Origin of the sequence: Streptomyces sp. NPDC005533 (genome assembly GCF_042871845.1) — a bacterium.
Taxonomy (GTDB): domain Bacteria; phylum Actinomycetota; class Actinomycetes; order Streptomycetales; family Streptomycetaceae; genus Streptomyces.
This window is the reverse complement of sequence record NZ_JBIAJH010000037.1, coordinates 1-57,671: the sequence shown is the minus strand read 5'-3', so window position 1 is coordinate 57,671 and position 57,671 is coordinate 1. Positions and strand designations below refer to the sequence as shown.

Sequence of the window (57,671 nt, the reverse complement as noted above, 5' to 3'; positions counted from 1 at the left end):
CACCCGGGCGGGGTGGCAGGAGGAGGACGACCTGCCGCTCGACGCGTGCGTCGCCCTCGCCACCGCCGGGCTGGACCCGGACAACGGCGTGATGCTGCGGGCCGTCTGGCGCCGGACGGCACGCCAACTGGTCGTCGTCGTCCACCACGTGGTCATCGACGGCGTGTCCTGGCGGATCCTGCGGGAGGACCTCGCCACGGCGTGGCAGCGGTTCGCCTCGGGCGAGCCCGTCACACTGCCCCCGGTGGGCACGTCGTTCCGGCGCTGGACACAGTTGCTGGAGCGCACGGCGTTCGACGCCGACCGCGCCCACTACCGGCGCCCCCTGCCGGGGCCCGACGCGCCGGTGGGCAGGCGCGCGCCGGCCGCGACCGACACCGTCGAGCGGGAGCGGGTGACGACCGTCTCGGTCGGCCCCGAGGTCACGGCCGCCCTGCTGGGCGAGATCCCCGCCAGGTTCCACGCGGGCGTCAACGACGTACTGCTCACCGCGCTCGCCGTCACCCTCGCCCGGTGGCGCCGCGACCTCGGACAGGACCAGACGTTCGCGCACATCGAACTGGAGGGCCACGGCCGCGAAGGGCACCTCGTCGCGCGGACCGCAGGCCTCGAACCCGAACTCTCCCGGACCGTCGGCTGGTTCACCACCCTCTTCCCGGTGACCGTCGACCCGGGCCCGGCGGCGGACCTCACCGCCCCCGCGTACCTGGCCGCCGCCCTCAAAGCGGTCAAGGAGGACCTCGCCCGGGTCCCGGGCAACGGCCTCTCCTACGGCGTCCTGCGGTACCTGGGCGGCGGCACCGGGTCCGACGCACCCCCGCCCCAGGTGTTGTTCAACTACCTGGGCCGCTTCGACACCGCAGCCTCCGGGGACTGGGAACTTGCGCGCGGAATAGGCCAGTTGGGGGAGCGACGGGACGCGCGGATGCGTCTGCCGCGCGCCCTGGAGTTCAACGCCGTCGCCGAACCCGCCTCGTCGGCCGGCGCGTACGAACTGACCACCACCGTCTCCTGGCCCGACGGGATGTTCACCGACGAGGACGTCGCCACCATCTGCCGGTACCTCCGGGAGGCCCTGACCGGGCTGGCCGCACTCGACCAGGGCGGCCACTCTCCCAGCGACTTCCCCCTGGTGCAGCTCACCCAGGCCGACGTCGACGACCTGGACGGCCCGGCGCTGCGGGACGTCCTGCCGTTGACCCCGCTGCAGGAGGGCCTGTACTTCCACTCGGTCTTCGACGACGACTCCGCGGGCAGCTACGTGGAGCAGCAGCTGCTGACCCTGGAGGGGGAGGTGGACCCCGCGCGGCTCGCGGCGGCCGCCACCCGTCTGCTCACGCTCTACCCCAACCTGGCCGCGCGGTTCACCGCCCTCGCCGACGGCCGGGTGGTCTCCGTACTGGAGAGCGGCGCGCAAGCCCCGTTCACCACGCTGGACCGCCCCGGCATCACCGACGAGGAGACGCGCGACCTCGCCGAGCGGGACCGTCGCGCGGGCTTCGACCTGGCCACCGGACCGCTGATGCGGTACACGCTCGTCCGCGCGGGCGCCGACCGCAGCGTCCTGGTGCAGACCGTGCACCACGTCATCGCCGACGGCTGGTCGGTGCCGCCGATGCTCCGCGCCCTGCTGGCCGAGTACCACGCACCCGGCACCGTGCACCCGCTCGGCGGCTTCGCCGACTACGTGCACTGGCTCGCCGGGCGCGACGAGGACGAGAGCGACCGGGTGTGGCGCGAGCAGCTCGCCGAGCTGCCCGGCCCCTCGCTGGTCGCCGAGGGGCACACGCCCTCCGACCGGTTCGCCGACAGGGCCGTGGAGCCCGAGGACGACATCGACGAGGCCGTCCGCGCCGCCGGTGTGCCGCTGAGCGTGGCCGTGCACAGCGCCTGGGCGGTGACGCTGGACGGCGTCCTGCACGGCACGGCTGCGCGCGGCACGCACCCGTACGGCAGGGACGTCGTGTTCGGCTCCACGGTGTCCGGGCGGGACGCGGACGTGCCCGGCATCGCCGACATGGTGGGCCTGTTCATCAACACCGTTCCCGTGCGCGCCCGGTGGACCGCGCACACCACGGCACGCGAGCTGCTCGCCTCCGTACGGGAACACCAGAGCGCGGTGCTGGCGCACCAGCACGTCTCGCTGGCGCGCATCGGCCGCCAGGTCGGCGCCGGACCGCTCTTCGACACCCTGGTCGTCTTCGACGTAGCGACCGACGTGGCAGCACTGCGGGGACCCGACGACACCCTGGCCGTCACCGGAATCGTCAACGAAGGCGCCCCGCACTACCCGTTGACGCTCGTGGTCGAACGCGCCCGCGACGGCCGGGCGCGCTTCAACCTCATCCACGACGGCGCGCTGCTGCGGGAGTCGAGCGCACGCGCGATCCTGCGGACCTTCACCCACACCCTCACCGGTCTGCTCACCCGCCCGGACGACCTGGTCGACGACCTCGCACCCGAGAACGCCCGGCGCCCGCAGCGGATCACCCCCACGACCCTGGGCGCGCTCTTCGACGCCGCCGCGCACCGGGACCCGGCCAGGACCGCCGTCACCCAGTGCGCACTCGACGGCGCCGTCCGGTCCCTGACCTACGGGGAACTGACCGCTGCGAAGGACGAGTTGGCCGCAGTGCTGCGCGCGGCCGGCGTCGGTCCGGGCGAACGGGTCGCCGTCGCCGTGCCCCGCTCCCTGGAGCAGGTCGTCGCGCTCGTCGCCGTCGTCACCGCGGGCGGCGCGTACGTACCCCTCGACCTCGCGTACCCGGACGAACGGCTGGAGTACGTCCTCGCGGACGCCGCACCGCAGGTCGTGCTCGTGGACCGGGAACAGCGGGACCGCTTCGTACGGTTGCTGCACCGGGCGGGCGTGCCGGCCCGCGTCCTCGTGCAGGGGGACCAGGCGCCGCAGGACCCCACCGCCGCCGCCCACCCGGCCGCCGCGCCCGCGGCCGAGGCGGGCTGGCACGATCCCGCGTACGTGATCTACACGTCCGGCTCGACCGGCAGGCCGAAGGGGGTCGTCGTCCCGCACTCCGGCGTGGTGACCCTGCTCGCGAACACCCGGCCCGACATGGACTTCGGCCCGCACGACGTGTGGGTCCAGTTCCACTCGTACTCCTTCGACTTCGCGGTCTGGGAGCTGTGGGGCGCGCTCACGCACGGCGCCGAGCTGCTGGTGCCGGACTACGCGCTCACCCGCTCCCCGGTGGACTTCCACCGGCTGGTGCGCGAGCGCGCCGTGACCGTGCTCAACCAGACCCCCTCGGCCTTCCACCAGTTCATCGAGGCCGACCGGCGGGCCGGCCAGCCGCTCCCCGCGCTGCGCCGGATCGTCTTCGGTGGCGAGGCGCTCGACCTCGGCCGGCTGCGCGGCTGGGTCGAGCGGCACGGCACCGCCACGCCCGAGCTGGTCAACATGTACGGCATCACCGAGACCACCGTGCACGTCACCCATCGCATCTTGACCGATCGGGACTTCGGGCACGGCGATGAGGTCAGCCCGATCGGCGCCCCGATCCCCGGCCTGGTCACCCACCTCCTCGACGACCGGCTCCGGCCCGTCCCGCCGGGTCGGGTGGGCGCCGTCTACGTCGCCGGCGACCAGGTGTCGCTCGGCTACCTGGGCCGGCCGGGACTCACCGCGGGCCGGTTCGTGGCGGACCCCTTCGCGGGCGGCGGCTCCCGCATGTACCACACGGGCGACCTCGCCCGCCGCACCCTCGACGGCGAGCTGGAGTTCGTCGGCCGCGCCGACGACCAGGTGCAGCTCAAGGGCTTCCGCATCGAGCTCGGCGAGGTGGAGTCCGCGATCAGGGAGCTCGACGGCGTGGTCGACGTCGCCGTGACCGTGGCGGACGGCGGCGACCACCTCGTCGCGCACGTCGTGGGGCGCCTGCCCGACGACGCCGCCGCGCTCACCCGTCTCCTGTCCGCGAAGCTGCCCGCGCACATGGTCCCCGGCCTGGTCCTCCCCATCGACGCGCTGCCGCTGACGGTCAACGGCAAACTGGACCGCAGGGCCTTGGCCGAGCGGGCCGCGCACCACGACACCCCGGTGGCCGCGACCGGCTCGGCGCTCGCCGCGCTGGTCGGCGTCTTCACCGACACGCTGCCCGGTGTCGCCGTGGACGGGGACTGCGACTTCTTCCGGGCCGGGGGCGACAGCATCCTCGCCATCACCGTCGTCAACCGGGCCCGGGCACTCGGCCTCGCGCTCGCGCCACGAGACGTGTTCCTGCTCAGGACACCCCGCGCCCTCGCCGAACACCTGGCGACGAACACCCCGCAGACCCCGCAGACGGCCCCCGCGGCCGCCGTCCGCGAGGACGGGCCGCTGACCCCCACACCGATCATCCTGCGCCGGCGAGAACTGGGCGGCTCCCTCGCCCGTTTCGCCCAGGCCAGGGCGCTCGTGGCGGCCGAGGGCACCGGCTTCGCCGACGCCCGGCGGGCCGCGGAAGCCGTCGTGGCGGCCCACCCCGCCCTGCGGCTGCGGCTGCGCGTCGAGCACGGGGTGTGGGCCCTGCGCACCGATCCCGTCCGCGCGGTCACCGTCGTACGGGCGGACGCCACCGGCGCCACCGACCCGACGACCGAACGGGCGACGGACGCCACGACCGCGGCCACGACCGCGACCGCGACCGCGACCGCGACCGCGACCGCGGCCACGACCGCCGCGCACGAGGCCGTCGATCGGCTCGACCCCGAGGCCGGGGAGGTCATCGCCTTCACCTGGCTGGAGCCCACCCGGACCCTGGTGGTCACCGTGCACCACCTCGCCGTCGACGCCGTGTCCTGGCGGATCCTCCTCGACGACCTGGCCGCCGGCCTGCGCGGCACGCCCCTCGCACCGCCGACCACCCCCTACGCCGCATACGCGGAGGCCCTCGCGGCCCGGTCCGCCCACGTGAGCGACGACCTCGGACACTGGATCACCACCCTCCAGGCGCCCCCGCTCCTGCCCGCCGTCGAGGGGCCGCGCCGCGAGACCACCGTCGTGGTCCCGCCCGACATCGGCGACCTCGTCACCCGTGCCGCGCCCGCCGCACTCGGCGTCGGGCTCACCGAGCTGCTGTGCGGCGCGCTGCGCACCGCCCTGACCCACGTACAGCCCACGCCCACCGATCTCGCCGTCGAGCTGGAACGGCACGGCCGGGTCCCGGCGCTGCCCCACCACGACTACACCCGTACGGTCGGCTGGTTCACCGCCATCGCGCCCGTACGGCTCAGCGCGCACACCGACCCGGTGGCGGCCGCCCGCGAGCTGGCCGAACGCCAGCCGGACGAGCACGCGCACGTCGCCTACGGACAGCTCCGGTACCTCAACCCGCAGACCGCCCCCCTGCTGTCCGCCCACCCGCAGGTGCTGTTCAACTACCTCGGCCGGGGCGACGAGTCGCAGGCCCTGCACCTCACCGGCGCGGACCCGGGCAGCCCGTACGCCGTCGAGGTCAACGCCTGGACCGACGCGGCCACCGGCAGCCTGCACGCGGCCTTCGCCCTCGTCGAGGGGGTACCCGACGAGATCACCGGGTACTGGCGGCGGGCACTGGAACGCATCGCGGACGGCGCCGCGACCACCGAGCGCACTGCCCCGGTCACCCCGCTCCAACGGGGTCTGTTCTTCCAGGCCCAGCTGGCGGGCCCGGCCGGCCACTACGTCGCGCAGAGCTTCTTCACCTTCGACCGGCGGCTGGACACCGACGCGCTGGACGAGGCGATGGCGTGGGTGATCGCGAGGCACCCGGTGGTGGGCGCCGGATTCACCACGGACGACGACGGCGACGCCGTGCAGGTCCTCGCCGCGGGTCGGCGGGTCGGCGTCCGCACGCTCGCCCTCGCCTCGGACGCGGACGTCGAGGCCCTGCTCGCCCGCGACCGGGACACCGGATTCGACCCGGGCGAGCCGCCGTTGATCCGGCTGACCGTGGTGCGGCGGCCCGACGGCCGTGACGGCCTCCTGCTGAGCTACCACCTGCTGCTGTGGGACGGCTGGTCCCGCGAGATCGTGCTGCGGGACCTGTTCGACGCCTACGAGGCGGCCCTCGCGGGCGAGTTGACGCCCCCGGTACCGGCCACGCCGGCCTTCGAGGACTACGCCCGGGCGCTCGACGCCAGGGACGCGGCCGGAGCGGAACGCTTCTGGGCGGAGCACCTGAGCGGCCTCCCCGGCCCGACGCTGCTCGCCGGACCGGCGCCGGTCCTCGTCGACGACCTGCCCCGCACGCTCGTGCACACGCTCTCCACCGAGGAGTCGGAACTGCTGCGGGAGGCGGCCAGGACGCACGGCGTCACGCTGAACTCCGTACTGACCGGCGCCTTCGGCCTCCTCCTCGGCGCACGCACCGGCCGCGGTGACGCCGTGTTCGGCGTGACGGTCTCCGGCCGCGAGGGCGAGGGCCTGTCCGACATCGTCGGCGTCCTCCTCAACACGGTGCCCATGTGGACGCGGGCCCGGCCGGGCGACACGGCCGGAGCGTACCTGTCGGCCGTACAGGCGGCGCGGGTCGCGGCGATGGAGCACGAGCACCTCGGACTCGGCGAGATCCAGCGGGCCAGTGGCCACGACACGCTCTTCGACAACCTGTTCGTGCTCCAGAACTTCCTGGACATGGACGCGTTCGCCGCGATGAACGCCCGGCACGGCATCACCGCGGTGCGCGCCGACGACTCCACGCACTACCCCTTCACCTGGGTCGTCACGCCCGGCGACCGGCTCACGGTCAAGCTGGAGTACCGCGACCACGACACACGGGCCGCCCGCCGGCTCCTCGACGACTACCTGCGCGTGCTCGACGGCCTGGCCCGCTGCACCGGCCCGCTCGGCGCGCTGCCCGGCCTGATACCGCGGCCCGCCCCGGCCGACCGTACGGACATCGGCACGGACACCGTCGTCGACCGCTTCGACCGGGCGGCGGACCGGGACCCGCAGCGGGTCGCGCTGGTCGCCCACGGCCGGACCACGACCTTCGCCGGCCTCCGGGACCGCAGCCGCGAGGTGGCGGGCGTGCTCGCCCGCCGCGGCATCGGCCGCGGGACCACGGTGGCCCTCGCGATCCCCCGCTCGCCCGACTCGATCGTGGCGCTGTTCGCCGTGCTGCGCACCGGCGCCGCGTACGTGCCGCTGGAACTCGACCACCCGGACGAGCGGATCGCGGCGACCGTCGCGGACGCCCGCCCCGACGTCGTCCTCACCGTCAGCGCCGTGTCCCCCCGGCTGACCGGCGACCTGATCGAACTGGACCGGCCCCTCCCCGAGGCCGAACCCTTCGTGACGTACGCCCCGGACGATCCGGACCGCCTGCGGCACCCCGCGTACACGATCTACACCTCCGGATCGACCGGGCGCCCGAAGGGCGTGGTGACCGAATACGCCGGGCTCACCAACATGCTGATCAACCACCAGCGCCGGATCTTCGAGCCGGTGCTGGCCGACCACGGCCACCGGGTCTTCCGCATCGCGCACACCGTCTCCTTCGCCTTCGACATGTCGTGGGAGGAGCTGCTGTGGCTCGCCGACGGCCACGAGGTGCACATCTGCGACGAGGAACTGCGCCGCGACGCCCCCCGGCTGGTCGAGTACTGCCTGGAGCACGGGATCGACGTCATCAACGTGACGCCCACCTACGCGCAGCAGCTGGTGGCCGAAGGACTGCTCGACGACCCGTCGCGGCGGCCGGCGCTGGTCCTCCTCGGCGGCGAGGCCGTCACCCCGACCCTGTGGCAGCGGCTCGCCGAGACCGGCGGAACCGTCGGATACAACCTGTACGGGCCCACCGAGTACACCATCAACACGCTCGGCGTCGGCACCTTCGAATGCGCGGACCCGGTGGTCGGCGTGGCCATCGACAACACCGACGTGTACGTGCTGGACCCGTGGCTGCGTCCGCTGCCGGACGGCGTCCCCGGTGAGCTGTACGTGGCGGGCATCGGCATCGCCCGCGGCTACCTCGGCCGGGCCGGGCAGACCGCGGAGCGTTTCGTCGCCTGCCCGTTCGGCGCCCCCGGCGAGCGGATGTACCGCACCGGCGACCTCGTGCTGCGGCGGCCCGACGGGAACCTCGCGTACCTCGGCCGCACCGACCAGCAGGTCAAGATCCGGGGCCACCGGGTCGAACCCGGCGAGGTGGAGGCCGCGTTCGCCGCGCACCCGGCCGTACGGTTCGCCGCCGCGGTCGCCCAGCCCGACCCGCAGGTCGACGGCGCCCACCGGCTGGCCGCCTACCTCGTCCTGGACGGCGGCGACCTGGCCGCGGTCGCCACCGAAGTGGGCGTCGCACTCCCGGACTTCCTGCGCCCGACCCACTACGCGCAGGTCGACGCCATCCCCCTGACCGTGAACGGGAAGGCCGACACCCGGGCCCTGCCGGAGGCCAAGCCGCTCGGCGCGCTGACGACGGCTATGGAGCGCGGCCCCGAGACGGAAACCGAGAACGTCGTGTGCGCCTACTTCGCGGAGGCACTCGACCTGGACGACGACGAGGTGAGCGCGGTGAGCGACTTCGTGTCCCTGGGAGGACACTCCATGCTGGCGGTGCGGCTGATCGGGCTGCTCCGCCGCGAGTACGGTCCAGTGATCACGATCCGTGACCTGTTCACCCTGCGCACCCCGGAAGCGATTGCCCGCCACCTCGATGAAGACTCCTGACACGCAGCGGCCCCGCGCGGGGTCCGACATCCTCCGCACCGCACTGCGCCGCAACGTCGGCGCCATGACCTGGGGCACCGTCCTCATGAGCCTCTACCAGGCCGGTGAGACCGCCTTCCCCATCGCACTCGGCCTGATCGTCGAGCACACGATGCGCGGGGAGCGCAGCCTCGGCGGGCTCGCCGCGGCGATCGCCGTGCTGGCCGTGATCATCACGACCGTGTCGCTGTCGTGGCGGTTCGGCATGCGCGTCCTGCAGAAGGCCAACACGACCGAGGCGCACCGCTGGCGGGTGCGCGTCGCGGACCGCGGACTCCAGCCGGTGGCCGGGGACGTGGACCTCAAGTCCGGCGAGGTGCTGACCATCGCCACCGAGGACGCGGACCAGACCGCCGACATCATCGAGGTGGTGCCGCTGCTGATCAGTTCGCTGGTCGCCGTGCTGATCGCGGCGGTCGCCCTGGGACTGGCCGACCTGCGGCTCGGCCTGCTGGTGATCGTGGGCACCGTCGCGATCCTGACGATCCTGAGCGTGATGTCCCAACGGATCGGCTCCAGCACCCGAGAACAGCAGGCCCGCGTCGCGCGGGCGGGCGCGAAGGTCGCCGACCTGATTACCGGCCTGCGCCCGCTGCACGGTTTCGGCGGCAACCACGCCGCGTTCCGCTCCTACCGGAAGGTCAGCACGGAGGCGAAGCAGCAGGCGGTCACCGTGGCCGTGGCGAACGGCGCGTACGCGGGGACCGCCATGGCCCTCAACGCCGTCCTCGCCGCTTCCGTGACCCTGACGGCGGGCCGACTGGCCTTCGACGGCCGGATCACCATCGGCGAACTCGTCATGGCCGTCGGGCTGGCACAGTTCATCATGGAACCGCTCAAGATGTTCTCGGACATGCCCAAGTACGTGATGACGGCCCGCGCTTCGGCCGAGCGGATGGCCCTGGTGCCGGCGCCCCCGGCGGTGGCGGCCTCCGGGGCCGGGCGGCCGGCCGCGGGCGGCGACCTGGAGATCGACCGCGTCCGGTACGGGGCACTGCGCGGGCTGGAGGTGCGGGTCCCGGCTGGCGAGTTCGTGGCGATCGCCGTCTACCAGCCGCGCGCCGCGGCCGACCTCGCCTCGATCCTGGCCGTCAAGGTCCCCCCGGACGCCTACGAGGGAGTGGTGCGGGTCGGCGGTCAGGACCTCGCCGACCTGTCGGTCGAAGCGGTCCGCGAGCACGTGCTGGTGAACCCGTACGAAGCGGAGATCTTCGCCGGCACCCTCCGTACGAACATCGATCCGACGGGCACCAGCCGCACGCTTCCGGAGGCGGTCGAGGCCTCCCTGCTGACCGACGTCGTCGCCCTCCACCGCGAAGGGCTCGACTACGTGGTCCGGGACCGCGGTGCGAACCTCTCCGGCGGACAGCGCCAACGGCTGTCCCTGGCCCGCGCCCTCGCCGCCGACAGCGAGATCCTGGTCCTGCACGATCCGACGACGGCCGTGGACGCGGTCACGGAGCAGCTCATCGCGCGCAACATCGCGGAGCTGCGCCGCGGCCGCACCACCGTGGTGATCACCGGCAGCCCGGCCCTCCTGGACGCCGCCGACCGCGTCCTCGTCCTCGACGACGGGGTCATCACCGCCGAGGACACCCACCGCAACCTCCTCGCCACCGACGAGGACTACTGCCTGGCGGTGGCCCGCTGAGCGGCGGCCTCCGAAGGGGACGACCTGGCCGAGGGCCTACCCGAGGGTCTACCCGAGAGCCCAGGCGACGTCCCTGAGCAGGGCGTGCCGCCACCCCGCGCGGTCGTGGCCGGACGCCGAGCGGGACACCCGTACGGTCGCACCGGCCCGCTCGGTCAGGGCCTCGACCACTTCGCAGTGGGGCAGCATGCGCGTCTCGTGTTCCCCCACGTCGAAGGCGATCCGCAGCCCGGACAGGTCGGGGCCCTCCCGCAGTCGCGCGGCGAGGGCGCCGCCCACCGGGCCGCCCAGGGGGTCCGCCGTATCCGGGGGGCCGGGCGTCCACCACAACGACGCCGACTGGCAGGCGACCCGGGACACCAGGTCCGGGAACTCCAGTGCCGCGTACAGCGCGCTCAGCCCCCCGAGGCTCTGCCCGGCGACCACCAGACGGTCCCGGTCCGCCGGCAGACCGGTCTGCGCCACCAGCGGCAGCAGTTCGTCCCGCACCGCCTCCCACAGGCCGGGCCGGCACCCGTACTCGGCCTCCCGGTCCCGGACCGGCAGGAACACCAGGGTCACGGGGGGCATCCCGCCCGCGGCGACGGCCGAGTCGAAGGCGGTCACGGCGGGGTGGAGGTACAGCCAGTCGTCCCCGTCGAGCAGCAGGACCACCGGTCCGCCACCGCCCGCGGGGTGGACCCGTACGGTGCGCCGGCCGCCGAGCCGTTCGCTGGTCCAGCGGAGCCGGGTGCGGGGGAGCGGCAGGACGTCCGAGGGGCCGATGAGGGGCCAGTGCGGCTGGGCGGGAGCGTCGGGGGTCGCGGCGACGGACCGGTCGCCGCCCGCGCCGGCCGGGTTGAAGGGGTCGGCGTGTGCCGTGCCGTCGACGAGGAACCGGTAGCTCACGCGCAGCCGCGGGGGCAGGGGGACCTCGGTGTACCAGCAGTCCGTACCACCCCACCGGCGCAGGGGCACCGGCTCCGACCAGCTCTCGAACCCGATGGTCGCCGGGGATCCGCGCCACAGGAACAACGTCACCCAACGCCCGTCGTCCGCCTGGACGGAGGCGGGAGTCCGCGCTGCCGCCCAGAACGCGTCGGTGCCGGGTTCGCCGGGCAGTCCGTACGCGGCGAAGGAGTGCTCCGGGCCGGCCCCGCGGCCGGAGACGGGATCGGTCAGGCGCATGCGGACCTCCTTGTGAGCGACAAGGGGAAAGACTAAGCTCCTCTGAATTAGGCGAGCCTAACCTAATCGTGACGTTCCCGGGAGGTACCGACCGTGAGCACCAACCCCTTCGACGATGCCGACGGCCGCTTCGTCGTCCTGGTGAACGACGAGGGCCAGCACTCGCTCTGGCCCTCCTTCGCCGAGGTGCCGGGCGGGTGGACGACCGTCTTCGAGGAGAACAGCCGAGGGGCCTGCCTGGAGTACATCGAGGCCAACTGGACCGACCTGCGCCCGCGTTCCCTCGTACGGTCCATGGACGCCTGACCCGCTCCGGCGACACCCCCAGGGGGAGGACACCGCCCGTGCTGTGCACCAAGCTCGTCAACGCCCGCTTCCTCACCATGGATCCCGGCCGTCCGGTCGCCCGTCAACTGGGCATCTGGCAGGGCCGGATCTTCGGCCTGGACGAGGCCGTCGCCGCCCTGCCCGCGCGCGAGGTGATCGACCTCCAGGGCGCCACGGTGCTCCCCGGGTTCATCGACGCCCACGTGCACCTGCCCTGGACCGGCTTCACCCAGAACACCACCAGCATCGCGGGCTGCACGCGCATCGACGACGCCCTCGCGATCGTGGCGGACGCCGTCGCACGGAAGAACTCGCCGGGTGCCTGGGTGAGCATCGTCGGCTACGACCAGCGGACGCTGGGGCGCCATCTCACGGCCGCCGAACTGGACACCGTCAGCCGGGGCCACAAGCTGTACGTGCTGCACGACTCCGGGCACGGCTGCGTCGTCAACACCGCCGTCCTCGACCTGCTCGCCGCCGACGTCCCGCACGAGAACGGCTTCCTCGCCGAGGGCGCGATGGGCGCAGCCCGCGCCCTGCGGCTGCCCTACTCCCAGGCGGAGGTGGCCGAGGCCATCGGACGCGCCGCCCGCACCTGCCTCGCCGAGGGCATCACCGCCTGCGCCGAGGCGGGCATCGGCGGCGCCCTCTTCGGCCACACCCCGGTCGAGCTCGGCGCCTACCAACTCGCCCGCGAGAAGGGCCTGCTGCCGCTACGGGTCCAGCTCATGGTCTCCGCCGACCGGCTGCGGCCGGCCGGCGCGCACGAGGCCGACGGCATACCCAAGGCCCTCGACCTCGGCCTGCGCACGGGCTTCGGCGACGACTGGCTCTCCGTGGGCGCCCTCAAGATCTTCACCGACGGCGGCATGATGGCCCGCACCGCCGCCCTGAGCGCCCCCTACGAAGGCCTGGACCACGCCGGCCAGTTGCAGGACGACCCCGAGGTGCTCGCCCAGTCGATCGTGGACGGCCACCTCGGCGGCTGGCAGCTCGCCGTCCACGCCATCGGCGACCGCGCGGCCGACGTGGCCCTCGACGCCCTGGAACGCGCCCAGCGCCTGCGCCCCCGCCCCGGCGCCCGCCACCGCATCGAGCACGCCGGCCTGATCCGCCCCGACCAGCTCCCGCGCATCGCCCGACTGGGCGTGAGCGCGGTCGTCCAACCGAGCTTCCTGCGCTGCTTCGGCGACGACTACGCGGCGATCATGGGCGCGGAGCGGGCGCCCTGGCTCTACCGCGGCAGGGGATTCCTCGACCACGGCATCACCCTGGTCGGCAGCTCCGACCGCCCGGTGACGGACGGCTCACCGCTGCGAGCCGTCCAGTTCATGGTCGAGCGCGCCTCCGCGTCCGGCCGGCTGATCGGCCCGGACGAGGGCCTCACCGTGGACGAGGCCCTGCACGCCTACACCGGCGCCGGGGCCTACGCCTGCCACTGGGAGGACCGGGCCGGCAGCCTCACCCCGCGCAAACGCGCCGACCTGGTCGTCCTCGGCGACGACCCGCGCAGCGTGGACGTCACCCGCATCGGAGACATCGAGGTCGTGGCGACCTACGTCGACGGCCGCGAGGCCGGAAAGCACCCCGCCGCGTGAGCGCAAGCCCCGCCTGCGGCCCCTCGGCCACCGGGAGTCCTCGCAGTCCCAGGGAAGGACGAGGCGACCGGGCGACGTCGTAGTCGAAGCCGTCGACGCGCTCGCGGACGTCGCCCACGAGACCCGTTCCGAGGCCCGGCTGCGTCCCGGCCCGCCCCCTTCGGGGACGGCGACGAACCGTGGTGGTCTGGACCAGGCTGGATCTCGTCGGTCGGGCGGACAAACGTGGTGTGGGTCAAGATCACTGCATCGAGGTAATGACGACGGCGTGTCAGGGTCCGCCGGTCGTACCCGCCGTTAGTGTTCCCCGGGATCTGGACGGATTCCCGAATATTCCTCCTCTATTTCCTCTTTCACCGGTGACGTGCAGGTGTGCCGATCGCCGCCCTTACGAAGGAGAGCCCGACCGATGACTGTCGACACGAGCCCGGAAGCGCAGCTGGAACCGACCCAGCAGTCCAGCCTGAGCACGGCCGCCGCCCGCAACCTTGCCAGCACGACCAAGTCCGCACCGCAGATGCAGGAGATCACCTCCCGGTGGCTGCTGCGGATGCTCCCCTGGGTCGAGACCAAGGGCGGCACCTACCGGGTCAACCGCCGGCTCAGTTACACCGTCGGCGACGGGCGGATCGAATTCATCCAGGACGGCGGCGACGTCCGGGTGATCCCCCGCGAGCTCGGCGAACTGGCCCTGCTGCGCGGCTTCGAGGACGAGGAGGTGCTGGCGGCGATCGCCGGCCGGTGCGTCCAGCGCGACTTCCGGGCCGGCGAGGTGCTCGTCGAGCGCGGCGCCCCCGCCGACCAGATCCACCTGATCGCCCACGGCCGGATCAAGCAGACCTCCGTCGGCAAGTACGGCGACGCGGTCGCCGTCGCCGTACTCGCCGACGGCGAGCAGTTCGGCGAGAACGCCCTGCTGGACGCCGACGCCACCTGGGACTACACCGCCACCGCCGAGACCCCCGGTACCCTGCTCACACTGTCCCGCGCCGAGTTCGCCGCCGTGCTGTCCGGGGCGCCGGGCCTCCAGGCCCACGTCCAGCGGTTCAGCTCGCTCCCGCACCAGCGGCAGAACAAGCACGGCGAGGCCGAGATCGCGATGTCGGCCGGCCACACGGGCGAGGCCGAACTGCCCGGTGCCTTCGTCGACTACGAGCTCAAGCCCCGCGAGTACGAGCTCTCCATCGCGCAGACCGTACTGCGGATCCACACCAGGGTCGCCGACCTCTACAACGGGCCGCACAACCAGACGGAGGAGCAGCTCAGGCTCACCATCGAGGCGCTGCGCGAGCGCCAGGAGCACGAGCTGATCAACAACCGGGAGTTCGGCCTGCTCCACAACGCCGCCTTCAAGCAGCGGATCCAGACCCACTCCGGCCCGCCCACCCCGGACGACCTCGACGAGCTGCTCTGCCGGCGCCGCGGCTCGAAGTTCTTCCTCGCCCACCCCCGGACGATCGCGGCCATCGGGCGCGAGTTCAACTCCCGCGGGCTCTACCCGGACCACGTCGACGTGGGCGGGCAGCAGGTCCCGGCCTGGCGCGGGGTCCCGATCCTGCCCTGCAACAAGATCCCGATCAGCAAGGAGAACACCAGCTCCGTGCTGGTCATGCGAACCGGCGAGGACAACCAGGGCGTCATCGGCCTGCGCCAGACCGGCCTGCCGGAGGAGTACGAGCCCGGCCTGTCGGTGCGCTTCATGGGCATCGACGAGAAGTCGATCATCTCCTACCTGGTCACCGCCTACTACTCGGCCGCGATCCTGGTGCCCGACGCACTCGGCGTGCTGGAGAACGTGCAGATCGCCCGCAGGCGCGACTAGACCGTCTCTTCACCCGTCACGGGGCCGGCCCGGCCCGCCCCGGGCCGGCCGAGCGTGCCCGGGGCCGGTCCGGGACAGCCCACCCACCCATCAAGGAGCCACGGATGCCCGAGCCCGGGCCTTCCCCCCTGCAGTCGAGCCTGCCTGCCGCCGCGGCCCGCTTCGGGGCCGACCTCTTCGCCAACGCCCTGGCCTCCGGGGGCGGGGCGGCCGGCGCGCTGGCCGCGGCGGCCACCGTGCCCGCGGAGGTCCCCGTACCAGCGCCCCTACCGGCACTCGGACACGTGCCCCCGGCAGGACCCGTATCCGACGGCGGGTCCGCCGCCGCGCGTCAGGTGAGCCCGGCCCTGGAGCGGATCCTGCGCGGACCCAGCGGGCTGGGCACGGCGAGCCTGCACCTGGCCGCCCGGTCCGAGGAGCCGCTCGCGTCCGCGGCGCCCGCGGCGCCCGAGGAGCCGGCGCCCGGCCATCCGATCCCCGGCCTCTACTACCACCCGGTCCCGGAGCCCGATCCCGTCCGGGTGGAGGAGGTCAGCCGCAGGATCAAGGACTGGGCGGTGGACGAGGTCGACCTGTACCCCGACGACTGGGAGGGCGAGTTCGACGGATTCTCCGTCGGGCGCTACATGGTCGCCTGCCATCCGGACGCCCCCGGCATCGAGCACCTGATGCTCGCCACCCGGCTGATGGTGGCCGAGAACGCGGTCGACGACTGCTACTGCGAGGACCACGGCGGCTCGCCCGTCGGCCTCGGCGGACGCCTCCTGCTGGCGCACACCGCTCTGGACCCCCTCCACACGACGAAGGAGTACCAGCCGGAGTGGGCGCAGTCGCTGCACTCGGACGCGCCGCGGCGCGCCTACCGCTCCGCCATGGAGTACTTCCTCCGGATGGCCACCCCCTCCCAGGCGGACCGGTTCCGGCACGACATGGCCCGTCTGCACCTGGGGTACCTCGCCGAGGCGGCGTGGGCCCAGACGGACCACGTGCCCGAGGTGTGGGAGTACCTGGCGATGCGCCAGTTCAACAACTTCCGCCCCTGCCCCACCATCACCGACGCCGTAGGCGGCTACGAACTGCCCGCGGACCTGCACGCGCAGCCCACCATGCAGCGGGTCATCGCGCTCGCGGGCAACGCCACCACGATCGTCAACGACCTGTACTCCTACACCAAGGAACTCGCCAGCCCCGGCCGGCACCTGAACCTGCCCGTGGTGATCGCCGAACGCGAGGACATGTCCGAGCAGGAGGCCTACCTGAAGGCGGTCGAGGTCCACAACGACCTCATGCACGAGTTCGAAGCCGAAGCCGCCGACCTGGCGGCCGCCTGTCCCGTGCCGAGCGTGTCGCGCTTCCTGCGGGGCGTGGCCGCGTGGGTCGACGGCAACCACTACTGGCACCAGACCAACACCTATCGCTACAGCCTGCCCGACTTCTGGTAAGGACGGACTTATCCGTGACTAGCACCGATCTCACCACCACCACCCCCGCCACATCCGCGGACCCTGCCGTGATCATCCCCTCCCCGGCGACGCCCTACCAGGGCGACATCGCCCGCTACTGGAACAACGAGGCCAGGCCCGTGAACCTGCGGCTCGGCGACGTCGACGGCCTTTACCACCACCACTACGGCATCGGCGACGTCGACCACGCGGCCCTCGGCGACGCCGGCGACAGCGAGTACGAGAAGAAGCTGGTCGCCGAGCTCCACCGGCTGGAGTCCGCGCAGGCCGAGGTCCTCCTGAACCACCTCGGACCCGTCGGGCGCGAGGACACCCTCGTCGACGCCGGCTGCGGCCGCGGCGGCTCCATGGTCATGGCCCACCAGCGCTTCGGATGCAAGGTCGAGGGCGTCACCCTGTCGGCCAAGCAGGCCGACTTCGCCAACCAGCGCGCCCGGGAACTCGGCATCGAGGACCACGTCCGCGCCCGCGTCTGCAACATGCTCAGCACGCCCTTCGAGACCGGGCAGGCCGCCGCCTCGTGGAACAACGAGTCGAGCATGTACGTCGACCTGCACGACCTCTTCGCCGAGCACTCCCGCGTCCTCGCGGTCGGCGGCCGCTACGTGACCATCACCGGCTGCTGGAACCCGCGGTACGGCCAGCCCTCGAAGTGGGTCTCGCAGATCAACGCCCACTTCGAGTGCAACATCCACTCCCGCCGCGAGTACCTGCGTGCGATGGCCGACAACCGTCTCGTACCGCAGGCCGTCATCGACCTGACGCCCGAGACGCTGCCCTACTGGGAGCTGCGGGCCACGTCCTCGCTGGTCACCGGCATCGAGGAGGCGTTCATCGAGTCCTACAAGGACGGTTCCTTCCAGTACGTGCTGATCGCCGCCGACCGCGTCTGACCGCGCGCGCCGGCCCGAGGGCCGGATCCGCCCCCCGGCGGACCCGGCCCCACCCGCCGCCCGCGGACCCGGTCAGTCCACGAGGACGCCCGGGTTGAGGATGCCGTGCGGGTCGAGCGCCCCCTTCGCGGCCCGCAGCGCGAGGGCGAAGGGCTCGGGGCGCTGGCGGTCGTAGTCCGGGCGGTGGTCCCGGCCCACGGCGTGGTGGTGGGTGATGGTGGCCCGGTGGCGGTGCAGGACCTCGCCCGCGACCGCCTTGAGGTCGTCCCACAGGGCGACCTCGTCGCCGGGCCGGCCGGCGGCGAGGACGGTGAAGTACGGGGCCGCGCCGTCCGGATACACGTGCGTCAGACGGCAGTTGACCGTCGCGGGGTGTCCGGTGGCCGTCAGCGCCGCCGCCGCGACCTCGGTGCGCACCGCGTCGATCAGGGCGGGGATCCGGTCCCAGGTGGCGGCCGTCTCGAAGGTCTCCGCGACGGCGCCCATCCTGGCCAGGCCGTCGCGCAGGTAGGGCATCCGCAGGAAGGCCGAACGCCAGGCGCCCACGGCCGAATCGCCGGACCCCTTCGTCGGCTCGGCGCGGCCGCCGTGCGAGCGGGCCAGGGCGACGGCCCGGTCGAGCCGGCCGGTCACCGGTTCGTCGGCGGACTCGAAACCGAGCACCAGGACCGCGCAGCCGTCGTGGGCCGCGCCCGACAGCGCGGCCTCACCGGCGTCCAGCAGCCGGCAGTTGGCGGGGGAGAGGTCCGACTGGGCGAGGGCGCGCACCGCCCGGAGCGCGTCGTGGAAGTCGGTGAAGGAGACCGCGGCGGAGGCCTTGTGGCGGGGGCGTTCCTGTACCCGCACCCATGCCTCGGTGATGATGCCGAGGGCCCCCTCGGAGCCCAGGAACAGGCGGTCGGGGGAGGGGCCGGCCCCGGAGGCGGGCAGCCGCCAGGATTCGCCGGTGCCGGCCGGGGTGACCACGCGCATCGACTGCACGAAGTCGTCGATGTGGGTACGGCCCGTGGCGTAGTGGCCGCCCGCGCGGGTGGCGAGCCAGCCCCCGAGGGTGGAGAACTCGAAGCTCTGCGGGAAGTGCCGCAGGGTGAGGCCGTGCGGCCGCAGCTGGTCCTCCAGGCTCGGTCCGAGGGTGCCCGCCTGGATGCGGGCGGACCGGCCCTCGGCGTCGACCTCCAGGACGCGGCCCATGGCGGTCAGGTCGAGGGAGAGCACCGCGCGGTGCTCGTCGCCGCGGTACTCCACGCCCCCGGTGACCGAGGAGCCCCCGCCGTACGGGACGACGGCGACCCGCCGCTCGCCGGCCCAGTCCAGCAGATCGGCCACGTCCCGGTCGTCCAGCGGGCGGGCGACCAGGTCGGGGACGCGGCCGGGCCGCCCGCGCAGGGCGCGCATCACGTCGCGGTACGCCTTGCCCATGGCGTGGGCGGCGCGGTCCGCGGGATCGGCGGTGACCAGCCGGGCGAGGCTCCGCGGCGGCCGCACGGCGGAGCTCCCGATGCCCAGGTCCCGCACCCGGGGCACGGGGAGCGGGCGGGCGAGCGTACCGGGCAGGAGTGCGCCCATCGCGGCGCATTCGGCGTCGTCGGGGTGGGCGTCGGCCCATCCCCAGCCCCACCAGGAGCGGGCGCGGGACGTCGGTTGCGCGGTGGTGCCGGTCATGGGGCACTCCAGGGATCGAGGTAATTTACCTAGCGGTAAATTACCTACTGATAATATCCGCTCATGGCAACCCCCTCAGCCCCGTCCTCGAAGGCCGGCACCAAAGGAGTCCCGCGGGAGCACCGCCGGCGGCAGATGCTGGAGGCCGCCACCGAGGAGTTCGGCACGCGCGGCTACGCGGCCGCGTCGCTCCCCGCGATCGCCGCGCGCGTGGGCGTCACCAAGACGCTGCTGCACCAGTACCTCGGGACCAAGGAGGAGCTGTACGTCGCCTGTCTGGCCCCGGTCGGGGACCGGCTGCTGGACGCGATCCGGACGGCGATGGCGCCGGACGGGACCGCGACGCACACGCCGCTGCGCGTGCTGCACGGGATCTTCGCCGCCCTGGAGGGGCAGCGGGAGGCGTGGTTCGTGCTGTACGACACCACGCTGCCGGCGGGCGGCGAGGCCGCCCGCCGGGCTTCGGAGTACCGGGCGGTCATCGACGGGCTCGCCGCCGGTGGCACCGCCGACCTGCTGCGCACGGCCGGATCCACCGACCCGCTCGACGCCGACGCGCTGAAGTACGTCTGGCGGGACCTGGTGGCCACCCTCGTGCGCTGGTGGGTCAAGCATCCGGAGCAGTCCCCGGAGGCCATGACCCGGCGCTGCGCCCGCCTCTTCGCGGCCGCGGGCCTCCTCAGTCCCGAAGGCGGCCCTTCTCGGCCTTGAGCTTGCGCCACACGGTCCCCAGCGCCTCCAGGTCCCGCTCGTCGAGGAGCTCGGTGAAGACCGGGGCCAGGGCTTCCCGCCGGGTGGCGTCCGCCTCGGCGAAGAGCGTGCGGCCGGCGTCGGTGAGGGAGACCTCCACCGAGCGGGCGTCACGTGCCGAGGGCGTGCGGGTCACCAGGCCCCGGGTCTGCAGGGCGTCCACCACCCGGGACACCTGGCTGCGGCTGAGCAGCGTGCTGTTGCCGAGGACGGAAGCGGGCACGGGCTCGGGGCTGGGCGCGAGCCACAGCATCACCTCGAACCAGGACACGGGGAGGCCGTGGGCCTTCACGAGGGCGCGGTCGACGCGGTCGGTCATCGTGGTGCCGGCCCAGACCAGCCCGTAGAAGGCGTAGTCGGCCGCCGGCATCTCGGCTTCGGTGAGCTTCTTCGGCATGTCGTCAGTCTAGAGGTTGCGTGCGCACGCACATAACTTTATAGTGTGTGTGCACGCACATAAATCACATGCCGTGAAAGGTGACCGCCATGTCGACCCTCCCCGCCACCCCCGACGCCTCCCTCCGTACCGTCCTGATCACCGGCACCTCTTCCGGGATCGGCCTGGAGGCCGCCATCGCCGCCGCCCGGGCCGGCTGGCGGACGGTCGCCACACTGCGTGACACCGGCAAGGCCGACGCCCTGCGCAAGGCGGCGGAAGAGGCGGGCGTCGAGCTCGACATCCGCCGGCTCGACGTCGTCGACGAGGACTCCGTCACCGCCGCCGTGAACGGCGTGATCGCCGACTACGGCCGCCTCGACGCGGTGGTGAACAACGCCGGCGCCGGACACGTCGGCACCCTCGAACTCGAAACCGTCGCCGACGTCCGCGAGGTCATGGAGGTCAACTTCTTCGGCGTGCTGAACGTCTCCAAGGCCGCGCTGCCGCACCTGCGGGCCACCGGCGGCCGCCTGATCACGGTCACCAGCGTCGGCGGCGTCATCGGCCAGCCGTTCAACGAGGCCTACTGCGCCGCGAAGTTCGCCGTCGAGGGCTACATGGAGAGCCTGGCCCCCGTCGCGGGTGCCGTCGGCGTGAGCGTGTCCGTCATCGAGCCGGGCGCCGTGGCCACCGAGTTCGTCAACAACATCGGGCTCGACATCGAAGGCCGGATCGCCGCGGCCGGCCCGTACGCCGACGCGCTGCGCCACTACGTCGAGCGCACGGTCGGCCAGTTCCTGGACGGCGCCCAGACCCCGGCCGGCGCGGCCGAGTCCGTGATGGAGGCGCTGACCGTCGAGCGGCCCGCGTTCCGCATCCAGACCTCGCAGTGGGCCCGCGACTTCACCGGCAACAAGCTCGCCGACCAGGACGGCTCGGCGGTCGTCGGCATGACGGGAACCTGGGTCGCCTGACCGGTCACGCACCGGCCGGGGCGCTCGACCTGTGCCGCGCGCGGAACGGGGTCATCATGGCGGGAGGATCGACGGCACCCTCCCGCGAGGGTGCGGCCGAGCGAGCCGGGAGGTGACTCGTACGCATGGACGAATCACGCAGGGCCTGGATCATGATCGGCGGCGTCGTCGCCGTCATCTTCCTGAACCTCCTCGCCATCGTCCTCATGAACACCGTGGGGCGCTGACCGTCCCTACCGGAGTTCGACGGTGGCCCCGAAGCCCATGAGGCGGCCGACGACCTCCTCGGCGCACGACCCGGCGGCCGACCCCTCCCGGCCAGGGCGCGCCGGGCCACCTGGAAGTCGCCGTCACGCCTCTCACACGGCTTCGAGCTCCGGCCCGCCAGGACGTCCAGCCAGGTGACGCCGCGGCCCCGCGACAGGAGCGGGGCGTCGGGGGCGCGGCCCACGAGCCGGAGCTCTACCGGCGCCGGGGCTTGCGGGGCTGGAAGAGCCGGGGAACCGCTGCGCAGGAGCCGTACGGCGTGTACCCCTCGGCGGCGGAGAGGGCGAAGGTGAACTGCCTCTGTCGTTCGTCCGACGGGCAGGGTCGCCCGCCCACGACGACGGCGTCGGACAGCACGTAGCGCCAGGAGTGCCCCTGCTCGCCGGCCCGCCCCTCGATCCACACGTCGCCGATCCGCCCGCCGTCCCTGCCGTCGACGGCGTCGCGGAGCAGGCCGAGCGGTGCGCACGAGAACAGCACCAGCTCCTCCCGGGGTGCGGCCGGCACCGGCGGTCCGGCGAACAGCCCTTCCGCATCGGCGCACTGCGCGAGCAGGTCGTATCCGCGAGCGTAGGGGTGGCTCCTGCCCTCCGGCCCGTGGTCCTTCTCCTCCACCAGGACGTACCGGAGCGGCGTGCCGCGCTCCCGGCTCCAGCGCTCGTGCCACGGGTTTCCATGGCGGGTTTCGCGTCGGAAAGGTGGTCGCGTGCCGCTGGACGAACCGTGTTCCGATGTCCTGACATTCCGTCAAATCCCTTTGCCCGTACAGCAGTCCAGCTCGGCTCGAAGCGGGGAAGAGGGGCTGTACGGACCCTTGCCGTGCCGCCCGCGGTTCGCGAATGATGCTCCGGGCGTGTCGGCCGAAGGCGGCCGCGCTCCGCCCGCCTCGTCGAGCCGACCGGTCAGGAGCCCGTTTTGCGGACGAACCGTCACATCCGGAGATCAACCGTGGTCGTCGGTGCAGCCCTCGCGCTGGTCGTCGGCATTCCCCAGGTGGCCTTCGCCGCCCCGCCCCCGGCGCTGCCCGGCCAGGCCGAGGCGATCGAGCGGACCTTCCAGCCCGCCTACGACTACGACACCGACGGCTGCTACCCGACCCCCGCCATAGGCCCGAGCGGAGAACTGAACGGCGGACTCAAACCCACCGGCGCCCTCAACGGCAACTGCCGGGACGCCTCGGACCTCCAGAACACCAACGGCTACTCGCGCTGGAAGTGCAACAACGGCTGGTGCGCCGTGGTCTACGCGCTCTACTTCGAGAAGGACCAGGCCCTCGCCGGCATCTCCCTCGGGGGCCACCGCCACGACTGGGAACACGTGGTGGTGTGGATCCAGAACGACGAGGCCAAGTACGTCGCGACCTCCGCCCACGGGGACTTCAACGTCCACGCCCGCGACCAGATCCGGTGGGACGGCACCCACCCCAAGATCGTCTACCACAAGGACGGGATCGGCACGCACTGCTTCCGCGCGGCGAACACCAACGACGAGCCGCCCGAGAACCACCGCGGCACCTGGCAGTTCCCCACGCTCGTCGGATGGTCGGGCTATCCCGCCACCCTGCGCGACAAGCTCAGCCAGGCCGATTTCGGCAGCGCGCACTTCGGCCTGAGGGACGACTCCTTCGCCTCCCACCTCGCCGAGGCCAAACCGGCGGGCATCCCCTTCGACCCCTACCAGTAGGCGGCGCCCGCGGCCCCCGGCTGCGGCCGGGGGCGTGCGTCACCTGCCCCAGATCCTCAGGTACCCCTCGCGGTAGCCGGACGGATCCCAGGACGTGGCGCCGTGGCTGTTGTCGGCCGTCGCGACGTGGACGGGGGCCACGTAGCCGCTGGCGGGCCGGCCGGCGAAGGCACGGTTGAACTCGTCGACGATCTGCCAGCCCTGCTGGGACAGCGGCTCGGGGACGGTGGCGGCCTGGAACTGCCCGCCGTTGATCCGCTGGAAGGCGGACGGGTCGCCGTCGCCCGCGCCGATGTTGAACGGCGGTCCGGCCCCCGGCTTTCCGGCCGCGCGCAGGGCCGGGGCCGCGTCCGCGAAGTAGAGGTCGTTGATGGCGACGGAGTGGGTCCAGTCGTCCTGGAAGCGGGAGACGAGGGAGGAGACCGCCTGCGGGGTACGGCCGGCGGCGTCCGGGATGGGGATGTTCTCGGTCGTCAGGAGGCGTACGCCGGAACAGGTGGCCAGCTCCTGCCGGATGAGCTCGGACTTGTTCTTGGCGAAGGGGATCGAGTCGTCGGTGAAGAGGACGACTCCGGCGTCGCCGCGGGACCGGGCGATGATCCAGTCCGCGCTGATCGCGGCCACGTCCTCCACCTTCGTGGTGACGTTGGTGAAGAGCGAGGGGTGTTCGCTCGGGCCGGGCGACCCGACCGCGTGCCAGCCCACGACCGGGATGTGCGCGGCCTCGGCACGCGCCATCTGCTGCGAGGTCAACCGGGGGTCGAAGCCGCCGATGACGATGCCCGAGGGCCGTAGCGTGATGGCCTGGCTGAGCGCCGCCTGGATGCCGGCGGGGGTGCCGTCCCCGTCGATCACCCGGAGCTTCCAGCCGATGGCCTTCGCGGCCTCCTCGACGCCCTTCGCGACGCCCGCGACGCCGGGGTTGGTCATGGTCTGCGCGACGTAGACGAGGGTCTTGCCGGACGCCGCCGGGGGCCCGCTCGTGGGGCCGTGCCAGGCGGCGTCGGAGTTCTCGGCCCGCCGGACGGCCGCCTCGGCCCTCGCGACGGTGGCGGAGCAGCCGGCCTCCGACGGCCCGGCGCCCCTCGACGGGCCGCTCCCGCAGCCGGTGACGAGGACCGAGGCCGCCGCCAGCAGGGCGGCGGCCGTGGGGAGGGTCTTGCGGTTCGGGTACACGGTGCTCCTGGCGCGGGTGCGCGTACGAGGGCTGCTACGGGTGGCTGTCCTGCGGGGGTGCGGCCGACGGCTCCGCGGGGGACCGGCGGGCCTCCGTGGCGCCGGTGCGCAGCCGGCGGCGGGCGGAGTAACCGGCGAGGCCGACGGCGATGAGCAGGGTGGCGCCGTTGAACAGCGGCGTGGCCCAGAACTGCGCGCCGAGCTGGCCGATGCCCGCGAGGCCGATGGCGAGGACGGCGACGGCCACGAGGGTGCCGAGGACGTTGGCGCGGCCGGGTTTGATCGTGGTGGCGCCGAGCAGGGCGCCGACGAAGGCGGGCAGCAGGTACTCCAGCCCGACGCTGGGGTTGCCGGTCTGCTGCTGCGCCGCGAGGAGGACCCCCGCGCAGCCGACGATCAGACCCGACGCGGTGAAGGCGTAGACGGAGTACCGGTGGGTGGGGATGCCGACGATGCCCGCGGCGCGCGGGTTGGAGCCGATGACGTACAGGTACCGGCCGAGCGGCAGCCGCTCCAGGACCACCCAGAGCACGGCCGCGAGGGCGAGGACGTAGAAGGCCGGAACCGGCAGGCCGAGGAACCGGGCGTCGTAGAGGCCGGTGAAGGCGGCCGGCAGGCCGTCCGGACCGGGGACGATCCGGCCGCCGTCGGTGATCCAGCCGGTGAAGGCGTACATGATGCTGCCGGTGCCGAGCGTGGCGATGAACGAGTCGATCTGCCCGAACTCGACGATGAGGCCGTTGACCGCGCCCGACACCGCCCCTCCGAGGATCACCACGAGGCAGGCGAGGGGCCAGGGCCGGCCTTCGTTGACGACGAGCTGCATCACCAGCACGTGCGCCAGGCCGAGACCGTAGCCGATCGACAGGTCGAACTTGCCGGCGGCGATCGGGACCGTCGCACCGAGCGCCAGGAGGGCGGGGATCGACTGGTTGGAGAGGATCGAGGAGATGTTGTCCCGGGTGGGAAAGGTGCCCGGCAGGGTGACGGAGAAGACCAGGAAGAGCAGGACGGCGAGGGCCGGCAGGCCGTAGCCGCCGACGAGGTGCCCGCGGAGGTGGCCCAGCAGGGGCCGGGGCGAGGGGGATCGGGTCATCGGCTCGTCGCGGTCCCGGTGATCGGGGGCATGGCCGAGGCGGTCCGGGTGAGTTCGGTGACGGTGAGGGACGCACCGGTCAGTTCGGCGCTCACGGTCCCGCGGACGAACACCAGCGCGCGGTGGCACACGTCCGCGACCTCCTCGAAATCGGTGGAGATGAGCAGGACCGCCAGGCCCGAGGCCAGCGCGTCGTCGAGCAGCCGGTGGATCACTGCCTTGGCGCCGACGTCCACGCTGGCGGTCGGCTCTTCGAGGACGAGCAGGCGCAGGTTCCCGCGAAGCCACCGGCCGACCATCACCTTCTGCTGGTTGCCGCCGGACAGGGTGGCGATCGGCACCTCGCTGTCGCGGGGGTGCACCGAGAAGCGGTCGATCAGGGCGGTCGCCTCGGCGCGCTCGCCCCGGGGAGCGGTCCAGCGCAGCGCCGGGACACCGGCCGCCCGGGGGTTCGCCAGGAAGTTCTCCCGAACGGTCAGTTCGGCGGCGCAGCCCTCCTCCTGACGGTTGCCCGCCACGAAGCCGACGCCGGAGTCGAGGGCGGCGGACACCCGGCGGGGGCGGTACGGCCGGCCGTCGAGCAGCGCCCGCCCGCCGAGCATCGGCCGGGCGCCGGCGAGGGCGCGGCCCAGGTCCATGTGGCCGGCGCCGGTGAGGCCCACCATGCCGAGGATCTCACCGGCCCGCAGGTCCAGGCTGACCGGTCCGGCGTACGCGGTCCGCACGCGGTCGAGGCTCAGCAGGGGCGGGCCGGCGGCGGACCGGGGCGCGGTCGGCGCGTGGGCGGCCGGTTCGTGGCCCACGATGGCGCGCACCAGCCGGGCGGGCCCGAAACCGGCGAGGGGACCGCGTTCGACCAGGCGGCCGTCGCGCAGGACGGCGAAGGTGTCCGCGACCTCGTACACCTCGTCGAGGCGGTGGCTGACGTAGAGGATGCCGTGCCCGCGGTCGCGCAGGGCGTGCAGGACCGCGAACAGCCGGGCGCAGTCCGCGGCGGGGAGGGTGGCGGTCGGCTCGTCCAGCACGATGAGCTCGGCCTCGGTCGCCAGGGCGCGGGCGATGGCGACGAGCGAGCGCTCGGCGGGGGCGAGGTCGGCGATGCGGGCGTCGGCGTCCAGGTGCCCGGCGACGATCCTCAGGGCCTCGTCGCAGCGTTCGCGGGTGCGCCGCCAGGAGATCAGTCCGCGCCGGCGCGGGTAGCCGGCGCCCAGGGCGATGTTCTCGGCCACCGTCATCCACGCGACGAGACCGAGGTCCTGGTGGATGAAGGACATGGTCCGCGCGGCGGCGGGGGAGCCGAGCGGGTGGCCGGCCACGGTCACCTCGCCCTCGTCGGCGTGGTGGACCCCGGCGAGGACCTTGATGAGGGTGGACTTGCCGGCGCCGTTGGGGCCGAGCAGGGCGAGGACGCTGCCCCGGTGGACGTCGAGGTCGACCGCGGCCAGGGCCACCGTGCCGCCGAACCGCTTGCCGAGACCGCGGACACGGACGAGGGGTTCGCCACCGGGGAGAGGGGGCGGGCTCATCGAGGTGTCGGGAGCGTCATGCACAGTCTTCTCCGGGGGTCGGCCTCCGGGTTCTTCCCGACTGCATGGGGAATTCTATGCCGATCTGACCGCGTATGTCCGGCATTGAACCCGCCGGGATGTGCCCGTCGTGGGCGCCGCCGTCCCGCCGCCGTCCCGCCGCCGTCACGCCGCGGTCAGGGCGCACTCGGCCCAGATGACCTTGCCCTCCGTGGTGTAGCGGGTACCCCTGGCCTGGGAGAGCTGGGCGACGAGGAACAGGCCGCGGCCGCCCTCGTCGGTGCCGGCGGCGCGGCGCATGCGCGGGGCGGTGCTGCTCGCGTCGTACACCTCGCAGATCAGGGTGCGGTCGAGGATGAGGCGTACCCGGATGGGTGCGGTGCCGTAGCGGACGGCGTTGGTGACCAGCTCGCTGAGCAGCAGTTCCGTGGCGAACGCGGACTCCTGCAGCCCCCACCGGTCCAACTGGCCCACGGCGGCGGCGCGGACCTCGCCGACCAGGGCCGGGTCGGCGGCCAGGTCCCAGGAGGCGATCCGGTCGGGGGACACGGCGTTCGTGCGGGCGACGAGGAGGGCGATGTCGTCACCGGGGTGCTCGGGCGCCACGGCGTCGAGCACCGCCTGGCAGGTCTCCTCGGGGGTGCGGTCCGGGTGCGCCAGCGCTCCGAGGAGCTCGTCCAGGGCCACGTCGAGGTCGCGATGGCGGTCGCCGACGAGCCCGTCGGTGTAGAGGACGAGCCGGCTGTGCTCGGGGAGGCGCATCTCGGCCGACTCGAAGGGCAGACCGCCCAGGCCGAGCGGGGGTCCCGCGGGCAGTTCGAGGAGCGTGGCGGTGCCGTCCGGGTGGACCAGCGCGGGCGGCGGGTGGCCTGCCCGCGCCATGGTGCACCGCCGCGAGGTGGGGTCGTAGACGGCGTACAGGAAGGTGGCTCCGACGATGCCGCTGCCGAGCGCCGGGTTGTCCCCGCCCTCCTCGCGGTCGAGACGCACCATCAGGTTGTCGAGGTGGGTGAGGAGTTCGTCGGGGGCCAGTTCCAGTTCGGCGAAGTTGCGGGCGGCGGTGCGCAGCCGGCCCATCGTGGCCGCGGCGTGCAGGCCGTGGCCGACGACGTCGCCGACGAGGAGCGCGACGCGGGCCCCGGACAGGGGGATCACGTCGAACCAGTCGCCGCCCACTCCGGACTCGGCGGGCAGATAGCGGTGGGCGACCTCCACGGCGTCCTGGTCGGGGAGGCCGCGCGGGAGCAGACTGCGCTGCAGGGCGAGGGCGAGGGTGTGCTCGCGCGTGTAGCGGCGGGCGTTGTCGATGCAGAGGGCGGCGCGGGCGCCGAGCTCCTTGGCCAGGGAGAGGTCGTCGTCCCCGTAGGGGGCCGGGTCCTGCGAACGGTAGAAGCTGGCGATGCCCAGGAGGACGCCGCGCGCGAAGAGGGGGACGGTGATGAGCGAGTGGATGTTGTGCGCGAGGAGCAGCTCGGCGTGCTCGGGATCCTGGGCGATCCAGCCGAAGGCGGCCTTCAGATCGGGTTCCAGCACGGGCTGACCGGTGGTCAGGGAGCGCACGTGGGGCGTGGTCGGGCGCAGGGTGAGCTGCTCGCCCACCGGGTAGAAGGGGCAGTCCTCGCGGATCCCGTGGACCACCGTGCGCCGCATCTCGGTGGTGGGGCGGGCGGATTCCTCGCCGCGCAGGACGCCCTCGGGCATGTCGATGGTGACGAAGTCGGCCAGTCGCGGGACGGCTGTCTCGGCGAGCTCCCAGGCGGTGCGGTCCACGTCCAGGGTGGTGCCGATGCGGTTGCCGGCCTCGGCCAGCAGCTCCAGGCGGCGCCGCGCGGCGACGGCGTACTTGCCCACCTCGGGCTCGCCCACCAGCACCAGCCCGCGGACCATGACGCCCGCCGCGTCCTCGGAGCCGGCCGCGGCTGCCGTCCCGGGTGCGCCGGACGTGCCGGGCGTGCGGGCGGTCGTCGACGGCGTACGGGGCGTGGCGCGGGACAGGGGGCCGGGCGGCGGGCCGGTGGGGGCGGGGGCGGGGGCGTGCCGCTCGTCCTCGTCGGGAAGGAGCGCCTCGATCACGATGCCCTCCACCCCGGAGGGGCTCGTCACGGGGCGGCTGACGAGCGTCACCCACCGGTCGCGGGAGAGCGGCACTTCGGCGGCCCCCCACTGGGCCGAGGACATCAGCTCGGTGGCCTTCTCCTTGAGCGTCATCTGGTCGCTCTGCTCCAGCTCGCTCTGGAGCAGCTCGGACATGGAGAGCGCGGAGCCGCCGCCGTCGTGGTCCTCGGCTCCGGTCCGGCTCGCGGCCTCGAGATAGGCGTGCAGCAGGCCGCGCTCACGCGCCGAACTCTGCTCCATCAGCCGCCTTTCGATGGCGTCGGCCGCCTTGCGCACCACCGGGACCAGGGCCGGGTCCGCGTCGGTGTAGGGATAGCCGAGGCACAGGACGCCCTCGATGTGCCCGCTGAGCTGGTCGCGCAGCGGGATCGCCGTGCAGGCGCTCGACTGGGACCGTTCGGCGAAGTGCTCGGCGCCGAAGACCTGGCAGAGCCGCCGTTCCGCGAGGGTGAGGCCGATGCCGTTCGTACCGGCGAACTGCTCGGCGAAGACGAAGCCCGGGACGGTCTGGATCGGGGAGAGGTGCTTGACCATGGACTTCTCGCCGAAACGGCGTTCGAGGACGGTGCCGTACCCGTCGGCGAGGCTGATGTTCATCCGGCTGCCCGCGAAGACGGACTCCAGTCGGTCCAGTACGGGCCGTGCGGCGCGGACGAGCCGGCCCTCGGGGTCGAAGTCCTGCGTGAACGGAAGCTCGGACTGGTCGGGCGAGAGGCCCAGCAGCCGGCTGCGCAGCCACGAGTGCAGGATCGGCCCCCGCACGCTCCCCTCGACCGATTCGCCGTGCAGGAACCGGTCACGGGGACGCGCCGGCCCGATGCGGTCTTCCACCACCCCCATCTGCACCACTTCCCTCGGCCCAGGGCCCTCGGTGTCCATGTCGGTGCTCAGAATGGTCAGATTTGAGTATATTCCTCGGGCTCGTCCTCACAGGATCGCGACGGGATTGACGGGCGAACCCGTCCCGCCCGGAACGTTCAGCGGCGTCACGACGAGCATGAAGGCGTATCGGCCCGCTTCCGCGCACGCGGCGGACAGCGGTTCCAGATCGAGGTTGTCCAGCAGCGGCACCCCCATCGCCGTCACGGCCAGCGCGTGCACGGGGGAGTGCAGCCCCTCGACGGGCGACGGGCGCACGTCGCTGTCCCCGTCGCCCCCGAGCAGCGCGATGGCGCGCTCGGCCAGCAGCGGTACGGCGTCCACGTGCCAGCCCGCGCTCGCTTCGCCGGGGTCCCAGGGGCCCTCCTCCCGCCGGCGGAGGAAGGCACCAGAGCGCAGCAGCACCGCGTCGCCGTCCCCGATCGTCACCCCGAGCGCCTCCTCGGCGCCGAGGAGGTCCCGCGCGCGCACCGCCCGCCCGGGATCGAGCCACGCGGTCCCGAGGACGGCCGGCAGGTCGATCAGTACGCCCCTGGTGACCAGCGGGCCGAGCGCCGACACCGCGCCGAAGCGGGCGCCCGCGGCGTCGACGGACTCGCTCGCCGCACGGCCGTCGTACAGTTGCCCCCGGTAGGCGACGTGTGACAGCGCGTCGAGGTGGCTGACGCCCTTGCCGTGGTAGTCCACGGCCAGGAAGTCCTTGTAGACGGAGGGCTCCGGGGCCTCCACGTCGCCGAGGTCGGACATGTGGTGCAGGGCGGGCTTCGCGTTGTCCGGACCGGGCCGGGTGTCCCAGGGCCGGGCCATCGGGACGACCGTCCCGGACCGGACCAGGGCGGCGGCCCGCCGCACGTGGTCCGCCGTCACCCCGTTCCAGGCGCCGCGGTCGGCCGCCGCCCACCGGCCCCACGTGCGGACCTGCTCGAAGAGCGCGTCGAACTCCCGGCGGGAGACGGCGGGCCCGTTGCCGGGAGCGGCGGCCGGCCGGGAGCCGGGGGCGTCGGCGGGGTCGTGGCTCATGCGCGCATCAGCGCTCCAGGGTCCGTAGGGCTGTCGCCCCAGGATCGCCCGCCGGCCCCGGTACGCGAGAGGACGCGCGGGCCCGCCCCGGATCCGGTCGGTGTCAGGCACCCGCCAGGGGGGCCGGGCCGCCCGTAAGGTCGACCCGGAGGCCGTCCGCCCGGACGCTTACGGACGTGGCCTTCAGCCCGAGCGGATAGTCCTTCGGCGTGCCCGACTCCGGGGCGAGTGCGCCGTCGCCCACGCCGAACCGGCCGGTGGGGACGGAGCGGCCGAACACGGTGAGCCCGTCCACGGCGAGGGTGACCTTGCCGTCCTTCAGCACGGGACGCAGCGTCAGCTGTCCGGCGCCGCCCGGGCCGACGGCGGCGAGGACGGTCCCGCGCGCCGGATCCGTGGTGACCGCGGACACCTGTACGGCGGGCACGGCACTGCGGATCGCGGTGGCCAGGGACTGGGTGGAGGCGGTCACCTCGGCGTGCGTGGCGCCGACGGTCCCGCCGTCGCCGAGGCGGACGTCGTCCAGTCGCGCGCGGACGCGGACCTGCGGGAGGCGCCCGACGCGGGCGTCCTCGCTGCTGATGTCGAGGCGGGGGATGCTTCCCCGCGCCAGGTCCCACAGGGCCCAGTCGTCGGCCACGCCGACCGCCACGTCCGCGCCGAGGCCGGGCGCCGCCGTCGTGACGTGGTCGCGGATCGCGGCGCGGGCGGTGAACTCGGCCGCGCCCGCGGCGACGGCGGCCGACACGACCACGGCGGCCGTGACGGCGAGGACGCGGTGGCGGCGCAGGGCCGCACGGGCCTTCCTCGGGCGCTGCTTCATCGCCGGTCTCCTCGATCGGTCGCCGCCGGGACCGCGGCCGTGGGGGTGGGCCGGGGCGTGGGGGTGGGCGGGGGGACGGACCCGGGCGACGGGGCCGGCGCCGCGGCCGGGCCTTCCGGGTCGAGATGCGGAAGGAGCCGGTCCAGCCAGCCGGGGAGCCACCAGTTCGCCCGCCCCAGGAGGTACATCGACGCCGGCACCAGCAGCAGACGGACCACCGTGGCATCGATGATCACGCTGACGCCCAGGCCGAGGGCGAGCATCTTCACGGCGACGTTCGTGGAGAGCAGGAAGGCGAGGAAGACGCTGGTCATGATCAGGGCGGCGCAGGTGATGACGCGGGCCGTGGCGGCGAGGCCGGTGGCGACGGCCAGGTGGTTGTCCTCCCGGTGCAGCCACGCCTCGCGGATCCGGGACAGCAGGAAGACCTCGTAGTCCATGGAGAGCCCGAAGACGATCGCGAACATCATCATCGGCACGTACGACTCGACGGGCACCTTCTCGGTGACGCCGAACAGCCCACCGCCCCAGCCCCACTGGAAGACCGCGACGACCACCCCGTACGCGGCGGCGATGGAGAACAGGTTGAGCACGGCCGCCTTGAGCGCGATCAGCGGGCTGCGGAAGACGGTGAGCAGCAGCAGGAAGGCCGCGGCCACGACCACGCCGATGATCAGGGGGAGTTTGGCCGTGAGGGTGTCGGTGAAGGTCTGGGTCGCGGCGGCGGTGCCGGTGACGTAGCCCGTCGCCCCCGTGCCCGACAGCGCCCGCGGCACCGTCTCGTCCTGCAAGGTGTGGATCAGGTCGGCGGTGGCGCCGTCCTGCGGTCCGGTGGCCGGGGTGACCGTGGTGATGAGCAGGACGTCGTCCGGGCTGGGCACCGGGGGCGTCACCGAGGCGACACCCGGTACGGCGGCCAGCTCCCGCCCGAGCGAGACGGCGAGTTCCTGCCGCCGGGCCCCGTCGGCGACCTGCCGGCTGTCGAGGTGGGCCACGACGGTCAGCGGGCCGTTGGCACCGGGGCCGAACCCTTCGGTGATCAGGTCGTAGGCCCGGCGGTCGGTCCTGCCGGTGGACTGCGCTCCGGCGTCCACGTGCCCGAGCCGCATGGAGGCGAGCGGGACGGCCAGCACGCCGAGCACCAGCAGGCCGCCGACCAGGAACAGCCAGGGGCGCCCGCTGACCCGGAGGGCCCAGCGGTGCCACACGTCCCCCTCACCGGTGGGTTCGGCGACCGGCGTGCGCACGCGGAGGCGGTCGATGCGGCCGCCGAGCAGCCCCAGCAGGGCCGGAGTCAGCGTCACGGTCGCGGCGGCCGCCACGACCACGCTGATCCCGGCCGCGACGCCCAGGGTGCCGATGAAGCCCACGCCGCAGACGCAGAGCCCGCCCAGGGCCATGGCGACCGTGGCGGCGGCCACCAGCACCGCACGCCCACTGGTGGCGACCGTACGCCCGACCGCCTCCACCGGCTCCGTGCCCGCCTGCAGCAGCGCCCGGTAGCGGGTGGCCAGGAACAGCGCGTAGTCGATGCCGACGCCGAGGCCCATCATCGCGGCCAGGGTCGGGGACGCCTGGGCGAAGTCGAAGGCGCCGGCGAGCAGTCCGAGACCGGCCAGGCTGACGGCCAGGCCGAGCACGGCCGTCAGCAGCGGCAGGCCGGTCGCGGCGACACTGCCGAAGCCGATCAGCAGCACGAGCACGGCGACGGCCAGACCGATGGCCTCCGAGGTGTGGTCGGCGGACTTGGGCGTGGCCAGCTGCCCGAGCGGAGCGCCGTACTCGACGCTCACGTGGTCCGCGCGCAGCGGTTCGACGGCGCGGTCGACCCCGGCGAGGTAGGCGGGGTCGAAGGTCGCCGGATTGCCGTCGAAGCGCACGGTGATCAGGGCCGTCCCGCCGTTCGCGGAGACCGCCCCGGGCGTGGTGAGCGGGTCGGCCACCGACAGGACGTCCGGCAGTCGGCGCAGGCCGTCCACGGACGACTCGATCGCGGCCCGGTGAGCGGTGACCGCACCCCCGTCGGAGGTGATCACGATGGGGGCGGCCGTGCCGCCGGAGCCGGTGGTGTGGGCCTTGAGCAGGTCGGCGCCGGTCTGCGTGGACGTGCCCGGCAGGGAGAAGCTGTCCGCGAAGGAACCGCCCCACGCATGGTTCGCCAGCCCGAGACCGACCAGCAGCACCACCCACAGGGCGACGACCCGCCAGGCGTGCCGGGCACACCGGCTTCCGATCCGATGGAGGAGACCCGGCCCCGCGGCCGATGGAGTGTTCATGGGCCTCATGGTGCGCGGCGTCAGTAAGGGGGCCGTGGGCGCATTGTTCGGGGAACGTACGGGCACCCGCGTGCGCGTCGGGAAGGAGGAGCCGCGCCCGCTCGGCCGCTCACGCGCTCTCGGGCGCCGGCGGAAGGGTGACGGTGAAGCAGGCACCGCCCTCCGGCCCGTGCCCCTCGACGCGGATGGCGCCGCCGAGGCGGCCGGTCAGCCGGTGGGCGATGGCCAGCCCCAGGCCGGAGCCGACCGGACGGCTGCCGCGGTAGCGCTCGTGCAGGGCGCCGTGGTCGAACGCGATGCGCACGTCGTCGTCCGTGAGGCCCGGTCCGCCGTCGCGGACCTGCAGCTCGACCCCGCCGTCCGGGGCGGCGTGCACGGCGAGGACCAGGGGCGCGCCCTCGGGCGTGACCCGCAGGGCGTTCTGCACCAGGCCGTCGATCAGCTGCCGGACCCGGAAGGCGTCCGTCTCGACGACGACGGGCCGCCCGGGCCGCTCCAGCCGGAGCCCGACACCGTGGCGGGCACAGGGGCCGGTCCAGAAGGCGGCGGCCTCGGCGACCACCCCGTCCAGGTCGGCCGGGGCCATGTCGAGACGGAAGTCGTCCGCCTCCAGCCTGGCCAGGTCCAGCAGGTCCCCCAGGAACCGGTCCAGGCGCCGGGTCTCGTCGGCCAGGACGCCGCCGACCTCGGGCACCCGCTCCGGCTCGATCAGCCCGTCGGCGAGGGCCTCGGCGTATCCCCGCAACGCCGTCAGCGGGGTCCGCAGGTCGTGGGAGACGGAGAGCAGGAACTCCCGCTGCCGGTTCTCGCTGTGCGCCAGCGCCTCGTCCAGGACGTTGAGGGCCCGCCCGATGTCCGCCGTCTCCCGGGGCCCGTCGACGGGGGCCGGTACGCCGCGTTCGCCGTCGGCCAGCCGGTGCGCGATCTGCGCGGCCCGCACCAGCGGGCGGGCGATGCGCCGGGCCAGGAGCGCCCCGGCCAGTGCCGCGCCGAGCATGCCGACGACCAGCGGCACGAGCACGTTGCGGCGGATCTGGTTCGTGCGCTCGCCGACCACCGCGTACGGCTCGGTGAGCACGACCGCGCCGCCGCGTACGCCCGGCCGCCCCACCAGCAGCACCTCCTCGCCCCCGAGGATGCCCGTGGTGGAGACCGGCTTCCCGGCCAGCAGCGCCGATTTCGACGCCCGGTCCACGGCCGGGGTGGCGGTCCCGCTCACCGCGCCGTCGGGGGCGATCACCGCGAGCTGCACACCGTTCGGCCCCGCCAGCACCTGGGCGCCCGTGAAGAGCGCCTCGGAGAGGGCCGGCAGGCGGCTGAGCACCGTCGCCTGACGCGCCAGCTGGTCGCGTTCGCGCTGCTCCGCGCCGTGCGCGGCGGTCTGCCAGGCGATCAGCCCGGTGAGGGCCACGGCGAGCGCCGCCACCACGGTGGTCAGCACCACGATGTTGCGCGCGAGGGAGCCGCGGGTACCGGGGCCGGGGGCGTCGCCGGGGCGGTTCACGTGCGGGGAGCGATCGCGCTGTACCCGACGCCCCGGACCGTACGGATCGGGCTCGCGTCGCCGAGCTTGGCGCGCAGCTGCGAGACGAACACGTCGACCATCCGCGTGTCGCCGTAGCCCGGGTAGCCCCACACCTGGGCGAGCAGCTGCTCCCGGGTGAAGACCTGCCCCACGTGCCGGAGCAGGTGCGCCAGCAGGTTGAACTCGGTGGCGGTGAGCTCCACCGGCTCGCCGTCACGGCGCACGGTCCGGCTGACCGGGTCCACGCTGAGCCCGCCGAGCCGCTCGGCCGGCCGTACAGGCGGACCCGCCGCCCGGCGCAGTACGGTCTTGACCCGCGCGACCAGCTCGCGCGGCGAGAACGGCTTGGTCAGGTAGTCGTCCGCGCCCAGCTCCAGGCCGAGGATCCGCTCGGCCTCCTCACCGCGCGCGGTGACCAGCAGCACCGGCGTCCAGTCGCCCGCGTCGCGCAGGGCCCGGCAGAACGAGATGCCGTCCAGGCCCGGCAGGCCGATGTCCAGCACGATGGCCACCGGAAGCATCCGCCGCGCGGCCGCGAGCCCGGCGCTCCCGTCGGCCTCGACGTGGACACCGAAGCCCTCGCGCGCCAGGTAGAGCCTCTGGACGTCGGAGATGTGGCGCTCGTCCTCGACGACCAGCACGAGGCCCTTGGACTCCGAACCCGTCATCACTGCCTCTCACGTGCGGAAACACCGTCGATGCTAACCCCGTCGACCCGGTGTTCCGGCGGGCGCGCCGCCGCCCGTACATTCCCCGAACAATCCGTCCGCCCTGCGCCGTCAGACCTCCGGGAACACCGGCGCGATCCCGAGGGCGGGCGCGATGGCCCGCCAGACCGTCGACTGGGCGGTGGCGAGGTCGACCCGGGGGTCGTCCAGCATCAGGCGGATGCCGAGGCCGTCGCACAGGGCCAGCACCAGCGTGCCGATCGCGGCGACGTCGCAGTCGGTGAACTCGCCCGACGCGATGCCCCGTTCCACCGTCCCGGCGACCCACGCGTGGAGTTGGTCGTACAGGTCGACGGCGAGGGTCCGGGCCGTGCCGTCGCGCAGCGCGCGCACCCACAGCTCCTGCCAGAGCTTCCAGTCCTGGCGGAGCTCCTCGTCCGTGGGCAGCATGCTCCGCACGATGCGGGCCAGGACGACCGCGGCCGGGTCCGTACCGGTGTCGCTGCCGGTGTCCGTGCCGGTCCGGGCGAACGAGTGCGTCATCGCCTCGGCGAAGAGCTTCTCCCGGGTGTCGAAGTGGTAGTGCAGCAGGGCCTTCGAGACACCGGCGTGCTCGGCTACCTTGCGCATGCTGACGTGCTCGAAACCGATGTCCGCGATCACCTCGCACGCGGCCGTGAGGATGCGTTCCCGCGTTTCGAGTGCGCGCTCGGCCTTGATCACGTTGGCTGCTCCCCGTGTCGGCGACGCCCGGTGGGTCGGTGGGTGGGTGGTTGAGCGGGTGGCGGTGGAAGGCCCGGCGGGCGGACCCGTCGGACCACCATCCTCGCGCATCGGGCCCCCGGTCCCCGGCCGTTGGACCGCGGCAGCCGGGAACAGGGTCGGTGGCGGGGTCGGGGCGGGGCCCCTCACCGGGTCAGGGATAGGTGTGGAAGCCCCGGCCCGTCTTGCGGCCGAGCAGGCCCGCGTCGACCATCCGGGCCAGCAGCGGAGGCGGGGCGTAGAGGGGCTCCCGGTACTCCGCGTACATCGACCGGGCGATGGCCTGGACGGTGTCCAGCCCGATCAGATCGGCCAGGGCCAGCGGCCCCAGCGGATGGGCGCAGCCCAGGGTCATCCCCTGGTCGATGTCCTCGGCCGAGGCGATCCCGGACTCGGCCATCCGCACCGCGGCGAGCAGGTACGGCACGAGGAGCGCGTTCACCACGAAGCCCGCCCGGTCCTGGGCGCGGACCACCCGTTTGCTCAGCACACCGGAGGCGAACTCCCTTGCGCGCCGGACCGTTTCCTCGCCGGTGAGCAGCGAGGGGACCAGCTCCACCAGGGGGAGCACCGGGACGGGGTTGAAGAAGTGCAGGCCGACGACCTGGGCCGGTCGCGAGGTGGCGGCGGCCAGCCGGATGACCGGTATCGACGAGGTGTTCGTCGCCAGCACCGCGTCCCGGCGCTCCACCACCGCGTCCAGCCGTGCGAACACCTCCAGCTTGGCCCGCTCGTCCTCGGCCACCGCCTCGACGACCAGGTCCCGGTCCGCCAGCAGGGACATGTCGGCGGTCAGCGTGATCGGGCCGAGCGCGGCCTGCTGGTCGGCGGCCGTCAGCTTCCCGGCGGCCGCGGCCCGGGCCAGGGAGCGCCCGATCCGCTCCAGGCCGGCGTCCGCGGCGGTCCGGTCCGTCTCCACCACCAAGACGTCCCGTCCGGCGCGGGCGCAGACCTCGGCGATGCCGGATCCCATCAGTCCGCAGCCCACGACCCCGACGCGCTCGACATCGGTCACCGGGTCACCGGCAGCTGCAGGACTCCCGTGCCGCGCTTGACCAGTTCACCCGCGACGATCAGCCGCTGGATCTCGGAGGTACCCTCCCAGATGCGGTCCACGCGCAGTTCGCGGTAGAGCCGCTCGACCGGGTACGAGCGGTCGTATCCGCGGCCGCCGAAGATCTGCAGGCACCGGTCGACGACCCGGCCGGAGGCCTCGCTCGCCGACAGCTCCATCGGACTCGTCGTCCTCGCGCTCGCCATCCCGCGCCTGTTCGGCCGCCGCGGCGGCCTCGATCTGCTCTCCGGGAAGTGACCCCCATGTACCCGACCCCCGTGTACGACCACCCCGCCGTCCGGCTCGACCGGATCGGCAAGCGGTACCGACTCCGAGGCCTACGCCGTCCACGACGTCACCCTCGACATCGCCCCCGGCGAGTTCTTCTCCCTCCTCGGTCCCTCCGGCTGCGGGAAGACCACCCTGCTGCGGATGACCGGCGGCTTCGCCGACCCCACCGAAGGCAGCGTGCTGCTCGACGGCCAGGACGTCACCGGCCTCCCGCCCAACAAGCGCAACGTCAACACCGTCTTCCAGAGCTACGCCCTCTTCGACCACCTCTCGCTGGCCGACAACGTGGCCTTCGGCCTCAAGCGCAAGGGCGTCGGCCGCGCCGAGATCCGCCGGCGGGTCGCCGACATGCTCGACCTCGTCCAGCTCGGGGGACTGGCCGGCCGCAAGCCCCCCACCCTCTCCGGCGGCCAGCGCCAGCGCGTCGCCCTCGCCCGCGCTCTCGTCAACTGCCCCCCAGGTCCTGCTCCTGGACGAGCCGCTGGCCGCCCTCGACCTCAAACTCCGCCGCCGCATGCAGGTCGAGCTCAAGCAGATCCAGCGCCAGGTCGGCATCACCTTCGTCTTCGTCACCCACGACCAGGACGAGGTGCTGACCATGTCGGACCGCCTCGCCGTCATGAACCCCGGATCCTCGTCCACCACCGGATCCACGACGCCTTCCTCGCGGCCTTCGCCGCCGAAGCGGCCGCACTCCGTGCCGGAGTCGACTTCGGGCCCCTCAACAACGCGGCCCAACTCGCCTCGGTGCGGGCCCTGCTGGACCGGCTGCCGACCCACGCCGAGATCGTCACCGGTGGCGGCCGGCCGCCCCGCCCCGGCTTCTTCCACGAGGCCACCGTGGTCGCCGGCGTCCGCCAGGACGACGAGATCGTGCAGGAGGAGACCTTCGGCCCCGTGGTGACCGTCCAGTCCTTCGCCGACGAGACCGAAGCCCTGCACCTGGCCAACGCCGTCCGCTTCGGCCCGGCCGCCAGCGTGTGGACCACCGACCACGACCGGGCGATGCGCGCCACCCGCGCCCTCCACACCGGCATCGTCTGGGTGAACACCCACGGCACCACCGTCTCCGAGATGCCGCACGGCGGGGTCAAGCACTCCGGCTACGGCAGCGACCTCTCCCTGTCCGGCCTCCTGGACTACACCCAGGCCAAACACGTCATGCTCTGACCTCGTGCCGCGGGTGCCGTGCCGCCGGCGCCGGGCCGCCCGACGTGCCCGGGCGCGTCCCGCGGGGCACCCTGGAGGCATGGCCCGAGCCAACGACCAGGTCGAGGCTCTGCTCCAGGAGTACGCGGACCTCATCGCGATCCGGGGCGGGGAGGCCTTCAAGGCGCGCGCCTACGAGAAGGCCGCCCGGGCCGTCGGGGGCCACCCGCAGGACGTGTCCACGCTCGACGCCAAGGGCCTGCGGGAGATCCCCCACGTCGGCAGATCCGTCGCCGACAAGATCATCGAGTACCTGCGGACCGGCCGCATGAGCGTGGTCGACGAGGCCCGGGCCGACGTGCCGGCCGGCGTGCGCGAGCTGGTCGCGATTCCGGGTCTCGGGCCCCGCAAGGCCATGGTGCTCTACGAGGAACTCGGCATCAGCTCCGTCGACCAGCTGGTCGAGGCCATCGGCCGGGAACGGCTGCGCGACCTGAAGGGTTTCGGCGAGCGGACCGAGGACAACATCCTGCACGGCATCTCCGTGCTGCAGAAGGCCGGCGAGGGACGGATCCTCGTCAGCGCCGCCATGGACGTCGCCGAGCAGCTGGTCGCCGCCCTCTCGGAGATCCCCGGCTGCGTCCGGTGCACGTACGCGGGTTCCCTGCGCCGCATGAGGGAGACCATCGGCGACGTCGACATCCTGGTGGCGGCCCGACGGGCGGCTCCGTTCATGGAGGCGCTCACCACCCTCCCGCAGACGGCCGAGGTCATCGCGCGGGGAACGAAGAAGACCTCCGTACGCACCGTCACCGGCCTCCAGGTGGACCTGCGCGTCCTGCCCCCCGCCTCATGGGGCGCGGGGCTCCAGTACTTCACCGGATCCAAGGCGCACAACATCCGCACCCGCGAACTCGCGGTGCGCCAGGGCCTCAAGCTCTCCGAATACGGACTCTTCGACGCCGAGAGCGGCGAGAACCTCACCTCCGCGACCGAGGAGGCGCTCTACGTCAGGCTCGGACTGCCCTGGATCCCCCCGACCCTGCGGGAGGACCGCGGCGAGATCGCGGCCGGCCTGCGCGGCGAACTCCCGGACCTGATCAGGGAGAAGGACATCCGCGGCGACCTGCACACCCACACCGACCTCACCGACGGCCTGGCCCCGCTGGAGGACATGGTCGCCGCCGCTGCCGCCCGCGGATACGCGTACTACGCGGTGACCGACCACGCCCCGAACCTCTCCATGCAGCGCATGACCAGCGAGAAGATCCTCGCCCAGCGCGAGCGCGTACGGCAGCTGGACGGCGCGCACCACAAGATGCGCCTGCTGCACGGCACGGAGCTCAACATCGGCCCGGACGGCGCACTGGACTGGCCCGACGAGTTCCTCGCGGAGTTCGACCTGTGCGTCGCCTCCGTGCACTCCCACTTCAACCAGAGCAGGAGCGAACTCACCCGCCGCCTCATCCGCGCCTGTGAGAACCCGCACGTCGCCGTCATCGGCCACCCCACGACCCGCCGGATCGGCAAACGGCCGGGCATCGACGCCGACTTCGACGCGGTCTTCGAGGCCTGCGCGCGGGCGGGCACCGCCCTGGAGGTCAACGCGCACCCCGAACGCCTCGACCTCCGCGACGAGGACATCCTGCGCGCGAAGCGGTACGGCGTGAAGTTCGCCGTGAACTCCGACGCGCACGCCACCACGCACCTGCCGTACATGCGCTACGGGGTGGCGACCGCGCAGCGCGGCTGGCTGACCGCGGACGACGTCGTCAACACCTGGCCGCTCACCCGGCTGCGCCGGTTCCTGGCCAAGAAGGACACCTGACGCCGGCCCCGTGAACTGATGCCCGCAGGCACGCGCCGCACCGGCGGCACCGTGTGCCGCCGTCGACGGATCCGTTGCCAGATACTGAACGAGATCCGGAACCAGGCGCCCAACGCCAAGATCGTACTGGTGGGCTACCCCGGGCTGTTCAGCCCCACCGCCTGCATCGTCGAGTACGACGACCGCGAGGTGGCCCTCTTCAACTCGTGGGCGGACGTCCTCGACGACAGGATGCGGGACGCCGCCGGGGCCACCGGTGACGTGCCCAGCAGGGGCTCGCTGCACCCGAGCGAGCTCGGTACCACCGCCTACGCCGAGGTCCTCCAGGAGGCGCTGAACGGCACACTGCACTGACCGCACCGGTGGTGCCGTCCGCACGGCGGGGCGGCGCCACCCCTTCTCCGATGGTCAGTAGACCATCCACCGGCCCCCGAAGAGCACGTCGAGCACGAGTTGCACCCCGAGACCGACCAGCACGAACAGGGCCAGCACCAGGACGGCGACGATCGCGAACTGCCGGCCGGGATGCCTCAGGAAGCGGTTCCAGGTTGTCCGCCGCATCATCATGGACCCACCATGTCCCGCCGGGTGGAACGGCGGGAGGGCCCGTCCGGTGCGCTGACGCGCGCCCGGTGCGGCGGCTCGCGCCGGGGCCGTCACCACGGTGCCGGTCACATGACGCGGGCGGCGATGGCCCGGGCGCAGTCCAGGGACTCCGTGTGCGTGGTGTCCACCTCCAGGTCGTACACCACGCCGAGGTGGACCCGCTCGGCCTGGGATTCGGCCATCCCCCCGGCCCGGTCCCCCCGGGCGATCTCGCGGGCCGCGGCGACCGTGCTCTCGCACCTGACGCCGACCCACAGCACGTCCAGACCGTCGAGGGCCTCGCGCCACCGTTCCTGGGACGCCGCTCCGCCGAGGAAGACGTCGTCGACGATGACGGGGGCGCCCGCGCGGGCCGTCGCGGCGACACCCGCCATCCACGCCGCTTCCAGCCGCCGGAACTCCGATCCGATCTGGACACCGCCGTCCGCGGCGAACTCGATTCCCGCGTCCGACGCCCGCAGGGAGGCGGGCATCGCCTCGACCAGCGAGTCGACGGCCGCGGCGAGCCACGGCTCGGGCAGCACCGCCTGCAGACACCGGAGGATCCCGGACTTGCCCGCGCTGGACCCGCCGTTCAACACGATCACCTGAGTCGTCACCAGGTCACGGTAGGGGCTGCGTCGGTCGCGCTCGAAGCGGTTTTCGCCGTGCTCGGCCAGCGCGCGGCCGGACACCCCGGTGCCGGCCGGACGTCCTCCCACCCGCTCGCCTCGCGCACTCCGGCCTGGCGGGGTCAGGGGCCGCCGGGACCCGCTCCGTCCAGGAGCCGGGTGCGCCGCGGGCCGTCGGGGCGATACGGGATCGGGTCGCCGAGGTGCTGGAAGTGGACGGCCGCCGGCCGTCCTGCCGCGTACGCGTCGAGCCCGGCCCGGCAATACGCGATGATCGGCTCCGGCAGCGCGTCGAGCCGGTACCAGCCCATCGCGTCGCACACCTCCGGCTCCCGCACTCCCGGCGCGCCCGTCCAGCGCCTGACCTCGAAGAACAGGCCGAGCCTGGCGTGGCCGCCGGGGCCGCGGTGATGGACGGTCACCGCCGAGGCCACGTCCCCGAGGGCGATGAGGACGCCCGTCTCCTCCCGGGCTTCACGGACCACGGCCTCGACCACGTCCTCGTGCGGGCCGTCGAGGTGCCCGGACGGCAGGTGCCACATCCCGGCCGCGTAGACCGGGCCCGCCCGCCGGGACAGCAGGACCTCGGGCCCCCGCTCGCCGTCGCGGCGCAGGATCAGGTGCACGTCCACCGGGAGGGTGTACCGGCCCACCGCTCCCGGGTGGTCGCCGGCGGTCACCGCCAGCCCATCTCGGTGTAGAGCCGCCCCGCCCGGATGCCCTCGACCGCCGCCCGGGCGTACGGCACCATCGGCTCCGGCAGCGCGTCGGCCGGCCACCAGTCCCAGCTGACGCACTTCTCCGGCTCGCGGACCTCCACCTCTCCCTCCCACCGGTGCGCACGGAAGACCAGTTGCAGGCGCGGCCGCGAGCCCGGGGAGTCGATCACGTGCACGACGTGCGTGAGCTCGATGTCCTCGGCCCGCAGCACGAGGCCGGCTTCCTCCCGCGCTTCGCGGATCACGCAGGCGACCGCGGACTCCTGTTCGCAGTGGCCGGCGAGGAAGTGGTGGTGCGAGGCGCCGAACGCCGAGTCGGGGTGGCGCAGTCCGAGCAGTACCCGGCCGTCGCGCTCCAGGTAGAGGTGGGCTCCGACGATGTTGGGCAGGGCCCCGCCGCCCGGTGGACCGGGGGGCGCCGCAGCCGACGTACGCGGGCGGGGGACCGGTTCCGTCCCGTCCACCAGCGCCCGGTGCCGGTCGATGACCTGCTGCGTCCACGGGCACATCGTCAGGTGCGCGGTCGTGCGGGCGTCGAACCAGCGCAGCATGATCCCCTCGCTGAGCGGCAGGGCGTCGGCATCGCCGTCCCAGGCGCCGAGGTAGACCTGGATCCGGCCTCCGGTGCCGCCGGGTCCGTGACCGTCGACGACCGTGAACGGTTCCAGCGGGACCGTCAGGCCGGTCTCCTCCCTCAGCTCCCGCGTGATCGCCTCCCGCGCGGTCTCGTTCCCCTCGCGGCCGCCGCCCGGGATGCTCCACGTCCCCGGGTCACAGATGTGGGGCTTGTTCGCGTCGCGCAGGTGGAGCAGGTACTGGCCGCGCGGATTGACCAACAGGGCGGCCGTACCGTCTGGTTCGCCGGAAGGGGTGGACGACATGGCGGTCTCCTCCTCGTGTGCGGGTCCGGGCCCGTCACGGGCGACATCCTGCCCCGCTGCCCGACGCGGAATGCGCGGCGGTCGGGTACGTCGACTTGTGGCGATCGTTGTGAGCGTATGGAGCTATTCGATTGGTAGATCTTGACGCTCGGAATCCGGATTCATAGAGTCGGCGCGGCCTCACTCAGCCGCAAGGAGTCCCAGATGTCTGTTCGCCGCCCGCGGACCCTGCTCGCGATGACCCCCGAGCTCCGGTCCCGCCTGCTGGACGACGCCACCGCCCGACGGCTCGGCGAAGTGGCCGACCTCGAACCGGACCTCGTCGCCGACGACTTCGGAAAACCCGAGGCCGCGCGGGCCCTGGCGGAGGCGGAGGTCCTGCTCACCTTCTGGGGCGCCCCCGCCGTCGACGCCCGGGCGCTGGCTGCCGCGCCCCGGCTCAAAGCCGTCGTGCACGCGGCCGGCTCCGTCAAACAGGTGGTCACCGACGCCTGCTGGGACCGGGGCGTCGTCGTCTCCTCCGCCGCCCTGGCCAACTCCCTCCCGGTGGCCGAATACACCGTGGCCATGGTCCTCCTGTCCAACAAACGCGTGCTCCAACTGCGGGAGGACTACCGCCGCGTCCGCGGCAGCCGCCACGACTGGCACCTGCGCTACGGCGAGGTGGGCAACTACCGCCGGACCGTCGGCATCGTCGGCGCCTCCCGGATCGGCCGCCGGCTGATCGAGCTCCTCCGCCCGTACGATCTCGAACTCGTGCTCTACGACCCGTATCTGACTGATCATCAAGCAAGCATGCTCGGGGCCCGCGGCGTCGAGCTCGACGAACTCTGCCGGATCTCCGACGTGGTCAGCCTGCACGCGCCCGCCCTGCCGGAGACGCGTTCGATGATCGACCGCCGGCGGCTGGCGCTCATGCGCGACGGCGCCACGCTCATCAACACGGCCCGCGGTTCCCTGGTCGACGGGCCCGCGCTCACCGACGAGTTGACCTCCGGCCGACTCCACGGGGTCATCGACGTCACCGAGCCGGAGGTCCTGCCGGCCGACTCCCCGCTGTACGACCTGCCGAACGTACTGCTCACGCCGCACATCGCGGGCTCCTTCGGCAACGAGCTGCACAGGATGGCGGATTCCGCCATCGATGAGATCGCCCGGTACGCCGCCGGGCTGCCGTTCGCGCACCCGGTCCACCGCGCGGACCTCCACCGGACGGCCTGACCGGCAGCGGACCCCACCTGAACTGATCGTCTTGATCAATAGTTCAGATGGTCTTGACGTTCAAGTCACCTGAGCGAATGATTCACCCCGTTCAGCCCACTCGCCAAGGAGCAGCTGACATGAAGGTTCGGTCCTTGCGTGCCTGCGGCGCGGTGGCCGCAGCGGTGTCCCTCGCCCTGCTGACCTCCGCCTGCGGTGCCGGTTCCACCCACTCGCCTGCCGCCGCGGACGACGGAAAGCCCGTCACCCTCACGTACTGGACCTGGACCGGCGGCGCCGAGGCCGCGGCCGCCGCGTTCAACAAGACCCACACCGACATCCAGGTGCGGTTCTCCCAGATACCCGGCGGCGCCGACGGCTACAGCAAGATCAGCAACGCGATCAAGGCGGGCGACGCCCCCGACGTGGCGACCGTCGAGTACAGCATGGTCCCCGAATTCGCCAGCCAGGGCTACCTGGAGGACCTCATCGCCTCCTTCGGCGAACTGGTCGAGGAGAGCTTCCCCGCGGGAGTCCGGGACCTGGTGACCTTCGGCGGCAAGACCTGGTCCGTCCCCTTCGACGCCACCCCGCAGGTCTACTTCTACCGCAAGGACCTCTTCGAGAAGTACGGCGTGACCGTGCCGAAGACCTGGGACGAATACCGCACCGCCGCCGAGCGGATCAAGGCCGACGACCCCGCGGCGCGCATGGGCTCCTTCCCCGCCGACGCCCCACTGCAGGCGGCCCTGTCCTGGCAGGCCGGCGCGAAGTGGTTCCGGATCGTCGACGGCGCCTGGAAGCCCGAGATCAACGACGCGCCTTCGCAGAAGGTCGCCGCGTTCTGGCAGGGCATGCGCGACGACGACCTGGTCTTCGACTACGGCGCCGGCACCCCCGAGGAGAGCAAGTCCAAGGCCGACGGCACGACCGTCAGCATCCTGGGCGCCCCCCATCCCCCACTGGGGCACCCCGGCCAGCGGCATGTACGGCGGCACGAGCTTCGCCGTGACCAAGGGCAGCAAGCACGCCGGGGCCGCCGCCGAGTTCATCAAGTGGGTGACCACGGACCCGGCCTCGATGGAGGCCCGGATCGGCGCGCTGAAGAACCCGAGCAGTGCCCTGCCCGCGAACCCGGCCATGGCGGCGGTGGCCGCGAAGGCCTTCGACACCTCCTACTTCGGCGGCCAGGACCTCTACGGGCTGACCGGTCAGCAGGTCGGGACGATCGTCCCCGGCTGGACCTGGGGCCTGGGGCAAGGTCAGCGCCGACTTCAAGGAGGGCGCGGCCAGGAACGGCCTGGCCGGCGGACTGGTGAAGGCCCAGGAGTCGGCCCGTACCGCGATCGAGAGCCGCGGTCTCAAGCTCGCCAGGTGAACCGGCCGGCGGCGGCCCGCCCGATCCGCCGGCCACGACCCCTCACGGGATCCGGCCCGCAGAGCCCGGACCGAGGCCGCGGCAGCCCGGCCCCGGCCCCGGCCCCCGGATCCCGCAGTCCGCACTCCGAACCGCCAAGGAGCCTCCCGTGGCCTCACCCCCCAGCCCCCCGCCGCGTACGCCGCCACGCGCGCGGGTACGCCCCGCGCGCCCGCTCCGCCGCGGCCAGCGCGGCGCCGCCACCCTGTTCCTCGCCCCCTTCTTCGCGCTCTTCGCGTCGGCGAGGGGCCTCCTCGACACGGTGGTCCCCGGCAGCCGGGACGGGTCGACGGTCGGCCAGAAGGCGTCCGTGTACTGGCCGTTGCCGTACGGGGCCCCCACCACTGGAGCATGCCCGCGCCGGCGTGCCAGCCGCGGAGGTTCTCCCCGTTGCCCGTCTCGTAGAAGCCCATCCGCCGGGAGGCCATGCTGATCGTGGCCGCCCAGCCGGGCCGGCGGTGGACGGCCCGGTCCATGCTGGGGAACAGGCGGTGCCCGGTCGGCTCCGCGACCGCCGTGACGGAGCCGTCGTCCAGTACGGCCCCCAGCCGGGCCAGTGCCGCGACGCCCAGGTCGGTGTCCGAGAGCACCGGGCTGTAGTAGTCCCGCTGCGCCCAGCCCTTCACCAGCCCGCGCCAGCGCTGCCGCTCCGCACTGCTCGCAGCGGTCCCCAGCAGGGTGATGGCGGCGAGGACGCCGTGGCCCCGGCCGTGGTCGCCGCCCTGGAACCCGTAGGAGTTGGTCCTCGGGTTGCCCCGGCTGGTGGAGCGGCCGGACACCGCGTCCGTCATCAGGCCGTTGTAGAGGAACGGGGCGAAGGACTTCTCCACCGAGTCGAGGACCAGCTGCCGACCCGGGTCGGTGACCTCCCAGGTCGAACCGCTGAGCAGCGCGAAGAGCCCCGCCAGGCCGCCCAGCAGCACCGCACCGTAGGAGCCGGTGTAGGAGAGGTGGGTGTGCTGTACGAAGGACCCGTCGGCGTAGAAGCCGTCTCCGCCGGTGACGACGGGGAAGACGGGGGAGAGGGCGTCGCGGGCGAGCGCGACCTTGGCCGGGTTCCGGCCGAGGATGCCGCGCAGCGCCAGGGAGCGGCACAGGTCCACCCGGTTGGCGCCGGTGCTGGTGCCCGTGTACCGGGCGACCGAGGAGTCGGGGACGAAGCGGTCGACCGCCCCGAGGTAGCCGGCGAGCTGTGCGGGGGAGAGCTGCGCGTACAGGACCGTGCTGATGTCCAGCAGCAGTTGGGGTGAACCGATCTGGAAGTCCCACCAGTTGCCGAACGGGCTCTTCGCCGGGTTGTAGACCAGCTCGTGGAGGTGGTCGAGCCCGGTCGTGATGTCGGTGGCCAGGCCGCTGTCGCCCGTGAGTCCCGTGCCGGGCTGCGCGTACGCCTGGGCCATCGTCCCCAGCCGGGCGTAGCTGGCGGTGACCGAGGCGGAGAGGGTCAGGGGCAGGTCGGGCCAGAGCGAGCCGGCGGCGACCGCCATGGCAGCGCGCTGTTCGGCGGCCTGGTCGCCGAGCAGGGCCAGCTTCCCGGCGAACGGCACGGACGCCGGGTCGAAGCCGCTGCCCAGCACCATCTCACGCCGTCTGTCGCGGAGTTGGTCGAACTCGTCGCCCGCGGCCGAGGCGGTACCGGCTGGGCGGACGGTGACGGCGGAGGCGATCGCGGTCGCCAGCGCGGCGCTTCCGGAGAGGCGCAGGAAGGAACGGCGCGACCGTGGAGCGGACATGGAGCCTCCGGAGCTGGGAGGTGCCCTGACGACCGTTTCTAGCATGCGTGCGAAATCGCGCTCAAGAGGCGTGTATGAACCGATCGTATCGATCGATCCGTCGTGAACGGTGGCGCCGGCCCGCGTGGTGTGTGGCCCCCGCACCCCGGACGGATGACCGCCTCGGGGGCGGGTCCGCACGGGGTCCAGAAGTACGGTGCGCGCGACCTCTCGAACAGGACTCCGTCGAACGGTCCCACGGCTGCCGGGCTCCGATGCCCCCAAACGGGGGCCGCGAGGACACCCCTTCGAGGGAACCGGGCTCCTGAACCAGGTCGGGCGGCGGTCAGCTGCCGAATGAAAGGGGGTGGTCCCCCTCGGGGCCGCGCGGTGCTCAGGCACCGCTGTGCGGTAACAAGGAGATGTCACGTGTCGCGTGTTCTGAAGAGTGCAGGCCTTGCCCTGGTGCTGGGCCTGGCGGTCATCGGCGGTGCGTCCTCGGCGTCGGCGGACGCCCACGCGGAAGGTTTCGCGATCGGCTCGCCCGGCATCCTCTCGGGCAACGTGGTCCAGGTCCCGATCCACATTCCGATCAACCTGTGCGGGAACAGCATCAACGTGATCGGTGCGCTCAACCCGGCCGCCGGCAACGTCTGCGTCAACGCCTGACGTCGTGAACCCCGGCTCATCCCGGTCGCGGACAGCGCCGGGATGAGCCGTCCGCACCGCCGCCGTCAGGCGGGGTGCGCACCTGTGCCGTGGCGCCCCCCGCGCCCCCGGCGCCCCCCCCCCGGCGGGGGCCCCCCCCCCCCGCGCCCCCGCCCGCGCCCCCCCCCCGGCCGCCCCCCCCCCCCCCGGGCGGCGCCCGCCCGGGTTTGCCCCGGCCCCCCCCGCCGCCGTCGGGGGGGGGGCCCCCGGGGGCGGGGGCGCCGGCGCCGCCGGGGGCGCCACCACGCTGTCGTGGACCTCGACGACGAGCGCACCGGCCGGCTCACCATCCGCGGCAGCCATCCACCCTCCGGTGGGTGGCCGGGCCGTCCCACCCGCGGGGGTGCGGTCCCGGCGTGCGAGGCTGTGTCCGGCACAGGGAGGAGACCACACCATGCACACGCCGAGCCGGCCCGAAGACCTAGACCATCCCGAGCTGTTGTGGGCGAGGGCGGTGACCATGGCCATGGTCGACGCCGCATGCACGACCAGCACCGAGTTCTCCCTCGACGACGACGGCCTGTGGTGCCACTCCACCGGAGCGGGCGGCTGGTGGCGCCTGAGCCTGTTCGACGGGGAACGCGCCGTGTTCTGCGGCCAGGACCCCGACGGCAGCCACACCCATGCGGCCGGCGAGCAGATCGACTTCCTGGCGGGCGGCCCGGCCTGGCTGCCCTGGGAGCTCCTCAGGGACGACGCCGAGGGGAACCTCTTCGGCTTCGTCTACTGGTGGGAGGGCGGAGCCTGGCACCGGATCCCCTACCCCGACGAGCTGAGGGAGGACGGCCTGGACGGGGCCGCCCCCTGGGTCGGCTCGCAGGAGGAGTTCCTCGCACTCGCCGTGGCCTCGTACGACGCCCCGTACGACCGCGCACGGAGCCTGACCGAGGCCGTCGCCCGCTTCGAGGCGCTGGCGCGGGAACGCAAGGCCGACGCGGACGCCGTGGCGGCGCTGCTGGCCCCGGGCCACACCGAAGGGCGCCCCGCGCCGCAGGCCGAGGTGGCGCTCGACCTCGCCACCCGCGCGGGCATCCTCGCGTAACCACGTGACGGGGCCGCCGCACGTCATGTGCGGCGGGCCCGTGGGCCGTTCGGCGCGGCTACTTGAGCGCGGTGAACGCCCTGGTGAAGGCCAGCGGCTGCTGGAGGATCGAACTGCACGTGGCATCGGCGTAGTTGACGGCGCCGGCCGCACACTGCTTGTCGCGCGTCGAGGACCACATGGCCAGCCGGCCGATCCCCTTCGACGCCGCGAACTCGACCAGCTGCGTCGCGTCCGCGACGGTGAAGACCTCGCTCGCGACGTCGTTCACGCCGATCATCGGCGTGACGGCCACGGCCTTCCACGCCGCCGCGTCGGAGAGCCCGAGCACACCCTTGAGCTGTGCCTGGGTGGCCGTTGCGGCCTGGATCGCGTACTGCCCCATGTCCCCGCTGTACGCCGGTCCGTAGTCCATCGCCATGATGTTGACGGCGTCGACCCGCACGCCGTTCTTCTTGGCGTCGGCCAGCAGCGCCACACCCGGCTGGGTCAGCCCCTCGGGCATCACGGGCAGGGTGAAGGCGACGTCCAGGCCGGGGTGGGACTTCTGCAGCTGGGCGATGGCCTGCGCACGGCGCGCGTTGGCCGCGGTGTCCGGCAGGGCCGCGCCCTCGATGTCGAAGTCCACCTTGGTGAGCCGGTACTGGTCGACGACCTTCCCGTACGCGGCCGCCAGGTCGTCCACGGTGGCGCAGTTCAGGGCCAGTTCGTGCCCGGCGGCTCCGCCGAACGACACCCGCACGTCGCCCCCCTTCGCGCGCAGCGCACCGATCTGCGCGGCGACCTTGTCGTTCGCGAGGTCCGTGACACCGCCCCACAGGGGCGCGCAGCCACCACCGGAGGTGATGAAGGCGAGGTGGAACTCCTTCACGCCGGTCTTGGCCGCCGTGTCGAGCAGGTCGTAGGCGGGGTACAGGGAGGTGTCCACGTACGGGGCGAAGCGCGCGCCGCTGCCGCCGGGCGGGGGGACGGGGGTGGTGGGGGTCGGCGTGGGGGAGGGCGACGCGGTCTTCGTCGGCGCGGCGGAGGTGGCGGGCGCGGTGGGCGCTGCGGTCGCGGTCGCGGTCGCGGTGACGGTGGGACGGGCGGTGGGCCGCCCGCTGGGCTGGGCCGTCGCGCCCTGGTCCACGGAGCACTTCACCCCGTTGATCAGGCATCCGGTCGGGTCGCCCGGGGAGTCGGACCCGCTGGTCACGAAGCCGACGGTGACGGAGGCCCCGGCGGCGAGCTCCCGGTTCCAGCTCGCGGGCCGCACGGTGACCCGCCGGCCGGAGACCGTGTGGGTGCCGTTCCACAGGGAGTCGACCTTCGTACCTGCCGGCAGGTCGAACTGGAGCGTCCAGTCCGACTGCACCTGACCGGTGTGGTTGGTGATGACGTACTGGCCGGTGTAACCGCCGCTCCAGGAGCTGGACTTCGTGTACACGGCGCCGACGGAGGCCGCCTGGGCGGTCCCGGTGAAGGCGAAGGCCGCGCCTCCGATCACGGCCGCCGCCACGATCGCTCCCGTGAGCTTCGCCTTGCGGCTCGTCCTGCGCCGGTGCCCGACTGTGCTGCCCATCGCGTGCCTGCCTCTGTTACTGGGGAGTTGGGGTATGCGGCAGCACGCTAGCCGCCCCGAAACGGACATTCGTTCGTTTCGGCCCGCCCCGGATGAGTCTTAGGTTCCGCTTAAGGCGGCGGTAAGCAGGGGCTGAGGAAACGGCGTTGTGGACCCGGACAGGCGGAAGGGGGTGGCACCCGCACGCGGGTGCCACCCCCTTGCGTCGTGCGTCCTACATGGAGGAGTCGTCGAACGGGTTGTTCATCACGCTCGAGGCCTCGCAGGTCGCGATCACACCGCTGCTGGCGCCGATCTTGCAGACCTCGAAGTAGGCGTTGTCGATCCAGCCCGCCTCCAGGTACGTGCTCCACGAGGCGGTCGTCTGGCCGCTGGGCACGGTCCGCATGCTCCAGACCCTGTGGCCGCTCGCGCCGTTGGTGATGAGGCGGATGCCCACGACGTAGCCGTCGGTGGCGCGGTCCTGAGCGACGATCTGGATCGGGTCGAGACGGTAGGGGTTGATCCCCCAGCCGATGACCATGCGCCCGTAGTACGAGTTGGCCGAGACCGTCGCCTCGGTGCCGGACGCCGCGGCCGCGGGGCTGGCGATGAGCGGAATGACGACGGTGGCCAGAGCCGCGGCGGTGGCGACGAGGCTGCTCTTGAGACGCAAGGGTCCCCCAAGGGAAACGTGTTGGCTGGAAATGCATACTCTAGCTCGAATTCGACCATGCCCGATCACGTCTGACGATGCCCCAACTCGCCTCGTGGGAGGTGCCCTTCGGCCGTTGATGGGCCGCTCGCCGGTAGCACCACCTGCCGGGGTGTCGGCCACCGGTCACCGCCGGTCGCCCGGGAAGGCAGCCGGCTCCGCCGGCCGGATCCCACGTGCCGCATCCTGTCGTGGGAGCCGGCGGGCTGGGGTCAGCCGTGGGTGGTGTCGATCACGCAGAAGCGGTTGCCCTCGGGGTCGGCCAGCACGATGAAGTCGGGGTCCTCGGGATACGAGTCCCAGTCGACGTGGCGGGCGCCCAGCGCCACCAGGCGCGCCACCTCCGTCGCCTGCTCCGCCGCGTCGGCCGCGTACAGGTCGAGGTGGACGCGCGGGCGTTCCTGTACGGGCGTGACGCTGCGGCCCAGTGCCAGGCCGGGCCCGCCGCCGGCCGCGGGGACCAGCACGGTCCAGCCCTCGTCCACCTCGCCGTCGCGCGGCACGTAGCCCAGGGCCCGGCTCCAGAATTCCGAGGCGCGCCGCACGTCCGAGGCGCCCATGACGATCGTTCCGATGGTCAGCATGATCCGATTCTGGCAAACGCCGATCCCGTTCCCCCCGGGGTCGTTCCGGTCCCTACAGGGACCGTTCGATCGCCACCATCGCGGCGTCGTCGCCCAGGGTGTTGCCCACCGCGTGGGCGAGCAGGTCCCGGCACAGGTGGTCGAGCAGGGCCCGCGGGTGCATGCCGGAGCAGGCGGCCAGGCGCTCCGCGAGCGGGTAGAAGGCGCCCTCCCGGTCACGTGCCTCCAGAACGCCGTCCGTGTAGAGGAGCAGGACGTCACCCGCCGCGAAGGCGAAGCTCTGCGCCGTGACGGGCGCGGCCGCGAGACCGGCGAGCCCGAGGGGCGGCCCGGGCTGGGACACCTCCAGGCGTACGACCCCGCCGGCGCGGGGCAGGAGGAGCGGCGGCGGATGGCCGCAGCTGACCAGGTGCAGCACCGGTTCCACGTCGGGAACGTCCAGGACGGCGGCGGTCACGAAGCTCTCGCCGTCCTCGCCCGGGACGCCGCCGCGGCCGTCGTCCTCCGAGCCGTCCAGGTCCGGGGAGACCGCCGCCTCCAGGTAGTTCACCAGGCCCGGCAGCTCGGCCTCCTGGTGGGCGGCGGCCCGGAAGGCACCGAGGACGAGCGCGGCGTCCCCGACGGCCTCCAGGCCCTTCCCCCGGACGTCACCGATGATCAGCCGCGTCCCCGTGGCCGTACGGGCGGCCGCGTACAGGTCGCCGCCGATCTGGGCCTCGGCGGCCGCCGCGAGGTACACGGAGGCGATGCTCAGCGGACCCATCCGGTCGCGCAACGGCCGCAGGACCACCTCCTGGGCGGTCTCCGCCACCGAGCGCAGCTGGATGAGTTCCTTCTCGTGCACCTCGCGCAGGTGGGCGAAGAAGGTCACGAACCCCGAGATCATGACGAGCGCGATGATCTGGAAGGTGTGGTTGAGATCGGTCAGGGTGGTGCGCGTCGCCGCGACGATCACCTGGGCCAGCACGGCGACCAGGCCCACGAAGCCCGTCATCCGGGGCCCCGCGAACGAGGCCGTCACCGCCGGAGCGGCGACCAGGAACGGCCCGAGGTGGACGTCCGGCGGAGCGAGGACGTCGACCAGCGTCACGAGGGCGATCAGCGCGAAGGGGACCGCCAGCTGTGCGTGGCTGACCCGCAGGGCTCGGTGGTGAGGAGGGCGTGCCGGCCGGAGATCCATCCCACCTGCATACACCGCGAGGCGTGCCGGATCCCCGAAGCCAGGCCGTCGGGGCCGCGGGCCTGTCGTGCGGAGGAGACCGGACGACGGGCCGTGGCAGGCCCAGCGGGGTCCCCGCGGGCCCTTCCCCGTGCCCATGCCGGCCCTTCCGGGTCCGCGTGCCCTTCCGGGTCCGGTCGTCCTTCGGGGTCCGGCCGTCCTTCCGTTCCTCCGCCGGTCCTTCCGTTGCTCCGGCCGCCCTACGGCCGACGGCGGGGCTTGCCGCTCTTGCCGCCCTTGGCCGCCTTGGCGCCGGATCCAGCACGCGGGTTCTTGCCCGTGGTCTTGCCGGACGCGGTCTTGCGCTGGCCGCCGGAGCCCGAGCCGGAGCCCGTCTCGGGGCGCTTGCGCTTCGCCTTCGGCTGCGGCGGCGTCGGCGGGCGACCCCGCGTGCTGTTCACCGTCCGGCCGCGGACGATCCCGATGAACTCCTCCACCAGGTCGGTGGTCTCCTCCTGCGGCCACGACAGCGCCACGCGCGACTCGGGCGCGTCCGAGACCGGCCGGTAGGTGAGGTCCTTGCGGTGGTGCAGACGGGCCAGCGACTGCGGGACGACCAGGACGCCGATCCCGGCCGCCACCAGCTCGATCGCGTCCGCCGTCGTCTCGGGTCGCTCGATCGCGGGCCGTCCCGGCAGCTGCTCCCACACGAGGGTGTCGTCGAGGGGATGCAGCACGATCTCGTCGGCCAGGTCCTCGGTGGACACCTCTTCGGCCGCTGCGACCAGGTGGTCCTTGGGGACGACCACCACCGTGGTCTCGGTGTACAGCGGGATCGCGCTGAGGTCCGTACGGTCCACCGGCAGGCGGACGAATCCCGCGTCGGCGCCACCCTCCCGCAGCACGCCGAAAGCCTCGCCGGGGGACACCGCGACCAGGGTCAGCGGGACGTCCGGCAGCCGCTCGTTCCAGATCCGCACCCACTTGCTGGGTGTCACCCCGGGGACATAAGCGAGCCGGAACGAATGGGGTACTTCCGAGCCTGTCACCCCGCCAGGTTACCCGGCGTGGTCGGAGGTAGCGCACACGCTCGATACTCTTGACACCATGACGTCGCACCAGAACACCCAGACGATGAAGCCCGCGACCGCGGCGAAGAAGCTGGGCGTGTACCTCGAGGCCACCCCCGCCGAGTTCCAGGAGGGTGTCGTCTCGCGCAGTGAATTGAGTGCGCTCCAGGCCGACCCGCCCGCGTGGCTGCAGGAGCTGCGCCGCAACGGCCCGCACCCCCGGCCGGTGGTCGCGGCCAAGTTGGGCGTGTCCATCGCCGGTCTCGCCCGCGGAGGGGTCACCGAGCCCCTCACCACCGAGCAGATCGAAGCGCTGAAGCAGGAATCTCCCGAGTGGCTGGAGAAGGAGCGCGCCACCCAGGCCGAGGTCCGCAAGGAAGCGGTCCGGATCAAGGAGAAGAACGCGGAGCGGGCCGAGAAGGCCCGCGGACAGGAGTCCTGACCTGCGGCTCCGGTCACCGTCAGGCCTGGCTTCCCCGGGGGAGGCCGGGCCTGACGCCTTTTCCCACGCCTTTCCCCCCGTGGCGGATCTTCCCTAGGTCGCGGTCAGAGTGCGCAGGGCCTGGCCGAGCCGGGCCTTCCGGCTCTCCGGCGTGAGGGCCTGGAGCAGCGGCAGGATCAGCTGGTAGCGCCCGGTCTTGTCGAGCGCCTCGAACGCCTTCCGGGCTCCGGGGTCCGCGTCGAGCGCCGCTGCGAGATCGGGTGGCACCGACGCCGTGCTCTGCGGTGCGTAGGCGCTCGCCCACCGACCGTCCGCCTGCGCCCTGCGCACCTCGGCGAGCCCGGGCTCGCGCATCCGCCCCGCGGCCGTCAGCGCCGCCACCTTGTCCACGTTCACCCGGGACCACAGACTCTTGGGGCGGCGCGGCACGTAGCGCTGCAGGTAGTGGAGCTCGTCGAGGGCGCGCCGCTGGCCAGAGATCCAGCCGTAGCACAGCCCGATGTCGACCAACTCGTCATCGGTGACGGACGGGATGCCGGACTTCTTCTTGGCCACCTTGATCCATACGCCCTCGTGCCGCGTGTGGTGCTCGGCGAGCCAGGCCTCGAACGCCTCGGCGTCCGCGAAACCGACGATCTCCACCCCGCCCAGTTCGTCCATCCGCCCAGGCTATCCCCGACCCGGCCCGGTCGGACTCGGCCCTGCTCCAACGAGGTTCTGCGGGTGGCGAGTTCGAGCACCACGATGCCCGGCCCCGCCCGAGGACGACGATCCGGTCGGCGGTGTCCGCCGCCGCGGAGCGCCTCGCCCTCACCGTCGGCCGCCGGCTCGCCGCGCCCGGTCGTCGGAACGCGAAGCGCGCCGAGTGCACCGCCCCTCCTCGGAGGCGCGCTCGTCGCGGGCGCCGCCATCCGGAGTGGGTGACGGTGGGGCCGGGTCGAGAGGAAGAACGATTCCTCAGGCGGTCACGGTGTCCGTGCGGGCTTCGTCGCGGAGTCCGGAGGACGTGGCCGGGCGGGAGGCGAACAGCCCGTCCACGGCGAGGGCGCCAGGGCCGGTGAAGACCAGTAGGAGGAAGGCCCAGCAGAACATGGCGGAGGCCTCGCCGCCGTTCTGCAGCGGCCAGAGCGCGCCGGGCTGGTGCACGGTGAAGTAGGCGTACGCCATCGAGCCGGAGGCGACGAAGGCTGCCGACCGGGTGCCGAGGCCCAGCAGGACGAGGACGCCGGCGACGAGCTGGATCGCTGCCGCGTACCACCCCGGCCAGATGCCGGTGGCGACGGTGCCGCCGCCGTGGGCGCCGCCGAGGACGCCGAAGAGCGAGGCGGCGCCGTGCGAGGCGAACAGCAGTCCGATGACGATGCGGAACAGGCCGATGGCGTAGGGCTGGGCATGGTGGAGACGCGTGTTCACGGGGGGCTCCTTCGGTTGGGGACGGGTCCCGAAGTCGTGCCGAGATGCTCAAGCGGAGCGAGCCAAAGGTTAGGTAGGCCTAAGTGGCAGTGCAAGTGCGACTTTCGGCCACCGGCCGAGGGGGATCCGACGCTACCCCGCCGCCGAGAGCCGGGACCGGCGGCACGCGGGTTGGCTGCGCCGCTTGGGCGGGGTCGGCTGGGGGCCGGTTGTGGTGGGGGCGGGCGCGCGCCGGGGCGTCTCCTCGGGCGCCGAACGTGTCGGGAGGTCGGATAGCTCGGCGGCAGTGCGTTCGGCACCCTGCGGGGATCACCCCGACACACACCCACCCCCACCCCA

Annotated in this window: 46 protein-coding genes and 2 pseudogenes (1 of these 48 running past the window's edge); 19 read left to right on the top strand and 29 right to left on the bottom strand. The window is 73.2% G+C overall.

Going from position 1 to position 57,671, the window contains the following annotated elements; all coding sequences use genetic code 11:
* Nucleotides 1–8,650 carry the 3' portion of an amino acid adenylation domain-containing protein gene (locus ACFYP3_RS29045; protein ID WP_388838654.1) on the top strand. 2,402 nt of this gene lie to the left of the window's left edge, so the window shows 8,650 of its 11,052 coding nt (coding positions 2,403–11,052); its start codon lies beyond the left edge, outside the window; its stop codon occupies nt 8,648–8,650.
* Nucleotides 8,637–10,340 carry an ABC transporter ATP-binding protein gene (locus ACFYP3_RS29040; protein WP_388838651.1) on the top strand — a complete coding sequence of 568 codons (1,704 nt, stop codon included), beginning with the start codon at nt 8,637–8,639 and terminating at the stop codon, nt 10,338–10,340. The genes ACFYP3_RS29045 and ACFYP3_RS29040 overlap by 14 nt, the downstream gene beginning before the upstream one ends.
* 48 nt (nt 10,341–10,388) lie before the next feature.
* On the opposite strand, the gene ACFYP3_RS29035 is transcribed toward ACFYP3_RS29040, so the two are convergent.
* Nucleotides 10,389–11,507: an alpha/beta fold hydrolase gene (locus tag ACFYP3_RS29035; protein ID WP_388838648.1), complete on the bottom strand. Its 1,119-nt coding sequence runs from the start codon at nt 11,505–11,507 to the stop codon at nt 10,389–10,391.
* A gap of 93 nt (nt 11,508–11,600) precedes the next feature.
* Between ACFYP3_RS29035 and ACFYP3_RS29030 the strand changes: the two genes are divergently transcribed.
* The 5 genes from ACFYP3_RS29030 (at nt 11,601) to ACFYP3_RS29010 (ending at nt 17,610) form a co-directional block, all read left to right on the top strand.
* On the top strand, nt 11,601–11,813 hold the full coding sequence (locus tag ACFYP3_RS29030; protein ID WP_388838645.1) for an MbtH family protein: 213 nt from the start codon (nt 11,601–11,603) through the stop codon (nt 11,811–11,813).
* Nucleotides 11,814–11,851: 38 nt separating this feature from the next.
* Entirely contained in the window at nt 11,852–13,432 is a 1,581-nt protein-coding gene (locus tag ACFYP3_RS29025) for an amidohydrolase (protein WP_388838641.1), read from the top strand.
* A 409-nt stretch (nt 13,433–13,841) separates the two neighbouring features.
* Nucleotides 13,842–15,254, top strand: coding sequence for a family 2B encapsulin nanocompartment shell protein (locus ACFYP3_RS29020; protein ID WP_388838637.1), 1,413 nt, complete (start codon nt 13,842–13,844; stop codon nt 15,252–15,254).
* A gap of 104 nt (nt 15,255–15,358) precedes the next feature.
* The gene (locus tag ACFYP3_RS29015) at nt 15,359–16,696 is read left to right on the top strand and encodes a family 2 encapsulin nanocompartment cargo protein terpene cyclase (protein WP_388838634.1); all 1,338 of its coding nucleotides are present in this window, start codon (nt 15,359–15,361) and stop codon (nt 16,694–16,696) included.
* 14 nt (nt 16,697–16,710) lie between these two features.
* Nucleotides 16,711–17,610, top strand: coding sequence for a geranyl diphosphate 2-C-methyltransferase (locus ACFYP3_RS29010; RefSeq protein WP_388838632.1), 900 nt, complete (start codon nt 16,711–16,713; stop codon nt 17,608–17,610).
* A gap of 72 nt (nt 17,611–17,682) precedes the next feature.
* Here the strand turns inward: ACFYP3_RS29010 and ACFYP3_RS29005 are convergent, their stop codons facing one another.
* The gene (locus tag ACFYP3_RS29005) at nt 17,683–19,272 is read right to left on the bottom strand and encodes an FAD-binding oxidoreductase (protein ID WP_388838629.1); all 1,590 of its coding nucleotides are present in this window, start codon (nt 19,270–19,272) and stop codon (nt 17,683–17,685) included.
* Nucleotides 19,273–19,335: 63 nt separating this feature from the next.
* Here ACFYP3_RS29005 and ACFYP3_RS29000 point away from each other — a divergent pair, with 63 nt between their 5' ends.
* On the top strand, nt 19,336–19,983 hold the full coding sequence (locus ACFYP3_RS29000) for a TetR/AcrR family transcriptional regulator (RefSeq protein WP_388838626.1): 648 nt from the start codon (nt 19,336–19,338) through the stop codon (nt 19,981–19,983).
* On the opposite strand, the gene ACFYP3_RS28995 is transcribed toward ACFYP3_RS29000, so the two are convergent.
* Nucleotides 19,952–20,419, bottom strand: coding sequence for a MarR family winged helix-turn-helix transcriptional regulator (locus ACFYP3_RS28995; protein WP_388838623.1), 468 nt, complete (start codon nt 20,417–20,419; stop codon nt 19,952–19,954). The two genes, ACFYP3_RS29000 and ACFYP3_RS28995, sit on opposite strands and share 32 nt — an antisense overlap.
* An 89-nt stretch (nt 20,420–20,508) precedes the next feature.
* On the opposite strand from ACFYP3_RS28995, the gene ACFYP3_RS28990 reads away from it, so the two are divergent.
* Entirely contained in the window at nt 20,509–21,375 is an 867-nt protein-coding gene (locus ACFYP3_RS28990; protein ID WP_388838621.1) for an SDR family NAD(P)-dependent oxidoreductase, read from the top strand.
* A gap of 462 nt (nt 21,376–21,837) precedes the next feature.
* Here ACFYP3_RS28990 and ACFYP3_RS28985 read toward each other — a convergent pair whose 3' ends face one another.
* On the bottom strand, nt 21,838–22,257 hold the full coding sequence (locus ACFYP3_RS28985; RefSeq protein ID WP_388838618.1) for a hypothetical protein: 420 nt from the start codon (nt 22,255–22,257) through the stop codon (nt 21,838–21,840).
* A 300-nt stretch (nt 22,258–22,557) separates the two neighbouring features.
* Here ACFYP3_RS28985 and ACFYP3_RS28980 point away from each other — a divergent pair, with 300 nt between their 5' ends.
* Complete coding sequence (locus ACFYP3_RS28980) at nt 22,558–23,325, top strand: NPP1 family protein (RefSeq protein WP_388838615.1); 768 nt, start codon at nt 22,558–22,560, stop codon at nt 23,323–23,325.
* A 39-nt stretch (nt 23,326–23,364) separates the two neighbouring features.
* On the opposite strand, the gene ACFYP3_RS28975 is transcribed toward ACFYP3_RS28980, so the two are convergent.
* The 12 genes from ACFYP3_RS28975 to ACFYP3_RS28920 all read right to left on the bottom strand — a co-directional run bounded on the left by ACFYP3_RS28975 (nt 23,365) and on the right by ACFYP3_RS28920 (nt 38,424).
* Nucleotides 23,365–24,501 (bottom strand): substrate-binding domain-containing protein, encoded by a 1,137-nt coding sequence (locus ACFYP3_RS28975; RefSeq protein WP_388838612.1) that lies wholly within the window; start codon nt 24,499–24,501, stop codon nt 23,365–23,367.
* A 34-nt stretch (nt 24,502–24,535) separates the two neighbouring features.
* Nucleotides 24,536–25,597, bottom strand: a complete 1,062-nt coding sequence (locus tag ACFYP3_RS28970; protein ID WP_388838609.1) for an ABC transporter permease — start codon at nt 25,595–25,597, stop codon at nt 24,536–24,538.
* Nucleotides 25,594–27,147, bottom strand: a complete 1,554-nt coding sequence (locus tag ACFYP3_RS28965; RefSeq protein WP_388838606.1) for a sugar ABC transporter ATP-binding protein — start codon at nt 27,145–27,147, stop codon at nt 25,594–25,596. The genes ACFYP3_RS28970 and ACFYP3_RS28965 overlap by 4 nt, the downstream gene beginning before the upstream one ends.
* Before the next feature lie 141 nt (nt 27,148–27,288).
* A complete protein-coding gene (locus ACFYP3_RS28960; RefSeq protein WP_388838602.1) occupies nt 27,289–30,078 on the bottom strand; it encodes a SpoIIE family protein phosphatase in 2,790 nt (929 codons plus the stop codon).
* Nucleotides 30,079–30,165: 87 nt separating this feature from the next.
* On the bottom strand, nt 30,166–31,137 hold the full coding sequence (locus tag ACFYP3_RS28955) for a cyclase family protein (protein WP_388838599.1): 972 nt from the start codon (nt 31,135–31,137) through the stop codon (nt 30,166–30,168).
* A gap of 103 nt (nt 31,138–31,240) precedes the next feature.
* Nucleotides 31,241–31,960, bottom strand: a complete 720-nt coding sequence (locus tag ACFYP3_RS28950; RefSeq protein ID WP_388838596.1) for an LmeA family phospholipid-binding protein — start codon at nt 31,958–31,960, stop codon at nt 31,241–31,243.
* On the bottom strand, nt 31,957–34,236 hold the full coding sequence (locus tag ACFYP3_RS28945) for an MMPL family transporter (protein ID WP_388838593.1): 2,280 nt from the start codon (nt 34,234–34,236) through the stop codon (nt 31,957–31,959). The genes ACFYP3_RS28950 and ACFYP3_RS28945 overlap by 4 nt, the downstream gene beginning before the upstream one ends.
* A 109-nt stretch (nt 34,237–34,345) precedes the next feature.
* Nucleotides 34,346–35,740, bottom strand: a complete 1,395-nt coding sequence (locus ACFYP3_RS28940; protein ID WP_388838590.1) for an ATP-binding protein — start codon at nt 35,738–35,740, stop codon at nt 34,346–34,348.
* On the bottom strand, nt 35,737–36,429 hold the full coding sequence (locus ACFYP3_RS28935) for a response regulator transcription factor (RefSeq protein ID WP_388838587.1): 693 nt from the start codon (nt 36,427–36,429) through the stop codon (nt 35,737–35,739). Before ACFYP3_RS28935 ends, ACFYP3_RS28940 begins: the two co-directional genes overlap by 4 nt.
* A gap of 111 nt (nt 36,430–36,540) precedes the next feature.
* Nucleotides 36,541–37,152 (bottom strand): TetR/AcrR family transcriptional regulator, encoded by a 612-nt coding sequence (locus tag ACFYP3_RS28930; protein ID WP_388838585.1) that lies wholly within the window; start codon nt 37,150–37,152, stop codon nt 36,541–36,543.
* 193 nt (nt 37,153–37,345) lie between these two features.
* Entirely contained in the window at nt 37,346–38,206 is an 861-nt protein-coding gene (locus tag ACFYP3_RS28925; RefSeq protein WP_388838582.1) for a 3-hydroxybutyryl-CoA dehydrogenase, read from the bottom strand.
* Nucleotides 38,203–38,424, bottom strand: a complete 222-nt coding sequence (locus ACFYP3_RS28920; protein WP_388838579.1) for an acyl-CoA dehydrogenase family protein — start codon at nt 38,422–38,424, stop codon at nt 38,203–38,205. Before ACFYP3_RS28920 ends, ACFYP3_RS28925 begins: the two co-directional genes overlap by 4 nt.
* Before the next feature lie 84 nt (nt 38,425–38,508).
* On the opposite strand from ACFYP3_RS28920, the pseudogene ACFYP3_RS28915 reads away from it, so the two are divergent.
* From ACFYP3_RS28915 to ACFYP3_RS28900, 4 genes and pseudogenes are all read left to right on the top strand, one after another.
* A pseudogene (locus ACFYP3_RS28915) lies at nt 38,509–39,188 on the top strand (ABC transporter ATP-binding protein); the annotation flags it as partial.
* Nucleotides 39,167–39,706 carry an aldehyde dehydrogenase family protein gene (locus ACFYP3_RS28910; RefSeq protein ID WP_388838675.1) on the top strand — a complete coding sequence of 180 codons (540 nt, stop codon included), beginning with the start codon at nt 39,167–39,169 and terminating at the stop codon, nt 39,704–39,706. The pseudogene ACFYP3_RS28915 and the gene ACFYP3_RS28910, both read left to right, overlap by 22 nt.
* 79 nt (nt 39,707–39,785) lie before the next feature.
* Nucleotides 39,786–41,513, top strand: a complete 1,728-nt coding sequence (gene polX, locus ACFYP3_RS28905) for a DNA polymerase/3'-5' exonuclease PolX (RefSeq protein WP_388838576.1) — start codon at nt 39,786–39,788, stop codon at nt 41,511–41,513.
* Between the two features lie 18 nt (nt 41,514–41,531).
* Nucleotides 41,532–41,867 carry a hypothetical protein gene (locus ACFYP3_RS28900; protein WP_388838573.1) on the top strand — a complete coding sequence of 112 codons (336 nt, stop codon included), beginning with the start codon at nt 41,532–41,534 and terminating at the stop codon, nt 41,865–41,867.
* Between the two features lie 54 nt (nt 41,868–41,921).
* On the opposite strand, the gene ACFYP3_RS28895 is transcribed toward ACFYP3_RS28900, so the two are convergent.
* The 4 genes from ACFYP3_RS28895 to ACFYP3_RS28880 all read right to left on the bottom strand — a co-directional run bounded on the left by ACFYP3_RS28895 (nt 41,922) and on the right by ACFYP3_RS28880 (nt 44,330).
* Nucleotides 41,922–42,080 carry a hypothetical protein gene (locus ACFYP3_RS28895; RefSeq protein ID WP_388838570.1) on the bottom strand — a complete coding sequence of 53 codons (159 nt, stop codon included), beginning with the start codon at nt 42,078–42,080 and terminating at the stop codon, nt 41,922–41,924.
* Nucleotides 42,081–42,184: 104 nt separating this feature from the next.
* Nucleotides 42,185–42,718 (bottom strand): chloramphenicol phosphotransferase CPT, encoded by a 534-nt coding sequence (gene cpt / locus ACFYP3_RS28890; RefSeq protein WP_388838672.1) that lies wholly within the window; start codon nt 42,716–42,718, stop codon nt 42,185–42,187.
* A 134-nt stretch (nt 42,719–42,852) separates the two neighbouring features.
* Nucleotides 42,853–43,410, bottom strand: coding sequence for an NUDIX domain-containing protein (locus ACFYP3_RS28885; protein ID WP_388838567.1), 558 nt, complete (start codon nt 43,408–43,410; stop codon nt 42,853–42,855).
* A complete protein-coding gene (locus ACFYP3_RS28880) occupies nt 43,407–44,330 on the bottom strand; it encodes an NUDIX domain-containing protein (protein ID WP_388838565.1) in 924 nt (307 codons plus the stop codon). The genes ACFYP3_RS28885 and ACFYP3_RS28880 overlap by 4 nt, the downstream gene beginning before the upstream one ends.
* A 204-nt stretch (nt 44,331–44,534) precedes the next feature.
* Between ACFYP3_RS28880 and ACFYP3_RS28875 the strand changes: the two genes are divergently transcribed.
* Together ACFYP3_RS28875 and ACFYP3_RS28870 are read left to right on the top strand one after the other, a co-directional pair.
* A complete protein-coding gene (locus tag ACFYP3_RS28875; RefSeq protein ID WP_388838562.1) occupies nt 44,535–45,551 on the top strand; it encodes a hydroxyacid dehydrogenase in 1,017 nt (338 codons plus the stop codon).
* Between the two features lie 119 nt (nt 45,552–45,670).
* Nucleotides 45,671–46,849, top strand: a complete 1,179-nt coding sequence (locus ACFYP3_RS28870; RefSeq protein WP_388838559.1) for an ABC transporter substrate-binding protein — start codon at nt 45,671–45,673, stop codon at nt 46,847–46,849.
* Nucleotides 46,850–46,950: 101 nt separating this feature from the next.
* Here ACFYP3_RS28870 and ACFYP3_RS28865 read toward each other — a convergent pair whose 3' ends face one another.
* Entirely contained in the window at nt 46,951–47,208 is a 258-nt protein-coding gene (locus ACFYP3_RS28865; protein WP_388838669.1) for a hypothetical protein, read from the bottom strand.
* 137 nt (nt 47,209–47,345) lie between these two features.
* A pseudogene (locus tag ACFYP3_RS28860) lies at nt 47,346–48,527 on the bottom strand (polysaccharide lyase family 8 super-sandwich domain-containing protein); the annotation flags it as partial.
* A gap of 561 nt (nt 48,528–49,088) precedes the next feature.
* Here ACFYP3_RS28860 and ACFYP3_RS28855 point away from each other — a divergent pair.
* On the top strand, nt 49,089–49,328 hold the full coding sequence (locus ACFYP3_RS28855; RefSeq protein ID WP_388838556.1) for a chaplin: 240 nt from the start codon (nt 49,089–49,091) through the stop codon (nt 49,326–49,328).
* A 433-nt stretch (nt 49,329–49,761) separates the two neighbouring features.
* On the top strand, nt 49,762–50,409 hold the full coding sequence (locus tag ACFYP3_RS28850) for a hypothetical protein (RefSeq protein WP_388838554.1): 648 nt from the start codon (nt 49,762–49,764) through the stop codon (nt 50,407–50,409).
* A 58-nt stretch (nt 50,410–50,467) separates the two neighbouring features.
* Here ACFYP3_RS28850 and ACFYP3_RS28845 read toward each other — a convergent pair whose 3' ends face one another.
* The 5 genes from ACFYP3_RS28845 to ACFYP3_RS28825 all read right to left on the bottom strand — a co-directional run bounded on the left by ACFYP3_RS28845 (nt 50,468) and on the right by ACFYP3_RS28825 (nt 55,456).
* On the bottom strand, nt 50,468–51,970 hold the full coding sequence (locus ACFYP3_RS28845; RefSeq protein ID WP_388838551.1) for a cellulose binding domain-containing protein: 1,503 nt from the start codon (nt 51,968–51,970) through the stop codon (nt 50,468–50,470).
* Nucleotides 51,971–52,184: 214 nt separating this feature from the next.
* Nucleotides 52,185–52,625, bottom strand: coding sequence for a hypothetical protein (locus tag ACFYP3_RS28840; RefSeq protein WP_388838548.1), 441 nt, complete (start codon nt 52,623–52,625; stop codon nt 52,185–52,187).
* Between the two features lie 251 nt (nt 52,626–52,876).
* The gene (locus tag ACFYP3_RS28835) at nt 52,877–53,248 is read right to left on the bottom strand and encodes a VOC family protein (protein WP_388838545.1); all 372 of its coding nucleotides are present in this window, start codon (nt 53,246–53,248) and stop codon (nt 52,877–52,879) included.
* Between the two features lie 52 nt (nt 53,249–53,300).
* A complete protein-coding gene (locus ACFYP3_RS28830) occupies nt 53,301–54,428 on the bottom strand; it encodes a PP2C family protein-serine/threonine phosphatase (protein ID WP_388838542.1) in 1,128 nt (375 codons plus the stop codon).
* Between the two features lie 239 nt (nt 54,429–54,667).
* A complete protein-coding gene (locus ACFYP3_RS28825) occupies nt 54,668–55,456 on the bottom strand; it encodes a LysR family substrate-binding domain-containing protein (RefSeq protein ID WP_388838539.1) in 789 nt (262 codons plus the stop codon).
* A 58-nt stretch (nt 55,457–55,514) separates the two neighbouring features.
* On the opposite strand from ACFYP3_RS28825, the gene ACFYP3_RS28820 reads away from it, so the two are divergent.
* Nucleotides 55,515–55,919, top strand: a complete 405-nt coding sequence (locus ACFYP3_RS28820; protein ID WP_388838536.1) for a DUF5997 family protein — start codon at nt 55,515–55,517, stop codon at nt 55,917–55,919.
* Between the two features lie 93 nt (nt 55,920–56,012).
* Here the strand turns inward: ACFYP3_RS28820 and ACFYP3_RS28815 are convergent, their stop codons facing one another.
* A complete protein-coding gene (locus ACFYP3_RS28815; RefSeq protein ID WP_388838533.1) occupies nt 56,013–56,579 on the bottom strand; it encodes a YdeI family protein in 567 nt (188 codons plus the stop codon).
* 297 nt (nt 56,580–56,876) lie between these two features.
* The gene (locus ACFYP3_RS28810) at nt 56,877–57,332 is read right to left on the bottom strand and encodes a DoxX family protein (protein ID WP_388838530.1); all 456 of its coding nucleotides are present in this window, start codon (nt 57,330–57,332) and stop codon (nt 56,877–56,879) included.
* Between the last annotated feature and the right edge of the window lie 339 nt (nt 57,333–57,671).

What these genes read in the sequence shown, in the direction of transcription:
- ACFYP3_RS29040 (WP_388838651.1), top strand. Translation starts at nt 8,637, where the DNA reads ATGAAGACTCCTGACACGCAGCGGCCCCGCGCGGGGTCCGACATCCTC.
- ACFYP3_RS29035 (WP_388838648.1), bottom strand. Translation starts at nt 11,507, where the DNA reads ATGCGCCTGACCGATCCCGTCTCCGGCCGCGGGGCCGGCCCGGAGCAC.
- ACFYP3_RS29020 (WP_388838637.1), top strand. Translation starts at nt 13,842, where the DNA reads ATGACTGTCGACACGAGCCCGGAAGCGCAGCTGGAACCGACCCAGCAG.
- ACFYP3_RS29015 (WP_388838634.1), top strand. Translation starts at nt 15,359, where the DNA reads ATGCCCGAGCCCGGGCCTTCCCCCCTGCAGTCGAGCCTGCCTGCCGCC.
- ACFYP3_RS29005 (WP_388838629.1), bottom strand. Translation starts at nt 19,272, where the DNA reads ATGACCGGCACCACCGCGCAACCGACGTCCCGCGCCCGCTCCTGGTGG.
- ACFYP3_RS29000 (WP_388838626.1), top strand. Translation starts at nt 19,336, where the DNA reads ATGGCAACCCCCTCAGCCCCGTCCTCGAAGGCCGGCACCAAAGGAGTC.
- ACFYP3_RS28995 (WP_388838623.1), bottom strand. Translation starts at nt 20,419, where the DNA reads ATGCCGAAGAAGCTCACCGAAGCCGAGATGCCGGCGGCCGACTACGCC.
- ACFYP3_RS28990 (WP_388838621.1), top strand. Translation starts at nt 20,509, where the DNA reads ATGTCGACCCTCCCCGCCACCCCCGACGCCTCCCTCCGTACCGTCCTG.
- ACFYP3_RS28970 (WP_388838609.1), bottom strand. Translation starts at nt 25,597, where the DNA reads ATGACCCGATCCCCCTCGCCCCGGCCCCTGCTGGGCCACCTCCGCGGG.
- ACFYP3_RS28960 (WP_388838602.1), bottom strand. Translation starts at nt 30,078, where the DNA reads ATGGGGGTGGTGGAAGACCGCATCGGGCCGGCGCGTCCCCGTGACCGG.
- ACFYP3_RS28955 (WP_388838599.1), bottom strand. Translation starts at nt 31,137, where the DNA reads ATGAGCCACGACCCCGCCGACGCCCCCGGCTCCCGGCCGGCCGCCGCT.
- ACFYP3_RS28950 (WP_388838596.1), bottom strand. Translation starts at nt 31,960, where the DNA reads ATGAAGCAGCGCCCGAGGAAGGCCCGTGCGGCCCTGCGCCGCCACCGC.
- ACFYP3_RS28945 (WP_388838593.1), bottom strand. Translation starts at nt 34,236, where the DNA reads ATGAACACTCCATCGGCCGCGGGGCCGGGTCTCCTCCATCGGATCGGA.
- ACFYP3_RS28935 (WP_388838587.1), bottom strand. Translation starts at nt 36,429, where the DNA reads ATGACGGGTTCGGAGTCCAAGGGCCTCGTGCTGGTCGTCGAGGACGAG.
- ACFYP3_RS28920 (WP_388838579.1), bottom strand. Translation starts at nt 38,424, where the DNA reads ATGGAGCTGTCGGCGAGCGAGGCCTCCGGCCGGGTCGTCGACCGGTGC.
- polX (WP_388838576.1), top strand. Translation starts at nt 39,786, where the DNA reads ATGGCCCGAGCCAACGACCAGGTCGAGGCTCTGCTCCAGGAGTACGCG.
- ACFYP3_RS28900 (WP_388838573.1), top strand. Translation starts at nt 41,532, where the DNA reads ATGCCCGCAGGCACGCGCCGCACCGGCGGCACCGTGTGCCGCCGTCGA.
- ACFYP3_RS28895 (WP_388838570.1), bottom strand. Translation starts at nt 42,080, where the DNA reads ATGATGATGCGGCGGACAACCTGGAACCGCTTCCTGAGGCATCCCGGC.
- ACFYP3_RS28880 (WP_388838565.1), bottom strand. Translation starts at nt 44,330, where the DNA reads ATGTCGTCCACCCCTTCCGGCGAACCAGACGGTACGGCCGCCCTGTTG.
- ACFYP3_RS28875 (WP_388838562.1), top strand. Translation starts at nt 44,535, where the DNA reads ATGTCTGTTCGCCGCCCGCGGACCCTGCTCGCGATGACCCCCGAGCTC.
- ACFYP3_RS28870 (WP_388838559.1), top strand. Translation starts at nt 45,671, where the DNA reads ATGAAGGTTCGGTCCTTGCGTGCCTGCGGCGCGGTGGCCGCAGCGGTG.
- ACFYP3_RS28850 (WP_388838554.1), top strand. Translation starts at nt 49,762, where the DNA reads ATGCACACGCCGAGCCGGCCCGAAGACCTAGACCATCCCGAGCTGTTG.
- ACFYP3_RS28845 (WP_388838551.1), bottom strand. Translation starts at nt 51,970, where the DNA reads ATGGGCAGCACAGTCGGGCACCGGCGCAGGACGAGCCGCAAGGCGAAG.
- ACFYP3_RS28835 (WP_388838545.1), bottom strand. Translation starts at nt 53,248, where the DNA reads ATGCTGACCATCGGAACGATCGTCATGGGCGCCTCGGACGTGCGGCGC.
- ACFYP3_RS28830 (WP_388838542.1), bottom strand. Translation starts at nt 54,428, where the DNA reads ATGGATCTCCGGCCGGCACGCCCTCCTCACCACCGAGCCCTGCGGGTC.
- ACFYP3_RS28820 (WP_388838536.1), top strand. Translation starts at nt 55,515, where the DNA reads ATGACGTCGCACCAGAACACCCAGACGATGAAGCCCGCGACCGCGGCG.
- ACFYP3_RS28815 (WP_388838533.1), bottom strand. Translation starts at nt 56,579, where the DNA reads ATGGACGAACTGGGCGGGGTGGAGATCGTCGGTTTCGCGGACGCCGAG.